The following is a 55030-nucleotide window of genomic DNA, read 5'->3' on the forward strand; positions in this document are numbered from 1 at the left end:
GGCCGGGGCCGGAGTCGGGACCGGGCTAGGAGAGGACGCCCAGCAGGGCGCGGGCGCACAGGTCGCGCACCTGCTCGCGGCCCGGCTCGCCCTCGCCGCGCAGCCACTCCAGGCAGACCGCGGTGGTGAAGGCGAGCCAGCCGCGCACCGCGAGCCGCACCCCGGCGGCGGCCGCGAAGCCCGCTCCGAACTCCGGATCGGCGGCGAGCGCGGCCAGGATCTGCTTCTCCTGGGCGGCCAGCGCCTCCCGGTACACCCGGCGCACGGTCCGGTCGCCGGCGGCGTCGGCGCGGTGGAAGGCGCGGAAGCCGTGGGCGTGCGCCTGGACGTAGCCGAGGTAGGTGTCGAGGCCGGCGGTGAGCTGCTCGCGCACCGGCACGCCGGGCTCGGCGGCCGTCATCCGGAGCATGCGCGCGCTCTCCCGCTCCACGACCGCGGCGAAGAAGTCCCGCTTGGTCGGGAAGTAGTGGTAGAGCAGTCCGCGCGAGACCTCCGCGAGCTCCGCGACCCGCTCGATCCGGACCTCGTCGTAGGGGCTCTCCGAGAACAGCCGCGCGCCGACCGACAGCAGTTGCTCACGCCGTTCCCCGGTGCTTAGTCGGCGCCGGGCGCGCTCCCCCTCGTTCGCGGACATGGCGTCACCTTACTTGACGCCGATTCAACAACGGGACCACACTGGGGCCCGCTATTGAACCCACGTACAACACGCGCGCGTCACAGTTCCAACCATCCGCTGGCACAAGGGAGATCGCGTCATGGCGGAGACGACGCAGACCACGGGGAGCGGGCTGCCGAAGGGCTTCCGGAGCGCCGAGCAGGGCTGGCCCGAGCTGCACCGCATCCCGCACCCCCGGCGCCGGCTGCCCCTCCTCGGCGATGTGCTCGGCGCCGACCGGCGGCGGCCGCTCCAGGACTCCATGCGCTTCGGGCGCGCACTGGGACCGATCTACCGGCGGCGGGTCTTCGGCAAGGAGTTCGTGTTCGTGTGGGGGGCCCGGCTGGTCGCCGACCTCGCCGACGAGTCCCGGTTCGCCAAGCACGTCGGGCTGGGCGTCGCCAACCTGCGGCCGGTGGCCGGGGACGGCCTGTTCACGGCCTACAACCACGAGCCGAACTGGCAGCTCGCGCACGACGTCCTGGCCCCCGGGTTCGGCCGGGAGGCCATGGCGGGCTACCACGGGATGATGCTGGCGGTCGCCGGCCGGCTGACCGACCACTGGGACCGGCGGCTCGCGGCCGGGCGGACGGTGGACGTCCCCGGCGACATGACCCGGCTGACCCTGGAGACGATCGCGCGCACCGGCTTCGGGCACGACTTCGCCTCCTTCGAGCGGGACCGGCCGCACCCCTTCGTCACGGCGATGGTCGGCACGCTCGGCTACGCGCAGCGGCTGAACAGCGTGCCCGCGCCGCTGGCCCCGCTGCTGCTGCGCGCCGCCGCCCGGCGCAACGCGGCCGACATGGCGTACCTCGACCGCACGGTCGACGCGCTGGTCGCCGACCGCCGCCGCTCCGGCGGCGGCGAGGGGGACCTGCTCGACCGCATGCTGGCCACCACGCACCCGGTGACCGGCGAGCGGCTCTCCCCCGAGAACGTCCGCAAGCAGGTGATCACCTTCCTGGTGGCGGGCCATGAGACCACCTCGGGGGCGCTCTCCTTCGCGCTCCACCACCTCGCCCGGCACCCGGAGATCGCCGCCCGGGCCCGCGCCGAGGTGGACCGCGTCTGGGGCGACACCCCGCTGCCCGGCTACGACCGGGTCGCCAAGCTGCGCTACGTCCGCCGGGTGCTGGACGAGTCGCTGCGGCTGTGGCCCACCGCGCCCGCCTTCGCCCGGGAGGCCCGGCAGGACACCGTCCTCGGCGGGGAGCACCCGATGCGCCGGGGCGCGTGGGCCCTGGTGCTGACCCCGCTCCTGCACCGCGAGCCGGAGGTGTGGGGCGAGGACGCCGAGCGGTTCGACCCGGACCGGTTCACCGCCGCGGCCGTGCGGGCCCGGCCGCCGCACACCTTCAAACCGTTCGGCACCGGCGCCCGCGCCTGCATCGGCCGCCAGTTCGCCCTGCACGAGGCGACCCTGGTCCTCGGGCTGCTGCTGCGGCGCTACGAGCTGCACCCCGAACCCGGCTACCGGCTGACCGTCACCGAGCGCCTGACACTCATGCCGGACGGCCTGCGGCTGCGGCTGGAACGGCGGCGGCCGGCCCCGCCGGGCGGCACCGGCGGACAACGCCCCGCAGCGGCACCCGAAGCGGACGGGAGCCCGGAGCCGCACGGCGCGCTGCTCGCGGCGGAGCGGCCGGCGTCAGCGGGCCGCTGTCCAGTGCGCGGGGCGGGTGACTGAGGCGGGCAGGCGCGTGCCGGCGCTCCCCCGGGCCGCGTTGAGCTGCGGCTGGGTGAGGAAGAGGGCGCCGGTGAGATCGGCGTCGGTCAGCTCGGTGTCCCGCAGGTCGGCGCCGATGAGGTCCGCGCCGCGCAGGTCGGCGCCGGTGAGGTCGGCGGCGATCAGGCAGGCCCCCCGCAGGCTGGCGCCGCGCAGGTCGGCGCCCCTGAGCCGGGCGCCGACGAGGTCCGCGCCCCGCCGGTCCTTGCCCTTCCCCTTGCCGCGGATCCCGGCCCGGGCCAGCTCGCTGGTGCGCAGCAGCAGCACGTTGACCTCCCGGCGGTGCGCGGCCACGTCCAGCGCGGCCAGTTCCCCGGGGGTCTGCCGCGTGAGGCGCTCGGTCTCCCGGAGCGCCTGCCGCAGCTCGGCGTGGACCGGCCGGGCGGCCGGCAGGCCCAGCGACTCCGTCAGGTAGTACAGCAGCTCGTGGAGCTGCCGGACGACCGGGAACACCTCGAACATCAGGCCGGCCCGTTCCTCGGGGCCGGTGCGCCAGTCCTGGCCGCCGAAGGTGACCTGGGAGACCTTCTGTCCGGCGCCGAAGCAGTCGTAGACCGTGCAGCCGGAGAAGCCCTTCTGCCGCAGTTGCGCGTGGATGCCGCAGCGGTGGTCGTCCCGGAGGTTCTGGCACGGCTTGCCCGCGGGCTTGTCCAGCGCGAAGTCGGCGGAGCGGGCGAACGGCAGGGCGACACAGCACAGCCCGAAGCACTGTGCGCAGTCACCGCGCAGCCCGGCGGGGTCGGTTATCTGGTCCGGCATGGGCGCCAGCCTACTGACCTGCTCGTTCAGCCGTCCGCCGGGGCGGGCCGCCGGCCGGCGGTCAGACCTCGTCGCGGGCGAGTGCCAGCAGCCGGTCCAGGACGCGCGGGGCGCCCGTGCGCAGGCCGTCGTGCTCGAACTCGTCGGTGACCCAGGTGCGCAGTCCGCGGACGGCGCGGGCGGTCTCCAGCGCGTGGGCGGTGTCGACGTACATGTCGTCGTGGTAGACGGCCGCGGCGACGGGGACCTCGTTGGCGGCGAGGCGGGCCGGGTCGTACAGCGGGCGCCAGTCGGTGCGGGCGGCGAGCAGTTCGGCCGTCTCGCGCAGGGGCCGCAGGGCCGGGTCGGTGTCGAACGTCCAGGGGTGGACGGTCTCGCCGGTGAACAGGACCGGGCCGTCGCCGGTGAGCGCCTCGGCCGCGTCGAACTGCGGGAACTCGGCGCGGACGCGTTCGGCGGCCCAGGCGGTGGGCCGCGCGTCCTGGCCGTAGATCGACTCGTGGACGAGGGCGTAGAGGGGGTGCGCGGCGTACGACAGCAGGGTCTGCGCCTGCTCCTGGAAGGCGTCGGACAGTTCGGGGCCGCCGGAGGTGCGGACGAAGGCGTCCTCCAGCAGGTGGTGCAGGCGGTGGCTGCCGTCGCTCGTGCCGAGCATCAGGCCCAGGGACTGGAACGCCTCCACGGTGAGCCGGTAGCCGTTGGGCAGCACCACATCGTGGCCGAGGAGGTGGTCGGCGATCCGGCGGGCCCGCTCGACGTCCTGCGGGTAGCGCGCGTAGTGCGCGGTGACCTTGCGCTCGATGCGCGGGTAGGCGGCGCGGTAGACGTCGTCGGCGTGGGCGCTCAGGGAGGGCAGGCCGCCGGTGACGATCGCGGTCTCGACGCCCTCCGGGGCGAGGGAGAGGTACGACACCGTGCAGAAACCGCCGAAGCTCTGACCGAGCACGGTCCACGGGGCGCCGCCGGTGAGCTGGGGGCGGATGGCCTCGCAGTCGCGGACGATCGAGTCGGCGCGGAAGTGGGTGAGGTAGTCGGCCTGGGCGGCCGGACCGCCGCGCAGCGGGAGCGTCTGCCGGGTGGCGGGGGTCGAGCGTCCGGTGCCGCGCTGGTCGAGCAGCAGGACGCGGTACTCCCGCAGGGCCCGGTCGAGCCACGCCTGCCGTCCGACGAAACGATTCGCCCCGAATCCCGGACCGCCCTGGAGGTACACCAGCCAGGGCAGGTCCTGCCCGGCCTTGTCGCTCGCCACCGCCTCGCGGGCGTACAGCCGGACGGTCTCGCCGTCCGGGTCGGCGTGGTCGAGGGGCACGGTGAAGTGCCGGTCGGTGAGGACGACGCCGGGCTGGCGGTAGCTGGAACTCAACGGATCTCCCCGGACGGAGGGCGCGGACGCGTCCCAGTTCAGCACACCGCCCGGGCCGGGCCGGGCCCCGGGATCACCGGCCCGCGCCGAACGGCCGGCCAGCACGCGGCCGGCCCGGAACGGCACGTCACCGGCGCCCCGGCGGTGCGCACGACAGCGGACCGCCTCCTTCGTCCCTGCCGCGCCCGGGTGTCCTCCGGTCGCGGTACGGCGGCCCGCCCCACGGCGGCGGGACGGGGGCACGGCTCGCCGCGCCGTGTGCCGTGCTTCCCGCCGGCCGGAACGCGCCGTCTACCCTGCACTCGTCCGACGACCGACGCCGAGGAGCCGCGATGCGTGTCGCCCTGTTCCTGACCTGTGTCAACGACACGCTGTATCCGGACACCGGCCGGGCCGTGGTGAAGCTGCTGACCAGGCTGGGCGTCGACGTCGACTTCCCCGAGGCCCAGACCTGCTGCGGACAGGCGCACTACAACACCGGCTACCGGCACGGGACCGAACCGCTGGCCCGGCACTTCTCCGCCGTCTTCGCCGGGTACGACGCGATCGTGACCCCCTCCGGGTCGTGCGGCGCGATGGTGCGGGAGCTGTATCCGCGCATGGGCGAGCGGGCCCGGGCCGAGGGGCGCGGGGACGCGCTGGCGCGGACGCTCGCACCGGTGGTGCCGAAGACGTACGAGCTGACGGAGTTCCTGGTGGACGTGCTCGGCGTGACGGACGTCGGCGCCTGGTACCCGCACCCGGTGACCTACCACCCGACCTGCCACGGGCTGCGTTCGCTGGGGCTCGGCGACCGGCCGCTGCGGCTGCTGCGGGCCGTCCGGGGCCTGGAGCTGGTCGAGCTGCCGGGCGCGGAGGAGTGCTGCGGCTTCGGCGGCACGTTCGCGGTGAAGAACCCCGACGTGTCGGCGGCGATGGGCGTGGACAAGGTGCGCAACGCGGAGTCGACGGGCGCGCGGGTGCTGTGCGCGGCCGACAACTCCTGCCTGATGCACCTCGGTGGGACGATGAGCCGGCTGCGGTCGCGGATGCGGCCGGTGCACATCGCGGAGATCCTGGCGAGCACGGAGGAGGAACCGGCGGTATGAGCGGAACGTTCGTCGGCATGCCGGCGTTCCCCGAGGCCGCGCGCGGCGCCGTCCACGACGCCACGCTGCGCGGCAACCTGCGGCACGCCACCCACACCATCCGGGCCAAACGGGCGCGGGCGGTGGGTGAGTTGTCCGACTGGGCGGAGCTGCGCGAGGCGGGCCGGCGGATCAAGGACCACACCCTGCGCCACCTCGACCGGTATCTGGAGCGGTTGGAGGAGTCGGTCACCGCGGCCGGCGGGACCGTGCACTGGGCGGCGGACGCCGATGAGGCCAACCGGATCGTCGCCGGACTGGTCCGCGCCACCGGCGAGTCGGAGGTCGTGAAGGTCAAGTCGATGGCCACGCAGGAGACCGGGCTCAACGAGGCGCTCGCGGCGGAGGGCATCCGCGCCTACGAGACGGACCTCGCCGAGCTGATCGTCCAGCTGGGCGAGGACCGCCCCTCGCACATCCTGGTCCCGGCCATCCACCGCAACCGGGGCGAGATCCGGGACATCTTCCGCACTCAGATGGGCAGATGGGGGCGCCCGGCCCCGGAGGGGCTGCGGGACACGCCGGGCGAACTCGCCGAGGCGGCCCGGCTGCACCTGCGGGAGAAGTTCCTGCGCGCCAAGGTCGGCGTCTCCGGCGCGAACTTCATGGTCGCGGAGACCGGCACCCTGGTCGTCGTGGAGTCCGAGGGCAACGGGCGGATGTGCCTGACCCTCCCGGAGACCCTGATCTCGGTCGTCGGCATCGAGAAGGTGGTGCCGACCTGGCGGGACCTGGAAGTCTTCCTGCAGACCCTGCCCCGCTCCTCCACGGCCGAGCGGATGAACCCGTACACCAGCATGTGGACCGGGACGACGGACGGGGACGGGCCGCGCGCCTTCCACCTGGTGCTCCTGGACAACGGCCGCACCGACGCGCTCGCCGACCGCGTCGGCCGCCAGGCGCTGCGCTGCATCCGCTGCTCGGCCTGCCTGAACGTGTGCCCGGTGTACGAGCGGGCGGGCGGGCACGCGTACGGCTCGGTGTACCCGGGCCCGATCGGCGCCATCCTCAGTCCGCAACTGCGGGGCACGGCCGGCGCGATCGACGCGTCCCTGCCGTACGCGTCGAGCCTGTGCGGGGCCTGCTACGAGGTGTGCCCGGTCGCCATCGACATCCCCGAGGTGCTCGTGCACCTGCGGGAACGGGTGGTCGAGGGAGGCCCGGCGGTGCGGCGGGGCAACAAGGTGGTGCTCCGGCCGGCGAAGGGGCACGCGGCCGAGCGGGCGGCGATGCGGGCGGCCCGCTGGGCGTTCGCCCACCCCGGCGCCCTGCGCGCGGGCCAGCGGCTGGCCTCCCGGACGCGCCGACTGCACCCGCGGACCCTGCCCGGCCCGGGCAGGGCGTGGAGCGACTCCCGGGACCTGCCCGCGGTGCCGCCGGAGCCCTTCCGGGACTGGTGGCGGCGGACGCGGGGCACAGAGGGCGGTGCCGAGTGAGCAGCAGGGAACGGATCCTGGGCCGGGTGCGGCGGGCGCTCGCCGACGTCACTCCGGACGAGCGGCCGTACGAGGAGGCCGTGGGCCGGGACTACGCGCGCGAGCACGGGCGGCGGAGCACCGCGCGGACGGTGGAACTCCTGGCGGAGAACCTCGCGGACTACCGGGCGGTCGTGCACCGGTGCGCCCCGCCGGAACTGCCGGACCTCGTCGTGCGGCTGCTGGCCCGGCGCGGCTCCCGGGAGGTCCTGGTGCCGCCCGGGCTGCCGCCCGAGTGGCTGGCCGCCGCCGACGCGGTCCTGGTCCCCGACCGGGAGGCGGACACCGCGGCGCGGCTGGACCGGGTGGACAGCGTGGTGACGGGCTGCGCCGTGGCGATCGCCGAGACCGGCACGATCGTCCTGGACGGCTCGCCGGACCAGGGCCGGCGCCGCGTCTCGCTCGTCCCGGACCACCACATCTGCGTCGTCCGCGTCCCGGACCAGGTCGTCTCCTCCGTGCCCCGGGCCCTCGAACGCCTCGCTCCCGACCGCCCCCTGACCTGGATCTCGGGCCCGTCGGCCACCAGCGACATCGAGCTGGAGCGGGTGGAGGGCGTGCACGGCCCGCGCACGCTGGAGGTGATCCTGCTGGGCTGACCGGCGCCAGGCCCCGGCCCGCCGTACACCTGCGCGGTGGGCCCGGGCCGCCGTACGCCGTCCGGGACGCACCGGTTGGGGAGCCTCGGTGCCGGGCCGGGGGGGACGCCGAAAACCGTGGCGACGGCGCTGAACAAGCGCTTGGATAGGGCTCCGGACCCACCGGTCCGCGTGCCACGATCCCGACCCGCCGGAGGCCCCGTTGTTCACGTCCGTCGACGACGTCGCCGCCCGTCTCGCCGAGACCGGCTACCTCGCCTCCCCCGCCGTCGCCACGACGGTCTTCCTCGCCGCCCGGCTGGGCAAGCCGCTGCTGGTGGAGGGCCCGGCCGGGGTCGGCAAGACCGAACTGGCCAAGGCCGTCGCCCAGGTGGCCGGGGCGCGGCTGGTGCGGCTCCAGTGCTACGAGGGCGTGGACGAGTCGCGGGCGCTGTACGAGTGGAACCACGCCAAGCAGTTGCTGCGGATCAGCGCGGGCCGCGGCGAGAGCTGGGACGACACCCGCACCGACATCTTCGGCGAGGAGTTCCTGCTGCCCCGCCCGCTGCTCACCGCCATCCGGGGCGACGAGCCGACGGTGCTGCTCATCGACGAGACCGACAAGGCCGACGTCGAGATGGAGGGCCTGCTGCTGGAGGTGCTCAGCGACTTCCAGATCACGGTCCCGGAGCTGGGCACGGTCACCGCCACCCGCCGCCCGTTCGTCGTCCTCACCTCCAACGCCGCCCGGGAGCTGTCCGAAGCACTGCGCCGCCGCTGCCTGTTCCTGCACATCGGGTTCCCCGAGGAGGAACTGGAGCGCCGGATCGTACGGCTGAAGGTGCCGGGCCTCGACCGGGCACTGACCGACGCGGTGGTCCGGGTGGTGCACGCGCTGCGCGCGATGGACCTGCGCAAGGCGCCGTCCGTCGCGGAGACCGTCGACTGGGCGCACACCCTGCTGGCCCTGGGCGCCGGCGCCCTCGACGAGACCGTCGTACGGGAGACGCTCGGGGTGATCCTCAAGCACCAGGAGGACATCCGGAAGGCGGCGGCCAAGCTCGACCTGGACGCGCTGTGACGGCGGTCGCCGACCGGATCACGGGACTGGCCGGCGCGCTGCGCGCGCACGGTGTGCGGATCGGCACCGGGGAGACCGTGGACGCGGCCCGCGCGGCGGAGGCGCTGGGGCTCGCGGACCGGGAATTGCTGCGCGAGGGCCTGGCCGCGACGCTGCTGCACGGACCGGGCCAACGCGCCCTGTTCGACTCGGTCTTCGACCTGTACTTCCCGCGCGGTGTCGGCGGCCCGGAGGAGCCTGCCCGCGACCGCGAGGAGCTGCGCGACCGGCTCGCCGGGGCGCTGGCCGCCGACGACCGGGCGTCGCTGGCCCGGCTGGCGGCGGAGGCGGTCGACGGCCTGGGCGGGTACGGGAGTCCGCCCGGCTCGCAGGGCTGGTCGGCGCACCAGACCCTCGAACGGCTGCGGCCGCAGACCCTGTTGGCCCGGGTACGGGCCGACGTGCGCGGCCGGAGCGGCGGCGGGACGGGCTTCGCGGACCGGCTGCTGGACGACGAGATCCGGGGGCGGATCGAGGAGTTCCGGCGGATGGTCGGGGCCGAGGCGCGGCGCCGGGTGGCGGAGCGGCGCGGGCGGGACGAGATCGCGCGGCGGGCCGTGCGGCCGACCGCGGACCGGGTCGACTTCCTGTCCGCGAACCGGGACCAGCTCGCCGAGCTGCGCAGGGCCGTGGCGCCGCTGGCGCGCAAGCTGGCCACCCGGCTCGCCGCGCGCCGCCGCCGGGCCGCGCGCGGCACCATCGACCTGCGCCGCACGCTGCGCTCCTCGCTGTCCACGGGCGGGGTGCCCGTGCGGCCGGTGCTGCGCCGGCGCCGCCCGGTCCGTCCCGAACTGGTGCTGCTGTGCGACGTGTCCGGTTCCGTCTCCGGCTTCTCGGACTTCACCATGCTGCTCGTGCAGGCCCTGCACGACCAGTTCGCCAAGGTCCGCGTGTTCGCCTTCGTCAACCGGCTCGACGAGGTGACCGGGCTGCTCGGCCACGGCCGCGCCGACCCGGACGGGCTCGGGGCCCGCATCCGTGCCGAGGCCGCGCTCACGGGCCGGCACGGCAGCAGCGACTACGGGGTGGCGCTGGGCGAGTTCGCCGAGCGGTACGGCGCCGCGGTCGGCCCGCGCACGACGGTGTTCGTCCTCGGGGACGCCCGGACGAACAGGAGCGACCCGAACCTCGCCGCGGTGCGCGAGATCGCCCGGCGGGCCCGGCGCGTCTACTGGCTGAACCCCGAGCCGGGCGACCGGTGGGGCACCGGCGACTCGGCCGCGCCCGCCTACGCCGGCCTCGTCGAGATGCACGAGTGCCGCACGGCCCGGCAGCTGAGCGCGCTGATCGCCCGCCTGCTGCCGGTGTGACACGGGTGACGCGGGTGACACCGGGCGCCCGGCCGTGATCCACTGGCCGGACGCCGGACGCCGGACGACGGTGCGTACGGCCGGTACGCCGGAGCACGGGGCGCACGGCCGGTCGCCGCGCCGGGGCCGGCGCCACGACGGAGTGGCCGGGGCCGGGGGCCGGGGCACGACCGGCCGGGCGCGGCCCCGGTCCACCGCACCGGCGGCCACCGGCCGGCCCGCCACCGATCCGAGGACGTCGCCATGAGCCACCACCCGCCCGTACCGCTGGGCACCTTCCCCACCCCCGTCGAACCGGCGCCCCGGCTGGCCGCCGCGCTCGGGCTCGGGCCGGACGACCTGTGGGTGAAACGGGACGACCTGACCGGCCTGGGCGGCGGCGGCAACAAGATCCGCAAGCTGGAGTGGACGGTGGCCGAGGCCCTGGCCGAGGGCGCCGACACGCTCGTGACGACGGGGGCGCCGCAGAGCAACCACGCCCGGCTGACCGCCGCCGCGGGCGCCCGGCTCGGCCTGGACGTCGTCCTCGTGCTGCGCGGCTCCCCGGGCACCTCGCGGTCCGGGAACCTCGCCCTGGACGGGCTGTTCGGGGCGCGGCTCGCCTGGGCCGGCGACGTGGACCAGGCGGGGCTGGACGCGGCGGCCGCCGACGTGCGCGCACGCCTGCGGGCGGACGGCGCGCGTCCGGCGCAGATCCCGTTCGGCGGCTCCAGCACACTGGGTGCCCGGGGGTACGCCCGCTGCGGCGCGGAGCTGCGCGAGCAACTCCCGGGCCTGCGCACCGCGGTGGTCGCGCTCGGCTCGGGCGGCACCATGGCCGGGCTGGTCGCGGCCCTGGGCAGCGGATCGGTGCTCGGCGTCGACGTGGGCGCGTCGGCCGAACCGGCCGCGGCGGTGGCGGAGTTCGCGGCGCCGCTCACGGCGGAGGAGGTCACCCCGGCGGGGCTGCGGGTCCGCCGGGACCAGGTGGGTGCCGGGTACGCGTCCCTGACCGCCCCCGTCGCCCAGGCCCTCCGGCTGGCCGCCCGCACCGAGGGCCTGGTCCTCGACCCCGTCTACACGGGCCGGGCCCTCGCCGGTCTCCTGGCGGCCGTCCGGGACGGCGACGTCCGCCCGGGCGAGCGGACGGTCCTCGTGCACACCGGCGGTCTGCCGGGCCTGTTCGGCCACGCGGACGCGGTGGAGTTCGCGGAGGCGGGGGCGGAGATCTTCGGCGCCTGAGGACGGCGGACGGTCCCCGGCCCCAGCCGTACCCGGAGCCCGCCGCGGCCGGCGCACGGCGGCCTGCGGCGGGCCACCGGGCCGCGGGGCGTGCGGCCCGGTGCGGTGTCGGTGTCGGCGGGGGTGGCCGGTGCCGGGCCCGCCGGGCCCTCGGTGCGGTACCCCGCGGAAATTGGTCGGACGCGACCCGCAACCTCGCCCGGGGCCGGACGTCTGTCGGGGTGGAGGCCTCCACTTCGTCCCGTCGTCCGACCCGAGCCACCGAAGGAACCCATGTCCGCACACCGTGTCCCACGCCCGCCCCGCAACCGCAGGCTGCGCGCCGCGCTGGGAGTCTCCGCCGTAGGCGCGGCCCTGGCCGTCGCCGGCGCCATCACCGCCCAGGCCGCCCAGGGCGAGAGCCGCACCCCGGCCCACTCCCCCGTCCACCCGGAGCCCGCCGCGCCGGCCCCCGCCCCGGCGGCCGACCGGACGGCTCCGTCCCCGGTGCCGTCGCCGGTCCGCACCGCGACCCCGTCCCCGGTGCCGTCCCCCGTCCGCACCGCGACCCCGTCCCCGGTGCCGTCCCCCGTCCGCACGGCGAGTGTCCCCGCTCCGGTCCCCGCCACTCCCTCTCCCGCTCCGGCGGCTCCCGGGCGGGCCACTCCGAGCCCGGTGCCGTCCGCCGCCCCCGCGCACCCGCAGTCGGCGCCCGTGCCCCGGCACCACCACCGTCACACCGCGCCGGCACCGGTGCCGGTTCCGCAGCAGTACTAGGCAGGGCCGGTGCGGGGAGCCGTCGCGCGGCGGCTCCCCGCACCCGGCACCGGGAGATCCATGACGACAGCGACACCCCCCGCGGCGGTCCTGCCCCGGGCACGAGCCCGCGCCCGCGCCCGCGCCCCGGAGCGTCCCGCGTCCCTGCGGCGCCTCGCCCACCGGCTGCGGGTCCGGGTCCTCGCCCGCACCCGTTCGGGCACGGCCGAGGCGGCGCCCGGCGCCGGGCCGTACGCGGGCCCCGTGGCCGACGCCGGCCCCCCGCCGGACATCGAGGAGCTGTACCACCACCGGCGGCTGTCGCTGGTGCGCCTCGCGGTGCTGCTGGTGGACGACCTGCCGACGGCCGAGGACGTCGTCCAGGACGCGTTCACCGCGCTGTTCCGGCGGCACGGGCACCGGCTCGCCGCGCTGGACGACCCGGAGGCGTACCTGCGGACCAGTGTCGTCAACACGGCCCGCTCGGTGCTGCGCCGCCGCCGGACCGTACGGGCGCACACGCCCCAGCCCGAGGGGCACGCGCCCGCCCCGGAGGAGGACGTGCTGCTGCACGAGGACCACCGGGAGGTGCTGGCGGCGCTGCGCATGCTGACCAGGCGCCAGCGGGAGGTGCTCGTCCTGCGCTACTGGTCGCACCTGACCGAGGCCGAGATCGCGGCGACGCTCGGCCTGTCGCGCGGGACAGTCAAGTCCACGGCCAGTCGGGCCCTGGACGCGCTGGGCCGACGGTTGGAGGGACTGCGATGAACGGCTCCGGTACGGAAACGGCGGCGGCGCCGGTCGAGGAGCGGCTGCGGGCCGCCCTGGCCGCACGCGCGCACGCCGTCGGCCCGGCCGACCTGCGGCCCCTCGGCCCGCCGGCCGGAGCGGCGCGCACCCGGCGGGTGCCGGTGCGCCGGGCGGTGCTGGGCGTGCTGGCCCTGGCGGCAGCGGCCGCGCTGGTGTTCTTCGCGGTGCGCGGCGGGCGGCCGGGTCCGGCCGAGCCCGCCCGCTCCCCGCAGCACCCCCGGACCGCCACGCCGTCGCCGGTGCCGTCCGCGGTGCCCACGTCCCCGGACGGCCCGGTCCGGCCGGTCCCGAGCCCGGCCCAGCCCTGACCCGCTCCCCCGCTCGCCCCACACGCTCGGCCCGGACGGTCGCCCCGGACAGTCGGCCCGGACGCGGGGCGGGCGCGCACACCCGTGCTCGACTCGCATCACGTCCCGGCCGCCGCCACGGCCCTGCTGATCACCTCGGGCATCGCCGGGCCGGGGCCGCCCCTGTACGGGCTGCTGGTCGGCCTCGCCCCCGTGCTCACCGTCGCCCCGCTGCTCACCGCCGCGACCTCCGCCCGGGGCCTGGGCGGGAGCGGTGCGGGCTGACGTACGACCCGAGTCCGGAGGCACGCATGACCCGCAGGAGAAGCGACACCACCGGGACCGCGGCCGGGGCAGCCCCGGCCGCGGTCCCGGCGAACGGGGCGGTGCCCGGGTGCGGCACCGCCCGCGGGAACCGGGTCGCCTCCCCACCGGGCGGCCCGTGGGGAGGCGGTCCCCCGTGGGTGCCGTGACCGTCGTCCGCATCGCGTGGGGAACGGCCCTGGCCGCGGCCCCCGGCGCCGTGGTGCGCGTGCTGGGCGCCCGCCAGGCCCTCCCGGGGCTCGCCCCGGCCGCCGGCCTGGCGCCGCCCGCGTGGGCGGTCCTGCCCGGCCCCCTGCACACCGCCACCATGGCCGGCCTCGCCGTGTCGGGCCGCCGGTGGCGCACGGCGGCCCGCGCCGACGCGGCGGTCGCCGGCGCCGCCACGGTGGGCGGCCGGTGCGCGGCCCGTACGGCCGTACGGCCCGGCCCGCCCTGGGAGCGCGGGGCCCCGGGCGCTGCGCTGGTTCGAACGGACCCGGGCGGCCTGCGGCCCGTCCGGGCTGTTCGCGGAGGAGTACGACGTCCGTCAGCGCCGGCTGCGCGGCAACCTCCCCCAGGCGTTCGTCCACGCCCTGCTGCTGGAGTGCGCCGTCCGCATGAACGACGCCGCGAAGCTCCCGCTGTGAGAAAGCCGGGCGTGCCCGTGCGAGGCGAGCGGCGGTGGCGCGGGTCAGGCGACGAGGCCGAGGCGCGGTCCGCCGCCGTCGTGCAGGCGCCTGAAGAAGGCCAGCACACCCGCGGAGCCGCCGGCCCAGGTGGCGCTCGGCCGGGTGAGACCGGTGTCCGGGAACACGGGCCGGGACCAGGTGCCGCCGCTGCGGCCGAGGATGAGCAGGGCGACGGTCTCGGCCGCCTCGCGGAACTCCTCGGACGCGGACGCCTCCGCCACGTCCACCATCAGGTCGCCCACCCCGGCCAGCCCGCAGCACTGCGTGACCAGCGGCATCCGCGGTGCCAGCGCGGCGCAGGCGCGCGCGGCCCGCCGGGCGAGGTCGAGGTACCCGGGCTCGTCGAGGTGCTCGGCGGCCCGGACGAGTACGGTCCCGATGCCGGCCAGGCCCCGGCACCAGGAGCCGTAGCGGCGGGTCGCCCCCGGCTCGGCGGCCGCCGCGATGATGTCCGGGGTCACGGCGGCCAGCCGCGCGACCGCCCGCTCGGCGCGGCCGAGCACGTCCGGGTCGCCGGTCGCGGCGCCGTGTTCGAGCAGGAAGCAGGCGACGCCCGCCTCGCCGTGCGCGATGCCCTCGCGGAGTGCGGCGCTGCCGGCCGTGTCCGGGCCGGCCGGGGTCAGCCGGGCGGTGCCCGACGCCAGCATCCGGTCGCAGTCGGCGGCGACGGCGAGGTGCCGGTCCGCCGCGTCCCGGTCGCCGGTCCGCAGGGCGTGCCGGGCGAGCAGCAGCCGGCCGAGTCCGACCCCGGCGGCGCCCGCGATCAGGTCCGCCTCCGGGGGCCCGCCGTCCGGGGCGCGGTCCGGCAGGACGGGATGGCCGCCGGGCCGCGCGCCCGCGCCCGGCCCCGCCTCCACGCTCGCACCCGTTACCGCACCCGCCTCGGCGAGGAAGAGTGCGACGCCGGTGCGTCCCGTGTAGAAGCCGGGCGGCAGGTTCCTGGACTGTTCCGCCGTCCACCGCGCCAGCGCGGTGACGGCCGCGCGCACGCCGGGCCGGTGCGTGTGGTGGAGGAGCTCCAGCCCGAGGCCCGAACTGCCGCCGTAGACGTCGACCGAGGTGGGGACGTTCAGCCGGGCGGCCCGTGCCGGGTCCGCGATCGCGTGTGCCTCACCGGCGCAGTACGCGGTCGTGTGCTCGATGATCTCGCCCAGCAGGTCCCCGTCGATCCGGGGGTGCGCGGGCCGGCGCGCGGTTCTGGCCGTGCCGGTGCGCAGGCGGTCGGCGGCGGCGGTCCGTTCGGCCGGGTCGAAGCCGAGGAGGCCGGTGATCGACGACCGGATCTCCCGGTGGGCGCGGCCGGGCAGCGCCCAGGCCAGGCAGGACAGGGTCCGGTCCCGGTTGACGCCGTGGTCGGTGTCGACGACGACCGGGTCCAGGCCGGTGGCGGCGAAGAAGAGGGTGGCGCCCAGGGCGTAGTGGTCGTCGGCGGGGGTGGCCGGTCCGCTCGCGGGCAGCACCGGCTCGCTGTATCCGGGGGTCGCTCCGCCCGGGCCGGAGCCGTCCCACTCGCTGATCCCGAAGTCGATCACGTGGCAGTGGCCGGGGCCCGAGTCGTCGAGCACGACGTTGTCGGGCTTGAGGTCGCGGACGACGACGTTCCGGCCGTGGATCGCGTCCAGGACGCGCAGCAGCCGGGAGGCGAGGGCGGACAGGGTGCGGGCCGGCCGGGTGTCGTCGTCCCGGTAGGGGCCGTCGCGCAGGACGTCCCGGCGCAGGTCCCGGTCGCCGCAGCTGCTCATCACCAGGTACTCGTCCGACCGGTGGGCGAAGTAGTCCAGGAGGCGGGGCACGCCCGTGACGCCGTCCAGCCTGCCGAGGACCGCGCGCTCGTTGCGCAGCCGGTGGCGGGCGTCCGCGCCGGACTCGTCCTCGCCCACGAAGGCCCTGGCCTGTTTGACCACCACCGGCCGGCCGAGGGTGCGGTCGAGGGCGCGGTAGACGTTGCCGCGGGCCGCGCGCGCGATGCCGGCGGTGACCGTGTAGCGTCCGCCGCCGAAGCCGGGCGCGGACGGCTCGGCGCGGTGTCCGGAGCCGGTCGCGAAGGGGTCCTCGGCCCAGGGCGGGCACCGGTAGCGGCCGACGGCCAGGCCGTCGAAGACGCTGCCGTCCGGCCCGGTCATGACGGATTCGAGCCGCCCGCTCCGGCCGGTCCGGTAGTCGCCCGTGAAGGGGCCGTAGCGGTAGTAGACGGGGGCCCTCGGGTCGACCCGCCGGTCGCTGACGACCCGCGGTCCCTCGCGGTCGCGCAGTACGGCGGCGAGTTCCCGGGCGACCTCGACCACGGTGCCGGCCAGGGGGTAGACGGTGATCGCCTTGCCGACGGCGCCGGCGCTCACCACCCCGGAGTTGAGGCGGCGCAGCGTCTGCGGGTCGCGGGCGAACTTGGCGTGGCAGACGTGCCGGGACAGCACCGGCAGGACGAGCCGGGTCACGGCGTCGAGGTCGCCGGGACGGGCCGAGACGTGCAGTTTCCAGCCGTGTTCCATCGCCGGCATCCGCGGGTCGTTCAGGTACGACCACGTGTCGTCGGACCAGCCGCTGCGGCCGGCGATGGAGACGGCCACCGCTACGAGTTCAGGTCACAGGCGAAGCGGGTGGTGGCGGTCACCCAGGGGTCCGCGAGACACGCCGTGTGCTCGCGGTCGCCGCGGTCGTCGTCCTCGAACGCGATCGCGTCGTCGTCGATCTCCAGCGGACCCGCGTCGCGGAATCGGTCGGTTTCCAGAAGATCCGGCACGGCTACAGGCATGTGACGCCTCCTTGGTCTGTCGTGCGCTGAGGAACGGGAAACGGCCGGCACGGGCCGGTGGACCCGCTGGGCCGGACTCGCTGCACCAAGGTAGGGAGGGGCGTATCCGCTGACAAGGGGGCAGGTGGCGCCGCTGTTGCCGCAGATGCCGCCGGGAGCCGTGCGGCCCCCGGCCGGAGCACTAGGTTCCGCCGCCGGGGTGCGCGCCGTCGTCGGGTGGCCGGCCGTGCAGGGGCTCGGGTGGCGGCTCGAAGTGCACCTGGACCTTCTGGAACCCCTTGAACGCCTCGGTCGCGGCGTACGACCGGTAGGCGCGGCGGTCCGCCGGGCTCAGGTGGACCCGGTCCGTGAACGGGGTAAGCAGGCTGCGGGGCCACAGGCGCAGCACCCGTACGGACGCCACCTCGGCCGCCGTGACGAAGATCAGCGCCCCGACGTAGAGCCAGGCGAAGAGGCCGAGGACGATGCCGAACATGCCGTAGGTGGCGGTGGTCCCGCGCAGGACGTGGCTGACGTAGTAGGTGCCCACCCACTGCACCGCCTGCCATGCGCAGGCCGCGCCCAGGGCGACGCCGGCCAGCCGGCGCGCCGGCAGCGCCCGGTGTGTCAGCAGCCGGTACCCCAGGTGGAGCAGGACGGCGTTCAGGCAGACGGACGCGACGGTGGCGGCGATCCAGGTGCCGCCCCGCAGCGGCGCGCCGAACAGGTAGGTCTGCGAGGCCGCGACGGAGAGCAGGGTGAACGCGCCCAGGCCCACGGCGAGGAGCAGCAGGAACAGCAGGCCCTTCAGCCGCGACCGGAACGGGTCGTGGCGGGCGTGCCGGGGGACCGCCCAGATCTTGTTGAGGGCGTACTGCGCGGCCTGGGCCACACCGAGGGAGCCGTAGAGGCTGCCGGCGATGCCCGCGGCGAGCGCGGCCCCACTGCTGTGGAAGGAGTGGATGTTGTGCCCGAGCTGCTCCCCGATGACCGGGAACTCGCCCAGCGCCGAGTCCATGATGTGCCCGCGCAGCCCCGGATCGTCGCTGAGGAAGGTGCTCAGGACGGCGACGAGGATCAGCAGCAGCGGGAAGAGGGAGAGGAAGCCGTAGTAGGTGAGGAGGGCGGCGAGGTACGCGGCCTGGTCGTCGTAGAACTTGTACACGACGGCGAGCGGCAGCCCCACCCAGCGGTGGCGCCGTTGGAAGCCGTCGGCGCGTTCGAGGAACCTCCTGACCGGCGCCCGCTTCGGCGGCGCCCCCCGGGTGGTGTGGAGAGCCACGTTCCTCACCTGCCGTTTTGTGGAGGGTCCGACCGCATGCCGTGTCTAGTACCCGTGCCGGGGGGTGCCACGCGATACCCGTGCGGAACCCGGCCGGGGTCAGTTCGGCAGCGGTTCGGCGGGGTCCTCGGCGCGGTTCTTCACGAGCCCCTCGCTGGTGACGAAGTAGAAGACGGGGAGGACGACGAAGACGGCCGTGGCGAGCAGGGGCGTGACCAGGACGCCCAGGAGGCCGGCGGCGCCGTAGGCGAGGGCTCCGGCCGAGGAGCGCATCAGGCCGTGCCGTACGTAGGCGTCCTCCACGTCCGGCTTCAGCACCTCGGGCCGCCGGGCGAGCTGGTGGTAGAAGGCGACCCAGCTCAGGCACATCGCCGCGGCCAGCCCGGCGTAGAGGGCGACGGCGACCCGGGCGTCCGGGCCCGCCGGGTCCGCCTGGAACGCGTCCGCGAGCACCGCGGTGGGGAACGACAGCGCGGCCGTGGTGAACAGCAGCAGCAGGTTGGCCGCGTGCAGCCCGCGGTCCATGGCCCTGATCCGGACGAAGGCCTGGTGGTGGTTGAGCCAGATCACCGCGACGTAGCCGAAGGAGGCGAGGTAGCCGAGGTAGACGGGCCACTGGGCCAGCAGGGCGCGGCCGAGGCCGCCCGGCCGGTGCGGCGGGTCGGACAGTCCGAGGGCGAGCAGGGTGACGGCGATGGCCAGGACGCCGTCGCTGAAGGCCTCCGCGCGGGAGGTGTCCGAACGGGAGAATCCGTGGAGGCGGGTGCGGGACACGCTGGCTCCTGACGTGCTCGGCGGTGCGGGACGGGACGCGGGTCCCGGTCCGCCCGGGACGGGACACGGGACAGTGCGGGACGGGGCGCCGCGGGACCGCGGGACCGCGGTCCGGACGAGACGTTAGGGGCCGGCGGGCGGGGCGGGTTGACTGTCCGTGCCCGGGCCGTGGTCCGTGCGCGCCCGCGCGGTCGGCGGGCACGGGGCTCCCGGACGGCCGAGCATAGTGAGGCGCCGCACCCCTCTCGCGCCTGTGCGCGCACGGTTCCTTGCCCGAGAGCGAACCGATCGTGCGCGGCCCCTCGTGCCGCGGCCCCGGGCCGGTCCGGCGTGAGATCGGACACCGTGGGCGGCTGGCACCGGCCGGGCATACTGTCCGGCATCGACGACCCCGGGGGATGGTGTGCTGCTTCTCGATCTCGCCACCGTGGCGCCACGTGACCGGGCGGACGCGTTCCACCACGCGCTCACGGATTCGCTGGTCCCCAACGACGTGGCGCACGAGGAACCCGCCTCGGGGATCCACGCCCGCATGGAGATGTGGCAGGTGGGCGGGCTGCCCCTGTTCTCCACCCGCAACTCCGGCTTCGAGGTGCGGCGCACGCCACGGCACGTGCGGCACCACCGCGACGCGCCCGTGGTCTCCGTCTCGCTGCAGCCCGAGGGCGTCCACCGGGCCGAGGTGGCCGGGAGCTGGCGGCTGCTGGGGTTCGACGACATCTGCGTCTTCCACGAGTTGTCGTCGCGGGTGTACGGCTGGTCCGGTGACGGGGCGTCCCAGTCGGTGATGTTCGACATGAATCGGCTCGGCCTGCCGGTGGACGTCGTGGTGCGGGCGGCCGGACGACTGCGCGCCAGTCCGCTGCACGACCTGGTCCTGACCCACCTGCGCGGCCTGTGGCGGGACCCGGACCGGCTGGCCGCGGACCCGGGGGCGCCGGGCGTGGCCTCGGCGACCGCCGATCTGGTCCGCGCGCTGCTGCTGTCGGCGGCGCACACCGAGGAGTCCGCCGCGGTCAGGTCCGTCATGGACGACACCCTGCTGACCCGGATCATGGCCTACGCCCGGCGGCACCTCGCCGACCCGGCGCTGACGCCGGAGCGGATGGCGGCGGAGCACGCGATCTCCGTGCGCCGGCTCTACGTGCTGCTCAGTGACGCGGGGATCAGCCTGGAGCAGTGGCTCATCGCCGAACGCCTCGTCAAGGCACGGGAGATGCTGGCCTCCTCCCGGTACGGCCGGCTCACCGTGGCGGCGGTCGCCGCCCGCTGCGGGTTCAGCAGCCCGAGCCACTTCAGCCGTCGCTTCCAGGCGGCCTACGGGACGGCGCCGAGCGAGTGGCGGCGCAGGCAGAGCAAGGAGGCGGCGGGCGCGGCCGGCTGAGCGGGGGCCCGCCGGCCGGTCAGGCGAGGTGCAGGGCGGTGTGCAGGGTGTCCGTCACCTGGATCCGGGCGGCCCGGGAGGCGTCGGTGCGGCGGAGCATGTCGAAGAGGACGAAGGCGTGGATCGTGCCGTGGTAGCGGAGCGACACGACGGGCACGTCCGCCTCCCGCAGCAGTGCGGCGTACGCCTCGCCCTCGTCTCGCAGCACGTCCGCCTCCGCGGTGAGGACGAGCGCCGGGGGCAGGCCCCGCAGGCGGCGGGCGGGGGCGCGCAGCGGGGAGACGGACGCGTGCGCGCGGGTCCGCGGGTCGGGGGCGTACCGCTGCCAGTAGTCCCGCATGGCGGCGCTGCTCAGGAAGTAGCCCTCGGCGAACTGGTGGTAGGAGGGCGTGTCCATGGCCGCGTCGGTCACAGGGCACAGCAGCACCTGGTGCCGGAAGCCCGGGCCGCCGCGTTCCCGTGCCACCAGGGTGAGCGCGGCGGCCTGCTGGGCGCCCGCGCTGGCCCCGACGACGGCCATCCGGTCCCCGTCCAGCCGGCATTCCCGGCCGTGCGCGGCGATCCACCGGGCGACCGTGTACGCCCGCTCGACGGCCCCCGGGTGGCGGGCGTCGTCCGGCCCCTCGTACTCCGGGACGACGACGGCGGCGTCGGCGCCCAGCACGAGGTCGTTGACCAGGCTCCGGTGCGCGTAGGCGTCGGTCAGCATCCAGCCCAGACCGTGCAGGTAGAGCACGACCGGCAGGGCCTCGTCGCTGCCGGCGGGGCGCAGGATGCGCACCCGGATCCGGTTGCCGCCGTGTCCCGGCAGCGCCAGCCACTCCTCCTCCACGTCGGGCTCGTCGCGGCCGCCTCCGGTCCACAGGGACGTCACCCGTGCCCGGGCGGCGGGCGTGTGCGGGCCGGTGGCCGTGGTGTCGGGCAGGGTGTACGTGTCGACGAAGGCACGGGCCAGCCGCTCCAGCACGGGCGCGGTCCGCGGAGCCGGGACGTCGTCTTGCACGTGAACTCCTGCGCGGGGAACGGTTCGTCGGACGAGCTGCGGTCACCCCCGCGGGCGGGTGCGGGGCGCCGGAGACGGCCCCGCCGGCGGGGGTGACCAGAGTAGGGCGCGGGACACGCGGTGCGGGAGGTGTCTGTGCACCGGTTCTTGCCCCTGCCTGCACGGTCCGACCGGTCAGAGAGTGCCGGCCGGGTCCGGGGAGGGGCGGGTACGGTTGCGCCAGTCGCTGGGCGACATGCCGTACGCGGCGCGGAAACTGCGGCTGAAGTGGGTGGCGTTGGCGAAGCCCCAGCGCTTGGCCACCGCGGACACGGCCAGGTCGCCCGCGCCGGGCCGGGCCAGTTCGCGCCGGGCCTCCTCCAGCCGGCGCTGCTGGATCCACCGGCCGACCGTGCGGCCCTGCCCCTGGAAGAGTTTGTGGAGGTAGCGGACCGAGATGTGCTGGGCGTCGGCGACGGTGGCGGGCGTCAGGTTCCGGTCCCACAGGCGGGCGTCGACGTACGCGCGCACCCGCCGGATCAGCTCCTGCTGCTCCGGGGTCGTCCCGGCCGGGGGTTCGGTCTCCTCCGCGGCGAGTGAGCCGACGAACCCGGCGATCGTCGTGGCCAGCCGCAGCGCCGTCCGCGGCGGGTAGGCGGGCAGGGTCCCGGCGAACCGCCGCAGCAGGGGGCCGAGCAGGGGCGCGACCGGGCCGTCGGAGAAGGGGGCCCGGGCGGCGAGGAGACGGACCTGCCGGTCGGTGAGGGTGAGGGCGGCCCGGGGCACGCGCACCAGGTGCAGTTCGAAGTCCTCCGCCTCGTGCAGCACGAAGGGCGTCGCCGCGTCGCGGACGAGGATGTCGTCCGGGCCGCAGGCCGCGGTGCCGTCCTCCCGGAGCAGGGTCGCCCTGCCGAAGGAGTGCACGCCCAGCGTCAGGTGCGGCTCGGCGGCGGCGTCGTCGCAGCGGACGAAGGACCGGGCCGTCCCGGTGTAGGTGCTCACCCGCAGCGGGCCGAGCGTGCGGACCTGCGCCGGGCCGGTGAAGCGGGCGGCGGCGCGGACCCGGGCGGGCAGGAAGGACCGCGGCAGCGCGGACGGCGGTGCGCTCGCCAGGATCAGTCCGGGGTGCGGGGGCCGGCCGGCGTCGCCGCCGCGCGCGGCCGCGCGGGCCGGGCCGCCGGGTGCGGGGGCCGGGGGCGTCAGGCTCATGGGGTTCCCTGGTCGTGGCTCGTCGTGACGGTGGTCCGGGGCCGGTGCGGCCCGTGGCGGACCTCCTTCGCGGGAGGCCGCCTCCCCCAGCCTGGGGCCGGCCGGGAGCGCGGGACGGACCGTCCGGCGTTCCCTGCGGGCAGGGGCACGAGCCGTGCGCCGTGGGGCATCGCGGCGGCCGTTTGTGCCTGCTTTCTTCCTGGTGGTGACGGTGGCCGGCTGCTTGGCTGGTGCGTGTGGCGGGACCGGGTTCCGGCGGCGCGGCCGGCCGCCGCCGTCCGGGAGGGGCGTGGTCCGTCCGCCCCGCGGGCCGCCCGGTTGCGGCGCCCGCTGACACTTCGGCCAGGGGAGGACCAGTTGAGCTCGGTGATGACGACCGACGCGGTACCGGAGCACGAGCGGGTCGCCTTCTGGCGCGACGCGGTGGGCAGGGCGCTCGTACCGGTCGCCGTCGCCCCGCGCGCCGGTGCACCGTTCACCGGCACGATCGCCACCGACCGCCTCGGGTACCTCCGGGTCACCCGCATGGAGGCCGACGCCCAGCGGATCAGCCGCACCCCGGCGCTGATCGAGCGGTCGCCCGGTGACCTCCTCGCGTTCGCTCTCCAGGTGGCGGGCACGGCGGCCTTCGTCCAGGACGGCCGGCGGACCGAGGCGGGACCGGGCGACCTGGTGCTCCACGACACGGCCCGGCCGTACTCCTTCGTGCATCCCGGGCGGTTCACCGCGCATGTCTTCCTGCTGCCGCGCCACGTGCTGGGCGTCGCGGACGGCGACCTCAAGCTGGTCGCGGGCACCGCCATCGGCACCGGGCACGGGTTCGGCGCGGTGCTGCTGCCCTTCCTGGCCACGCTGGCCGCCTCGGCCCCCACCTACCGGCCGGCCGTCGCGGACCGCCTGGCCGGACACGTCGTCGACCTGTTCGCCACGCTGGTCGCCGACCGGGCCCAGTCGGCCGGCGCGGCCCCGGACGCGGCCCGTGACCACCTCGTGCGCAGCATTCGCGCCCACATCGACCGGCATCTCGGCGATCCCTCCCTCTCCCCCGACTCCATCGCCCGGGCCCACCACATCTCCGTGCGCTACCTGCACCGGCTGTTCGAGGGCGAGGACACCACCGTCGGCCGGCTCGTCCAGCGGCGGCGGCTGGAGGAGTGCGGGCGGGAGCTGGCCCGCCGGGGCCGGGTGACCCCCGCCGTCTCCGCGGTGGCCCAGCGCTGGGGATTCGTCAACGCCGCGCACTTCAGCCGCGTGTTCCGCGCCGCCTACGGGCTCTCCCCGCGGGAATGGCGCGAACTGGAGACACCCCGCCCCGACCGCTCCCCCGCCCCGGCACCCCGGTGAGCCGCCTGCCCCGAACCGCAGAGGGGGCGGAAGCCGGCGGGGGCGCCTACGACGGCCCCGGCGCCGGGATGCTTCTCGGGCGCGGCAAGGGGAGGCGTGCCGCTGGGGTTCGGTACGGGCGCGGCAAGCGGGGGGCGTGTCGTGCGGGCGTGCCGCTGTGGGTGCGGTACGGGGGTGGCCGCGGCGCCGGGGGCCGGCGACCGCTGTCGCCGGGCCGGGCCCGGGCGCGGGTGAGTGGCCCGGGCCGTGCGGGCGCGGGGGTGGTGCCGGGCCGGTTGCCGGGCAGGACGGTGGGGGTTACGGCGGGGGCTGGTCGGCGAGTCGGGCGCGGGCCAGGGCGACCCGTGCGGGGTCCGCGCCGGGGCCGAGGGCAACGCACCGCGTGAACATCTCGCGCGCCTCGTCGACGCGTCCGGTGCGCAGCAGGATGTCGCCGAGCGAGGTGAGGTAGCGGCTCTCCAGGGCGATGTTGCCGTCCGCCTGGCACAGGTCCACCGCGGTCCGCAGGCTGTCCAGCGCCTCGTCCCAGCGCCCCAGCCGGCCGAGGCTGAGCCCGATCCCCGCCGTCGCGCTGGCGCGGGCGAAGGCGGCGATGTGCGGTTCGACGCGGTCACCCGCCTCGTCCAGCCGGGCCAGGGTCTCCCGGTTGACCTCGATCGCCTCCAGGTCGTGTCCGGTGCCCCGCAGTTCCAGCGCGCGCCCCAGCATGGCCTGGAGCATGCCGTGCAGGTCCCCGCTCGCCCGGAACAGGGCGACGGCCTCGGTGATGTGCTCGCCCGCCGGGCCGTACTCGCCCAGCAGCCGGTGCGCCCAGCCGGCGTACTGGTGGGCCCAGGCCTGCTGCGTGAGGTCGCCGGCCCGCCGGGCCGCGGCGAGCGCGCGGGCGGAGTGGGCGAGGCTGTCGCGGGGCCTGCCCTCGCACAGCAGCACGGCCCAGGCGTGGTAGTTGAGCTGGGTCGCTTCGAGCAGCGGGTCGCCGAGCGCCGCGGCGGACCGGGCGGCGGTGCCGAAGACCTCCGGCCAGTGCCCCCAGAAGATCCACTGGTCGGAGAACCAGTGGAGGGCCTCGGCCACCTCGACGACGGTGGCGTGCGCGCCGTCCGCCGCCGCGGCCCGCAGGGCGGCCAGCCAGTTGGCGGCCTCGGCCTGGAGCCACTCGCGGGCCCTGTCCGCGCTGGTCAGGTCCACCGTGCCGCGCCAGGAGGCGGGCGGGGCCCCGTGGTCGGGTTCGTACCACCGGCCGGCCACGACGGCCGTCTCCAGCAGCCAGCCGTACACGGACCGGCGGGCCCGTTCGACGTCCTCGGCACTCTCCTCGGCGGCCAGGCGGCCCCGGCAGTACAGGGCGAGCAGGTCGTGCAGCCGGTAGCGGTCCCCGGCGGAGCCGAGCAGGCCCGCCTCGACGAGTTCCTCCAGGGTGTCCTCGGCGTCGTGGAGTTCCTGCCCGGTGAGCCGGGCGGCGCAGGCGGCGCCGACGTCCGGGCCGGGGACCAGGGACAGCCGCCGGTACAGGCGGGCGGCCGTCGGCGTGAGCTGCCGGTAGGACAGGTCGAAGGCGCCCGCCACCCGCACGTCCCCGGCGGACAGCGCGTCCAGGCGCCGTTCCTCGCGGGCCAGCCGGTCGGCGAGCCGGCGCACGCTCCAGCCGGTGCGGGTCGCGAGCCAGTTGCCCGCCACCCGCAGGGCCAGCGGGAGGTGTGCGCAGAGCCGGGCGACCTCGGCGAGGGCCTCCGGTTCGGCCGTCGCGCGTTCCGACCCGACGAGGGAGGCAAGCAGCGCGGCGGACTCGGCGGACCCGAGCCGGCCGAGCGGCAGCCGGTGCACGCCCTCCAGTCCGGTGAGCACGCGACGGCTCGTCACCAGCACCAGCGTGCCGCCCGAGCCGGGCAGCAGGGGGCGTACCTGCGCCTCGTCGCGGGCGTCGTCCAGCACCAGCAGGCAGCGGCGGTCGGCGAGGACCTGCCGGTAGACGGCGGGGTGCGACTGCGGTCCGGCCTTCGCCAGGTCGCGGTCGGGCACGCCGAGGGCCTTGAGCACCCGGACCATCAGCTCCGAGGGCTCCGGCGGGCTGTCCCCGGTCCCCCGCAGGTCCACCAGGAACTGGCCGTCCGGGAAGCGCCCGGCGAGGCGGCGGGCTGCGCGCAGGGCGAGGGTGGTCTTGCCCGTGCCGGGGGCTCCGTGCACGACGACGACGGGCGGCGCCTCGCCGGAGCCGGCCGCCGCCCCGGGCGCGCGGTCCCCGGTACCGTCCGCTCCGGGCGGCCCGGCGAGGTCCTCCAGGACGGTCAGCGCGTCCGCGCGGCCGACGAAGTCGTCGATGCCGCGCGGGAAGGAACGTACGCCGACGGGACTGTAGGCGGGGGTGCGTCCGGTCCGGGCGGCGGCGAGCAGGTCCTCCCGCTCGGTGTCGCCGAGGCCGAGCCCGTCCGCGAGCGCGGCCACCGTCCGCCGCTGCGGGGCGGCCCGCCGGCCGCGCTCCAGGTCGCCGATGCCGCGCACGCTGACCCCGGACGCCTCCGCCAGGGCCTCGATGGTCAGCGACCGCGCCAGCCGCAGTTCCCGCAGCAGTGCCCCGAACGCCGCCCCTCGTGCGGACACATCCGCCCCTTCCCGCGCAACTCTTGAACATTCTAGTAGCCGTGCCGTACGGCCGGTCCCGCGTCACCGGCCCCGCCCCGCTCACCCGAACGCCGCAACGGCGGCGGACCGCGCCCGGGCGGACGTGCCGCCCGCGCGCCCCGGCGCGTGCTCCGGGCGCCGGTTCGCCGCACCGGCCGCCGCGCTGCGCGCGCGGCCGGTGTACCGCATAGTGAACGAGGTGCGGGGCGAGGTGACGCCGCACGGCCCCGGACCGGGTCGGCCGGCTCGGCCGGGATCCGTCCGGCGGCGTCTTCGGCCCGGTGGGTGACGGGCGTCCGGGCGGCGTCGTCCGGTGCCGTCCCCCGTCGCCCCGACCACCACGGCTGCTTGGGACCACGCCGGCCCATGCGGGCCGTAACGACGCTGCGCACCGAGGAGGCTGTATGTCGTTCCAGGACCCGGCAGTGCCCGTATGCCCCTTCGACTTCGCCGACGCGCTGGACTACGACCCCTCGCTGGCCTCGCTGGCGCAGGACGGTCCGGTCAGCCGGATCCGGTTGCCCTACGGCGAGGCCGAGGCGTGGCTGGTGACCAGCTTCGCCGGCGTGCGTCAGGTGACGTGCGACCCTCGGTTCAGCCGGGCGGCGATCGTCGGCCGGGACTACCCGAGGATGACGCCTGAGCCCATCGTGTCCCCGGAGTCGATCAACGTGACGGACCCGCCGCACGCCACCCGGCTGCGGCACGTGGCGGCCCAGGCGTTCACCCGGGAGCGCGTGGCGGCCATGCGGCCGGCGGTGGACCGGGTGGTGGCCGGGCTGCTGACGGAGATGGCCGAGGCGGGGCCGCCCGCGGACCTGGTGACCCACCTCTCGGTGCCGGTGCCCCACCTGACGATCTGCGAGCTGCTCGCGGTCCCCGAGGCCGACCGGGACCATCTGCGCACGCTCACCATGCGGCTCCTGGCCACCTCGCCGGAGACCCGGAAGGACGCGGCCGACGCCAAGGCGGAACTGCGGTCGTACTTCGCCAAGCTGATCCCGGACCGGCGCGCCACCCCGGGTGAGGACCTGCTCAGCACGATGGCCCACGCCCCGGTCCCGGAGGGTGAGGAGCCGCTGAGCGACGACGAGCTGGCGGTGCTGGCCGTGACGCTCATCCTCAGCGGCAACGACACCGCGACCTGCCAGATCAGCAACATCGCCTACCTGCTGCTGACCCGGCCCGAGGACTGCGCCGCGCTGGCCCGCGACCCCGGCCGGCTCCCCGGCGCGCTGGAGGAGCTGCTGCGGTTCATCCCGTTCCGCAAGGGCGTGGGCATCCCGCGGATCGCGCTGGAGGACGCGGAGATCGAGGGCACCGCGATCCGCGCCGGCGATTACGTGCACGTGTCCTACCTCGCGGCCAACCGCGACCCGGCCGTCTTCCCCGATCCGCACACGCTCGACCTCGAACGGCCGGTGCGCCCGCACATGACGTTCGGCTGGGGCGGGCACCACTGCCTCGCCGCGCCGCTCGCCCGGGCCGAGCTGGACAGCGCGGTCACCGGCCTGCTGACCCGCTTCCCGGAGCTGCGCCTCGCCGTCGCGCCCGAGGACGTCGAGTGGGACGCCGGGACCATCCGCCGCTTCCCCGTGCGCCTGCCGGTCGTCTGGTGACGCCGTGTGGGGCCGGGCCGGGCGGCCCGGCCCCACATGACGTCGGAGCACATGGCGTCGGAGCACGCGGCGCGGGGCCGGGCGCCGGCGCCGCTGTCCGCGACCCGGGCGCCCGGCCCCGCGGAGCCGTCCCGCGCCGTCGTGACGTACGGGAACGGCTCGGGACGCGCCCCGGACGCCACCCGCCCGGCCGCTGGACCATCCGCTGTCCACCGGACGGTGGGCACGGCCTCCCGGGCGCGCGGCCCGGCCGGTGGGGTCCCGTCGGGTCCCGCCCGGCCGGGCCGCCCCCGCGCCGCCCCGGGTCAGCCCCGCGGGCCGGCCGGCCGGGTGCGGAAGCGCCGGTACAGCACCGTTCCAGCCAGCAGCGACGCCGCGCCCGCGGCGGCCGCCACCCAGGTGCCGTCCGCTCCGGTCCGGGCGAGCGTGCCGGTCGTCCGCGGCGGCACGACGGACGGCACCGGCACCGGCTCCGGCTGCGGCCGGGTCGCGGGCGTGTCGTGGTGCGCCGGCGGCACGACCCGCGCGGGCGGCTCGGGCGCCGGCGACTCCGGCGACGCCGGCGGCCGGGACGACGGGCGCTGCGGCGTGGGCGCCGGAACCGGCGCGTCGGAACGCCCGTGCGACGTGTTCACGGACGTGTTGCCGAAGACGGGGTTGGCCACGCCCACCACGTCGACGCTGTTGCCGCTGACGTTCGCGGGCAGATCCACCGGCAACTGGACGACGTTGCCGGAGACGACGCCCGGTGAGTTCTGCGCGGCGCCCACCGCCTCGGCCCCGCCGCCGGACCGCCCGGCGCCGCCGCCCGTGTTGGCGCAGCCGTTGCCGAACGCCGGGTTGAGCAGACCGACCACGTTCACGGTGTTCCCGCACGCGTTCACCGGGATGTGCACCGGCAACTGGACGCCGTTGCCGGAAAGCAACCCGGGCGAGCCGCCCGCGGTACCGGTCGCGGCGGAGTCGGCGTGCACCGGCCCCGCGACTGCCATCGCGCCGGAGGCGGCGGCGATGGCGATCACACTGTTTCGGGTAGCCCGTTTCATGGGGTTCCCTGCCCTTCAAATACACGGTCGCGGGCACTCGCCCGCACCCGGTGAAACGCGTGTGAAACCAATCAAGTTATGGCTTTTCAGTCTTTTGCCGGTAAGAGAGGCGGGCCCGCGCGCCGGGCGGGGCCGTGCCGCGCCCCGCGGATGGCCGAGTGTGCCGCAGCGGCGGAGCCGGGGAACTGGTAGCTCTCGGTAGGGCACCCGCTGCCGGAACCGATCGATCCGGAACCGACCGAGACGAGGAGCGATGGCGACCACCGTACGAGGCGCCGAGGCCGGCGCCGCACCCGCGAGCCTGCAACTGCCGGGAATCCTGTTGGGGGTGGGGCTCGGCGGATTCGTCGACGGCATCCTCCTGCACCAGCTCCTCCAGTGGCACCACATGCTCACCGGCACCGACCACGACCGCATCGGGGTCCGGTACTACGACCCGGACACCGTCTCCGGGCTGCGGATGAACACCGTGTGGGACGGCGTCTTCCACACCGTCTGCTGGCTGGCGGTCCTGATCGGGCTCGCCGTCCTGTACGCCCGGGTGACCACGGGCCGGCGGCGGGTGTGGGCGTCGCGGGTGCTGTGGGGGTGGATCCTGGTCGGCTGGGGCCTGTTCAACCTGGTGGAGGGCCTGCTCGACCACCAGATCCTGGGCATCCACCATGTGCACGGCGGCCCGTACCGGCTCTGGTGGGACATGGGCTTCCTGGTCCTCGGCGTCCTGCTGCTGGCCAGCGGCCACCTGCTCCGGCGCGGCGGGCGGGCGTTCGACCCGGTGGCGCCCGGCGCCGGACGGGACGGGCGGCCCGTGTGATGGACCACCCCATGACGCACGCCCCGCACCAGGCGGGCGGGGGCGCGGCGGAGTTCGTGCTGCCGGCCCTGCTCCTGCTGGCCTGCGCGGCGGCCCGGCTGCTGCTGGAGCGCGGGGCGCGCCGCCGGAATCCGGCGCGGGCACCGCGCCCGTGGCGGACCGTCTCCTTCTGCGCGGGCCTCGCCCTGCTGGCGGTGGCGCTGCTGCCCCCGGTGGCGACCCTCGCGCACCACGACTTCCGCGGCCACATGGCGCAGCACATGCTCATCGGGATGTACGCCCCGCTCGCCCTCGTGCTCGGCGCCCCGGTCACCCTCCTGCTGCGCGCCCTGCCCGCCTCCCGCGCCCGGCGGCTCACCGCCGTGCTGCACAGCGGCCCGGCCCGGCTGCTCGCGCACCCGGTGACCGCCCTGGTGCTGTCCGCCGGGAGCCTGCCGGTGCTGTACTTCACGCCGCTCTACGAGAGCGCCGCGGCCCATCCCGCCGGACACTGGCTGCTGCACGCGCACTTCCTGCTGTCGGGGTGCCTGTTCGCGCACTCCGTCGCCGGCCCCGACCCCGCGCCCGGCCGGCCCGGGGTCCGGGCCCGGCTGGTCTGCCTGGGGTGCGCCATCGCGGTGCACGCGGTCACGGCGCAGTTGCTGTACGGCGGCTTCCGGGTGGACGTGCACGCTCCCGTCGCCCAGGTGCAGGGCGGCGCGGAGATCATGTACTACGGCGGCGACATCGCCGAACTCCTCCTGGCGGCTGCGCTGGTGGCCACCTGGCGCCCCGCGCGCCGCACGGCCCGGGACGGGGTGCGGGCCGCCGCGGACCGCGGCCCGGGCAGCGCCGGGCGACAGCCTCCACAAGTAGTGGAATATTGAACTACTGGTCGTGGTTGTGGCCCGCGAAGGAGGTCACCAGTGGAGACGCGAGTGGAGACCATGTACTACGACCACGGCACCCCCGCCGACCGATGGGAGCGCGCGCGGTCGTATTTCGACGCGAAGGACTACGCGGGTGCGGCCCGGGTGCTGTCCCGGCTGGTCGAGGAGGTGCCGGAGCAGACCGGACCCCGGCTGCTGCTGGCCCGTGCCTACTACCACTCGGCCCAGCTCCGCCGCGCCGAGGCCGAGCTGCGGACCATCGTGGAGCGGGACCCCGTGGAGCACTACGCCCGGCTGATGCTGGGCCGCACCCTCGAACGGCAGGCCCGGCACGAGGAGGCGGAGCGGCACCTGCGGATCGCCTCGGCGCTCGCGGGTGACTTCCCGGAGGAGTGAGACGGCGGCCGTCCGGCCCGGTTCCCCGTGCGGGGGCCGGGCCGGACGCGTGTCAGGCCCCCGGGTTCACAGCGGGGTCGCCGCGTGCAGGACGAGGAACAGGGTGACGGCCGAGTTCGCCGACGACATCGCGGACACCACCGCCCCCGCGGCGGCGCCCCACGCGGCCAGGCCGACGGAGGTGAACGCCGGCGGCCAGGTGCGCGCCACCGGCGCGGGGCCGAGCAGGGCGGCCACCCGGCGCGGGACCGGACCGGTCGCGGCCAGCGCGGCGAGGGTCGGCACCGGAGTGCTCGGGGACAGCAGGGCCGCCTTGCCGATGGCGCGGGCGACGGTGGGCCGGTCGCCCACCGCGCGGGCCGCCTCCTCGTCCGCCCACCGCTCGGCGGTGTAGACGACGGCGGTGCGCAGCGGGCGCAGGAAGGGGTTGGCGCGGGCGGCCAGGTGCGCGGCGAGCAGGTGGCGGTGGTGCCGGGCGGCCAGGTGGGCGCGCTCGTGCGCGAACAGGGCGCGCCGCTCGGCGGGGGCGAGACCGGCCAGCAGTGCCGTGGTGACGACGATCCGGCCCCGGCCGCCGGGCAGCGCGTACGCGTACGGCGTGCTGTCGGGCAGGACCGCCACCGTGGGCGCCGGGATCCCGGCCAGGGCCCGGCGGACGCCCCGGGTGACCCGGTGGTGCCGCCACAGGGTGCGGGCGCAGGCGGCGGCGACCACGGCGAGCGCGGGGATGGCGACCCGCCCGGCCACCTCGTCGTACGGTACGGCGGCCCGCACCTCGGGGTCGGACCAGCGGTCCGGCAGCGGGTTACCGGGCAGTTGCGCGGTGCCGACCACCATGAGCAGGGCCAGGCACAGGGTGCTGCACACGGCCATGACGACGGCGACCGCGGTCAGCAGCCGGGTCGCGGTGCGCGGGTGCAGCCGTGTCTCGGCGAGCCGCGCGACCGGCCACGCGGACAGCGGCAGCACCAGCGGCAGGAAGACGAAGAGTCCCATGTGCCGTCAGCCCGCCGTACCGCCGGGGTCCGTGTCCGGGGTGTCGAGCAGGGCCCGCAGCACCTGTTCGTCGCCCGGCGGCAGCGCGGTCACGAAGCTGGCCAGGACCGCCTCGCGGTCCCGTTCCCCGTCCAGCAGGCGGCGCATGCGCAGGGCGGCCAGCCGGGCCACGTCGGCCGTCGGCGTCCACACGAAGGACCGGCCCTGCCGTTCCCGGGCGACGACGTCCTTGGCGAGCAGCCGCGTCAGGATGGTGACGACGGTGGTGTAGGCGAGGTCGCCGCCGAGGCGTTCCTGCACCCAGGCCGCGGTGACCGGCCCGTCCGCCTCGCGCAGCGCGCCGAGCACCTGCCCCTCCAGTTCGCCCTGGCCGCGCCGCCGGGCCCGGCCGTCTTCCCGCGCCATCGCCCCGCCCCCTTCTCCCGCGGCCCGCCTCCGAGGCGCCTGCCGGTGTGTCGCCCCACGCTACTTCACCCCGCCGCCCTGCCGCGGGGCGAGGCACAAGGAGAAGACGTGCCGCGGGCGAGGCACAAGAAGAAGAAAGGAGAAGAGAGGAGGGCTGCCGGGCGGTGGCGCGGGAGGCGGCGGGCGGGCGTGGCATGCTGACGCGATGGCACCTCCCCGTGATGACACACCGCTCGCCGAGCGGGTCGAGGAACTCCTCGCCGCCGGCGGCCCCCTGCCCATCGTCGCGGCCGGCCGGCCCGTGCTGCGGCGCGGCACCGAGCCGTACGACGGCCAGCTCGGCCCCGCGCTGCTGGCCCGGTTCGTCGAGGCCCTGCGCGTCACCATGCACGCGGCCCCCGGTGTGGGCCTGGCCGCGCCGCAGGTCGGGGTGGCGCTCAGGATCGCGGTGATCGAGGACCCGGCGCCGGTGCCCGAGGAGGTGGCGGCCGCCCGGGGCCGTGTCCCGCAGCCGTTCCGGGTGCTGGTCAACCCGGCGTACGAGCCGGTCGGCCCCGCCCGGGCCGCGTTCTACGAGGGCTGCCTGAGCGTGCCGGGCTGGCAGGCGGTGGTGGCCCGGCACGCCGAGGTGCGGCTGCGCGGCGAGGACGAGCGGGGCCGCGCGCTGGACGAGGTGTTCTCGGGCTGGCCCGCCCGGATCGTCCAGCACGAGACGGACCACCTCGACGGCACCCTGTACCTGGACCGCGCGGAACTGCGCTCGCTGTCGACGAACGAGGCCGTGGCGGCGCTGTGGGGCCGGCCGACACCGGAGGCGGCGGCCGAGGCCCTCGGCTTCGAACTCCCCTGATACGCCCGTCAGTTGTCCCGGTACGCCTCCAACAGCCGCAGCCACACCTCGCTCAGCGTCGGGTACGAGGGGACGGCGTGCCAGAGCCGGTCGAGCGGGACCCGGCCCACGACCGCGACGGTGGCCGAGTGGATGAGCTCGCCGACGCCGGGGCCGACGAAGGTGACCCCGCGCAGGATCTCGTCCTCCAGGTCCACCACCATGCGGGCGCGGCCCTTGTAGCCGTCGCCGTACAGGGCGGCCCCGGCGACGGAGGAGAACTCGACGTCGACGGCGCGGACCCGGTGGCCGGCCTGTTCCGCCTCGGCGAGCGAGAGCCCGACCGCGGCGGCCTCGGGATCGGTGAAGACGACCTGGGGTACGGCCTCGTGGTCGGCGGTGGCGGCGTGGGCGCCCCAGGGCTCCGCGAGTAGGGGGTCGCCGGCGGCCCGGGCGGCGATGGCGGCGCCCGCGATGCGGGCCTGGTACTTGCCCTGGTGGGTGAGGAGCGCCCGGTGGTTGACGTCGCCGACCGCGTACAGCCAGTCGGTGCCGGTGACGCGGAGGCTGTCGTCGACGTCCAGCCAGGAGCCGGGTTCCAGGCCGACGCTCTCCAGGCCGAGGTCGCCGGTGTGCGGGACGCGGCCCGTGGCGAAGAGGATCTCGTCGGCCTCGATCCGGTCGCCCGCGGAGGTGACGGCCACGACCGTGCCGTCCTCCCGGGTGACGGACTCCACGGAGGTGCCGGTGCGCACGTCGACGCCCGCGTCGGCGAGGGCCTCGGCGACCAGTTCCCCGGCGAACGGCTCCATGCGGTTCAGCAGGCCCTTGCCGCGGACCAGCATGACGACCCGGGAGCCGAGGGCCTGCCAGGCGGTGGCCATCTCCGTGGCGACGACACCGCCGCCGACCACGATCAGCCGGCCGGGCGCGGCCTCGGCGCTGGTCGCCTCGCGGCTGGTCCAGGGCCGCACCGCGGCGAGACCGGGCAGGTCGGGCAGTTGGGCACGGGTGCCGGTGCAGACGGCGACGGCCTGCCGGGCGGTGAGGGTGGTGACCGTGCCGTCGGGGCCGGTGACGGTGACCGTGCGGGGGCCCGCCAGCCGGCCATGGCCGCGGTACAGGTCGGCGCCCGTACCCGCCAGCCAGGCGACCTGGCCGTCGTCCTTCCAGTGGGAGGTGAAGTCGTCCCGGCGGGCCAACACGGCCGGGGTGTCGAGCGGCCCCCGCACCGCCTGGGCGAGGCCGGGCAGGCGGCGGGCGTCGGCCTGGGTCATCACCGGCCTGAGCAGGGCCTTGCTGGGCATGCAGGCCCAGTACGAGCATTCGCCGCCGAGCAGTTCGCCCTCCACTACCGCGGTGCTGAGACCTGCCGCGCGCGTGCGGTCGGCGACGTTCTCCCCCACCGGCCCGCCCCCGATCACCACGACGTCGTACGCGATGGATTCCGTTTCCGTCATGGGGTCAGTCTGGTGGGTGGTGTGTGCGTCGGCCACATGGGTACGCGCGCGGAACACCAGGCGTGCACGGGTGGAATAGCCGGACCGGCAGCCGTGTTTCCGCCGTCGGCACACCCCCACACCAGGAAGAGGGAATCACGCCATGAGCAGCACCGTGGAGCTGACCAAGGAGAACTTCGACGAGCTGGTCTCCGGGAACGAGTTCGTTCTCATCGACTTCTGGGCGTCCTGGTGCGGGCCCTGCCGGCAGTTCGCGCCCGTCTACGAGAAGGCCGCCGAGGAGAACCCGGACCTGGTGTTCGGCAAGGTGGACACCGAGGCGCAGCCGGAGCTGGCCGCGGCCTTCGGAATCTCGTCGATCCCGACCCTGATGATCGTCCGCGACCAGGTGGCCGTGTTCTCCCAGCCGGGCGCGCTGCCCGCGCCGGTCTTCGCGGACCTGATCGAGCAGGCCCGCAAGCTGGACATGGACGAGGTCCGCAAGAGCATCGACGCCCAGCAGGGCCAGCCGCAGGAGTAGGCGGCGGCGACACGGCGCCGGGCGCGGGACCGGCTCAGCTGGACTCGCGCCGCACCACCGAGGCCCCGAGGACGGTGTGCACCTCCGGTTCGCCGCCGGGGTCGCGCACCGCGCGGTCGACCAGTTCGGCGAGGGCGCGGCCCGAGGGCAGCTCGATGCGGACCGTGCTGAGCCGGGGCCGCAGCAGCCTGCCGAGCATGGTGTCGTCGGCGCCGAGCACGGCGACGTCCTCGGGGATGCGCAGGCCCTCGTCCTGGAGGGCGCGCATCAGCAGCATGGCGTACTCGTCGTTGAAGGCGAACACCGCGTCCGGGCCGGTGCCGCTCCAGCGCGCGGCCAGTTCGGCGGCGGCCTCCTCGGTGTAGGCGAGGGGCAGTTCCGTGACGGTGGCGCCGGTGCCGCGCAGCGCCTCGCGCACTCCGGCGAGCCGGGGCAGCGCGTAGTCCGCCAGGCCCGGCTCCTCGGGGACGACGACACCGATACGGCGGCGGCCCCGCGCGTACAGGTGGCTGCCCGCGCAGCGGCCGACCGCGTCGTGGTCCATCAGCAGGGCGTGCGCGCCCTCGACGCGGCCGGGGCCGACGGTGACCACGGCCCGGGCACCGGCCCGCTTGAGGACGGCGACGCCCTGCGGGCCGAGGCCGGCACCGGGCACGAGTACGGCGACGGGCCGCAGCTCGGCCCAGGCACGGGCCGCCTCGTCGCCGCCGAGGCCCACGCTGCCGTACTGGACGACGGTGTAGTCCAGGCGGCCGAGCGCCCCCTGGAGTTCGGTGAGGAATCCGCCGTAGAGCCGGCCCACCGGGACGGCCGGGGCGGGCATCAGGACCAGGCGGCTGTGTCCGGCGCGCAGGGTGCGGGCGGCGGCGTGCGGGACGTAGCCCAGTTCCCGGGCGGCCTCGTGCACACGGCGGCGGGTCGCTTCGCTGATGCGTACCGCGCTGTTGTTGAGGACGTAGGAGACGGTCGCGCGCGAGACGCCGGCCAGGCGGGCCACGTCCGCACTCGTGGGCGTATTCGGTATCTGCACCATGACAGACCGCATCTTGGCAGAGGCCCCGGAGCGCGGGGCGGCCGGGGCGATGTGGTTCATCGTTCGACCACACGGCGTCCCCACGGCCGGCGGGCGCTGCGCGGCGGACGCCCCGCGGGGCCGGTGGCGGTGTGCGGGGCCACGGCGGAAGTCCGGGCGGACCGGTGCGGGCGGGCCCCACCCGGCGATGCCGGTGCGACGCCTCCGCGGTCCCGGTGCGACGCCTCCGCGGTCGCAGTGCGGCGCCTCCGACGGTCTCAGCCCGGCGGCTGCGTGCCCGTGATCCGGGCGACGAGGTCGAGCCAGCCGGCCTCCAGCCGCTCCATGGGCGTCCCGCACTGCCGGGTCAGGTGGTGGATCAGCGCCGGGTCCAGCGAGGCCAGCAGGGCGTGGGCCAGCAGGTCGCAGTCGGCGCCGGGCACGATCTGCCGGAGCAGCATCGCGACGTGCGTGTGCAGCGTCCCGGCCGCCGGGTGGGCGAACCGGCGGGTCGGTTCCGGCTGGGCGGCCAGTTGCAGATCGAGCTGCTCGGCGGAGCGGTGGAGCACCGCGACCCCGAACGCCCGCAGCCGCTCCAGGGGCGGCGCGCCGGGGCCGAGCGGCGGCGGGCCGCTCAGGAAGTCGGCCTGGAGCTGCCGGGCCGAGTGGTCGAGCAGGGCCATCAGCAGACCGGTGCGGTCGCCGAAGCGGCGGAAGACGGTGCCCTTGCCCACCTCGGCCGCCGCGGCCACCGCCTCCATCGTCACGCCGGCCACCCCGTGCTCGGCGATCAGCCGGGTGGCGGCCTCCAGCAGCCGGGCCCGGTTCCGGGCCGCGTCGGCGCGCAGGCAGGGCTCGTCGGACGGCTTCCCGACCTCCAGGAGACGTGGTTGCCCCAGAGGCTCCTGGGGCTTGGGAAAGGGCGGCAGGGCGCGGGACATGAACACAGCGTAAAGCAATGAACACGGTGTCAAGCCCCGGGAAGAAAACTGGACCGTGGTCCGGTTATGGTGGTACATATTTAAACGGACCCCGGTCCGGATCGTGCCACCGCGTCTTTCAGTCCCCCTTGGAGTTCCCCATGTCTGTTCGCATCCTCGCGCTCGTCGGCAGCCTGCGCGCCGGCTCGCACAACCGGCAGCTCGCCGAGGCCGCCGTCAAGCTCGCCCCGGAGGGTGCCGAGGTCGTGCTGTACGAGGGCCTGGCCGACGTGCCCTTCTACAACGAGGACCTCGACGTGGAGGGCAGCGTCCCGGACGCCGCCGTGAAGCTGCGGGAGGTCGCCCTGGCCGCCGACGCCTTCCTCCTCTTCTCCCCCGAGTACAACGGCACGATCCCGGCCGTGCTGAAGAACGCCATCGACTGGCTGTCCCGCCCGTTCGGCGCCGGCGCCTTCGGCGGCAAGCCCGTCGCCGTGGTCGGCACCGCCTTCGGCCAGTACGGCGGCGTGTGGGCCCAGGACGACACCCGCAAGGCCGTGGGCATCGCCGGCGGCAAGGTCGTCGAGGACATCAAGCTGGCCATCCCCGGCTCCGTCACCCGCTTCGCCGAGACCCACCCGGTCGACGACGCCGAGGTCGCCGCGCAGCTGACCGAGGTCGTGGCCCGTCTGCACGGCAACGTGGGCGCGGCCGCCTGAGCCGGACACCTCCCGTGACGGGGGCCGGAGCCGACAAGGGCTCCGGCCCCCGCGGTGCGTCCGCGCCCGCTCCGGCGACACGCGGGTCTCGGGCGGCCGGGCGGGGGCCGTCCGTCCGTCTCCGCGCCGCGTGGGCCGGGCCCCGCGCACTGGGTACCCGGGTGACCGGGCGGCACGGCCCGGGCGAGGTGCGGGACGCGACCGGCTCATCCGCCCGCGGACCTGCCGGGACGCCGGTGAAAGCGGTGGTCGCACGCGGGGCCGGACGGGGTAGTCGGTGCGTGACCCGCACGGCCGGCACGCTCCGCGCCACCCCGGCCTCGGGCCGTCCCGGCGCGCGACCGGACGCCGGACGACTCACGGAAGGAGAGGCCATGCACCTGGACCCGCCCCCGCTGGACCGGGAACTAGCCGCCGCGCTCGAACAGTTCCGGGACGCGATCGGCCCCGGTTTCACCCTGGCCGACCTCCCGGCCGCCCGGCGGGACGCGTCCGTCGAACTGCTCGACCTCAGCGTGGACGGCCGTTTCGTGACCGAGGACCGCAGGGTGCCGGGACCCGAGGACGCGCCCGATGTCCCCCTCCTCATCTGCCGCCCGGCGTCCGCGCCCGCCACGGCGTCGCTGCCGGTGCTCTACCACGCGCACGGCGGCGGAATGATGGCCGGCACCAACCGCGCCGGCGTGACCGAACCCCTGACCTGGGCGCGCGAGCTGAACGCGGTCGTGGTGTCGGTGGAGTACCGGCTCGCACCCGAGCACCCGTACCCGGCGCCGGTCGAGGACGCCTACGCCGGACTGCTCTGGACGGCGGAGCACGCCCCGGAGATCGGCGGCGACCCGGACCGGATCGTCGTGACCGGCTCCAGCGCGGGCGGCGGCCTCAGCGCGGCGATCGCCCTGCTCAGCCGCGACCGGCGGGGACCGGGCCTCCTCGGCCAACTGCTGATGAGCCCGATGCTGGACGACCGCAACGACACCTTCTCCAGCCGCCAGATGGCCGGGGTGGCCGTGTGGGACCGCAGCGCGAACGAGACCGCCTGGAAGGCCCTGCTCGGCGACAGCCGCGGCGCCCCCGGGGTCTCCCCCTACGCCGCCCCCGCCCGCGCCACCGACCTGTCCGGCCTGCCCCCGGCCTTCCTCGACGTCGGCTCCGCCGAGACGTTCCGCGACGAGGTGGCCGGCTACGCGTCCCGCATCTGGCAGTCGGGCGGGGTGGCCGAACTCCACGTCTGGCCGGGCGGGTGCCACGGCTTCGACGCCCTCGCCCCGGACGCGGCCCTGTCCCGCGCGGCCCGCGCGGCCCGGGTGGGGTGGCTGCGGCGGCTGCTTGCGGAGTGAGGGCCCCGGTGCCCGCGCCGCCTCCCCGCACAAGCCGGTGCGGGAACCGTGCGCACGCCCCCACCCGGACGCCATCGTTCGGTAGACCTCGTGCCCGGAGCTTCCCGGAGGTGCTCGCCCATGACGCCCGACCGAACCGCGGGGCTCGCGGAGCTCCGACGCGCCCTGGCCGGCGGGGAGGTGACCTCCCGCGCGCTGGTGGAGCGGTCCCTGGCCCGGATCGAGGCCACGCAGCCGGTCCTGAACGCCTTCCGGACCGTCCGCGCCGAGGCCGCCCTCGCGGAAGCGGACGCCGCCGACCGGGAGCTGGCCGACGGCGCCCGGCGCCCGCTGCTGGGGGTGCCGGTGGCGGTGAAGGACGACATGGACGTGGCCGGCGAGCCGACGGCCTTCGGCTGTTCCGGGGTCTTCCCGCCGGTGGCCGCGGACGGGGAGGCGGTACGGCGGCTGCGCGCGGCCGGCGCGGTGATCGTCGGCAAGACCAACACCTGCGAGCTGGGGCAGTGGCCGTTCACCGAGGGGCCCGCGTTCGGTGAGACCCGCAACCCCTGGCACACCGGGCACACGCCCGGCGGCTCCTCCGGCGGTTCGGCCGCCGCGGTCGCCGCCGGACTGGTCCCGGCCGCGCTCGGCTCCGACGGCGCGGGCTCGGTGCGCATCCCGGCCGCCTGGACCCATCTGATCGGCATCAAGCCGCAGCGCGGGCGGATCTCGACCTGGCCGCTCGGCGAGTCCTTCCACGGCATCACGGTCCACGGGCCCCTCGCCCGCACGGTCGCCGACGCGGCCCTGTTACTGGACGCGGCGAGCGGCAACCACGACCGGGACCCGCACCGGCCGCCCACGCTCACGGTGGCGGACGCGGCCGGCCGCGACCCCGGACGGCTGCGGATCGCGCTGTCCCTGAAGCCGCCGTTCACCGCCGTGCCGGCCCGGCTGCACCCGGAGGTCCGCGCCCGGGTCGTCGCACTCGCCGGGAAGCTGGCCGCGGCGGGGCACACCGTCGAGGAGGCCGACCCGCCCTACGGGCGGATCGGGCTGGCGTTCCTGCCCCGGGCCACCGCCGGGATCGCCGACCGGGCCCGCGAGGTCCCCGACCCCGCGCTGCTCGACCCCCGCACCCGGGGCGCGGCCAGGCTCGGCCGGCTGCTGGGCGGGGCTCCGCTGCGGGCGGCCCGGCGCGCCGAGGCGGTGCTGCACCGGCGGATCGGCGGGTTCTTCCGGTCGTACGACGTCGTCCTCGCGCCGACGACGGCCACGCCCCCGCCACCGGTCGGCGCCTTCGCCCGGCTCGGCGGGCTGGCCACGGACCGCGCCGTCATCGCCGCCTGCCCGTACGCCTGGCCGTGGAACGTGCTGGGCTGGCCGGCGGTGAACGTCCCCGCCGGGTTCACCGCCGGCGGGCTCCCGGTCGGCGCGCAACTGCTCGGCCCGGCCTGCGGCGAACCGCTCCTCGTGTCCCTGGCCGCACAACTGGAGGCGGAGCTGCGCTGGCACGAGCGGTGGCCACCACGGACGGAGGCCACGGCCCACCCGGCCGCGTGACGCTCCACCGCCGCTGCGGCGGGTCGTGTGCGGCCCGCCCTGGAGAGGCGCTCGCAGGCAAGCGCGGGGAGGAACGCACCTCGCGCCCGCGGGGCAGGGTCATGCCCCCGGCGGAAGGCCCGCACGGCCCGCGCGCGGCCGGTTCTCACGCGTCCTGCCCGGGGTGATCGTAGGATCCACGGGCAGTGAGCAGGGACACGACGCGTGAGCCGAGGGGAACACCGGATGACATCGCCGTTCACGGCCGGCAGCGGGCCGGTGGCGGAGCCGCACGTGCTGTGCGACGCCCGCGCGCTGGCCGGGGCGCCGCCGGTGCCGGGCGGGGTGCTGTGGAAACTGGCCGAGAGCGGCCGCCAGCTCGACGCGAACGTGGTCCGGCTGGCCCCGGGCGCCCGGGTCCCGGTCCACACCGAGGCGCACCTGGACGTCCTGGTCATGGTCGTCGCCGGGGACGGCGTGCTCGGCAAGGGCACACCGGAGGCGGAGGAACCGCTCGCCGAGGGCTTCCTGGTCTGGCTGCCGCGCGGCGCATCGCGGAGCATCGCAGCCGGTGCGGCCGGGCTGACCTACCTGACCGTGCACGGCCGGCGCCCCGGCATGCGGATCGGCACGCGCCCCGCCGGGGGACCGGACGGCCCCGGCGCCGCACCGCGCTGACGGCCCCGCGAGACACCGGCCGCGGGGGCGCGTCGTACGGTCCTTCAGGGTGCCCGGGTGAGCACGTTCACCGAAGACGACGTCCCCGGCCGGTACGGCCCGCACGCCACCACCGAGGCGGACCCGCACGCCGTCGGGCGGGTGCGCACCGAGTACTCCCCCGCTCATGACGGCGACCCGGGCCCGGGCGAAGTCGTCTGGACCTGGGTGCCGTTCGAGGAGAAGGACGGCCAAGGCAAGGACCGTCCGGTGCTCGTCGTGGCCCGGGAGGCGGCCGGCACCCTCCTCGCCGTCCGGCTCTCCAGCAAGCGGCACGACGAGGACCGGGAGTGGGTGGCGATGGGCAGCGGACCCTGGGACCGCTCGGGCCGCGACTCGTGGGTGGCCGTGGACCGGGTGCTGCGGCTGCACGCGCAGGGCATGCGCCGGGAGGCGTGCGCGCTGGACCGGACCCGCTTCGACCTGGTCCGGCGGCGGCTGCACGAGCGCTACGGCTGGACCTGACCGCCCCGCGCCGCCCCCGCCACCGGGGCCGGCCCGCCCGGTGTTTGCGGGAACGCCCGCGCGAACGCCTCCCGCACCACCGCCCCCGGCGTCCGGTCGAGCACGCCGAACACCACGTGGCCGAAGGAGTGCGCGAACCGGCCGCCCGGTCCGAGCGCCGCGCGGAAGGCGGCGGCTACCTGCGCCGGGTCGTTGCCGAAGACCCCGCAGCCCCAGGCGCCGAGCACCAGTCGCCGGTAGCCGTGGGCCGCGGCCGTCTCCAGCACCCGCTCCGCCCGGACGGCGAGGGCTCCGGGCAGCTCCGCGGCGCGCTCGGGTGCCGTGCGCCGGACCACGCCCGCGTTGGGGGCGGCGGCCGTCAGGAAGCCCGCGAGGTACGGCTCGGGCAGCAGCCGGCCCCGGTCGTCGCGGAAGACGGGGACGGCCGGGGAGTGGATCACCCGGTCCGAGTAGAACGGGTCGCGGTGGGCGCGGTGGTGGTCGTAGAAGCCGCGGGCCGTCCGCACGCACGCGTACAGCGCGGAGGCGCGGCACAGCGCCTCCTCCTGGGCCTGCGCGCCGTTGAGGTAGCCGCCGCCCGGGTTGCGGGCCGAGGCGAAGTTCAGGACGGCCACGGGTGCGCCGGCCAGCCGGCGCGCCGCCTCCAGGCTGCTCTCACCGGTGACCTCGACGACCGCGCCGCTCCCGGCGGCCGGCGCCGGCGGCACCGCGACCGGTGCCGGGCCCGACATCCGGGTGCCGGTCCGGGCGGCGTCCACCGCCGCGGCGATCGACACCTCCCGGCCGTCCGGCGCCCGGTACCGGCCCGCGGCCACGATCCGCTCCGTCTCGGCGGCGATCCCGCGCAGGCGCGCGCTCACGGCGCCACCCCCGTGGGCGCCGTGGCCGCGTCCCGCGCGGTCTCCCCCGTCGTGCTCATACGGGCATCCTGGGTGATGCTGGTGGGGCGGTGCAACGTGGTTTCCGTGCCCCCCGGGGACGCCCCCGGGCGCGCCGGCGGACGGATTTTCCGGACCCGGAACGTCCCGGCGGGCACCCTTGTGCGAATGCGGGGAAGGGTCTTGGGTGGAGCGAGTGCCGGCCCCGCGCACACGCGGGACCGGTGGCATGGCGGAACCTCAGGAGGATCCCAGACATGTCCGATACGCACAGCGACGGTGGTGACTGTACGGAACACCGCACCGCCGTCACCGAAGCCGAGGTGGAGGCCCTGGTCCGGGGCATCTGCTTCAAGACCGGACCGCCCCGCACCCTCGGTGTCGAGCTGGAGTGGCTCGTCCACCCGGCCGACCTGCCGCACCTCCCCGTCACCCCCGAACGACTCGAAGCGGCCTACGCCCGGTTGCGGACCGTACCCCTGGCGTCGGCGCTCACCGTCGAACCCGGCGGCCAGCTGGAGCTGAGCTCGCCGCCCGCCGCCTCCCTCATGGAGTGCGTCGACACCGTCTCCGCCGACCTGGACGCCGTCCGGGGCGTCCTGGCCGAGGACGGTCTGCGACTCGCCGGCATCGGCCACGACCCGTGGCACACACCCCGCAGGTTCCTGCACGAGCCGCGTTACGACGCCATGGAGACCTGCCTGGACCGCACCGGACCGGCCGGCCGGCACATGATGTGCACCTCGGCCTCCGTCCAGGTCTGCGTGGACGCCGGCCACGAGGAGCCCGGCCCGCTGGGGTACGTGCGCCGCTGGTGGCTGGCGCACCACCTGGGCGCGGTCCTGGTGGCCGCGTTCGCCAACTCGCCGCTGCTGGGCCGGCTGCCCACGGGCTGGCAGTCCACCCGCCAGCTGATGTGGACGGAGATCGGCGCCGGCCGGGCCGGCGGGCCCCCGCTGGACGGTGCGCCCCGGGCCGCCTGGGCCCGGCACGTGCTGGACTCGCCGGTGATGTGCGTGCGCGGCGACGACACCCCCTGGGAGGTGCCCGAGGGGCTCACCTTCCGGGAGTGGACCCGTACGCACGCGCCCAGGCCGCCCACCCGGGCGGACCTGGACTACCACCTGACCACGCTGTTCCCGCCGGTCCGGCCGCGCGGTCACCTGGAGCTGCGGATGATCGACGCGCAGCCCGGCGAGGACGGCTGGCTGGTGCCGCTGGCGGTGACGGCGGCGCTGTTCGACGACCCGGAGGCCGCCGAGCGGGCCTACCGGACCGTGAAACCGCTCGCCGAGCGCACGCGGAACCTGCCCGCCCCGCACAACCCGCTGTGGGCCGACGCGGCCCGGCACGGACTGGCCGACCCGGAGCTGCGCGACGCCGCCGACGGCTGCTTCGCGGCGGCCCTGGAGGCGCTGCCCCGGCTCGGCGCCGCCACCCGGATCGTCGACGCCGTCGCGGCCCACCGGGACCGCTACGTCTCCCGGGGCCGCTGCCCGGCCGACGACCTCCTCGACCGGCCGCCCGCCCCGCACGCGCACCCGGCCGGGGACCCGTCATCCGCTCACCGGAGGAAGGACATCCGCACATGACCGCCCCGGAGACCGACGCCCCGACCGCCGAGACGGACGTCGAAACCCTGCGCGAGCGCGCGGTGGCCTCCCTCACCGCCGCCCGCGACCGCACCGCGCTGCTGACCGACTGCGTCGACGGGCCCGACCTCACCGCCCAGCACTCGCCGCTGATGTCGCCGCTGGTGTGGGACCTGGCGCACATCGGCAACCAGGAGGAGCTGTGGCTGCTCCGGGCGGTCGGCGGCCGGGAGGCGATGCGCCCAGAGATAGACAGCCTGTACGACGCCTTCGAGCACCCGCGGGCCGAGCGCCCCTCGCTGCCGCTGCTGGCGCCCGCCGAGGCCCGGCGGTACGCGGCCGAGGTGCGCGGCCGGGCGCTGGACCTGCTGGCGGCGGCGGACTTCCGGGGCACCCGGCTCACCGAGGCCGGTTTCGCCTTCGGGATGGTCGCCCAGCACGAACAGCAGCACGACGAGACCATGCTGATCACCCATCAGCTCAGGAAGGGACCGCGGGTCCTGACCGCACCGGACCCCGAGCCGGCCCCGCCGTTCACCGGCCCGGCCGAAGTCCTGGTCCCCGGTGGCCCGTTCACCATGGGCACCTCCACCGAGCCCTGGGCGCTGGACAACGAACGCCCGGCGCACACCCGCGAGGTGGAGCCCTTCCGGATCGACACGACACCGGTGACGAACGCCGCGTACCAGGCGTTCATCGAGGACGGCGGCTACGACACCGAGCGCTGGTGGGCGCCGGAGGGCTGGTCGCACATCAGGCAGCACGCCGTCACCGCCCCGCTGTTCTGGCGGCGGGACGGCGGCCAGTGGCTGCGGCGCCGGTTCGGGGTCACCGAGCCGGTCCCGCCGGACGAGCCGGTGCTGCACGTGTCCTGGTACGAGGCGGACGCCTACGCCCGCTGGGCCGGGCGGCGGCTGCCCACCGAGACGGAGTGGGAGAAGGCGGCCCGCTTCGACCCGGCCACCGGCCGCTCCCGGCGCTACCCCTGGGGCGACGCCGATCCGGGGCCCGAGCACGCCAATCTGGGCCAGCGGCACCTCGGCCCGGCGCCGGCCGGCAGCTACCCGGCGGGCGAGTCGCCGCTCGGGGTACGGCAGTTGATCGGGGACGTGTGGGAGTGGACGGCGAGCGACTTCCTGCCGTACCCCGGTTTCCGGGTCTTCCCGTACAAGGAGTACTCGGAGGTGTTCTTCGGTCCCGAGTACAAGGTGCTGCGCGGCGGCTCCTTCGCCGTGGACCCGGTGGCCTGCCGGGGCACGTTCCGCAACTGGGACTACCCGATCCGGCGGCAGATCTTCTCCGGGTTCCGCACCGCCCGCTCGGAGACCGTCTGATGTGCCGTCACCTCGCCTACGTGGGGCCGGCCGAGCCGCTCGGCCGGCTCCTGACGGAGCCCCCGCACAGCCTGGTGCGGCAGTCCTGGGCGCCGCGCCGGCAGCGGCACGGCACGGTGAACGCCGACGGCTTCGGGGTCGGCTGGTACGCGCCGGAGGACCCGGCGCCGGCCCGCTACCGGCGGGCCGGGCCGATCTGGGCCGACCTGTCCTTCGCCGACCTGGCGCGCGTGGTGCGCTCGGAGGCCGTGCTCGCGGCCGTCCGGGACGCGACCCTCGCGGGGGCGGACGCCGAGGCCGCGGCGGCGCCGTTCGCGGCCGGGCGGTGGCTGTTCAGCCACAACGGCGCGGTCGCGGGCTGGCCGGACTCCGCGGCGCCCCTGGTGTCCGCGCTGCCGCCGGTCGACCTGCTGTCGCTCCAGGCCCGCAACGACTCGGCGTTCGTCTGGGCGCTGGTCCTGCACCGGCTGCGCCGGGGCGACCCACCGGACGCGGCCCTGGGCGGGCCGGTGCGCCGGCTGGCGCGGGCCGCGCCCGCCTCCCGTCTCAACCTGCTGCTGACCGACGGGGAGACGATCGCCGCCACCGCCTGGGGCGACTCCCTCTGGTACCGCACGGAACCCGGCCGGGGCACGGTCGTCGCCTCCGAACCGTACGACGACGACCCGCTCTGGCAGGAGGTTCCCGACCGCACCGTGCTCACCGCGAGCCGCACCGGCGTGCTGCTCGCCCCGCTTCAGGATCTGGAGGATCCGGCGGACGTACCCCCGAAGGAGCCCTGCCGTTGAGCCCCCTGCACGTCACCCGTACCCTCCCCGAGGACGCGACGGACGCCGCGCTGCGCGCCGACGTCCGCGACGGCCTCACCGCCACCCCCAAGCGGCTGCCGCCCAAGTGGTTCTACGACGCCCGCGGCAGCGAGCTGTTCGAGCGGATCACCGAACTGCCCGAGTACTACCCCACGCGCGCCGAGCGGGAGATCCTCGCCACCCGGTCCGGTGAGATCGCCGCCGCCGGGGGCGCCCGCACCCTGGTGGAACTGGGTTCGGGCTCCTCGGAGAAGACCCGCCACCTGCTGACGGCGCTCACCTCGCTCGCCGCCTACGTCCCGGTGGACGTCAGCGAGAGCGCCCTCGTGCAGGCCGGCCGGTCCCTCGTCGGGGAACGCCCGGATCTGGAGGTGCACGCCCTGATCGCCGACTTCACCGCGCCGCTGACCCTGCCCGGTACGCCGGGGCCCCGGCTGGTGGCGTTCCTCGGCGGCACGATCGGCAACCTGCTGCCCGGCGAACGCACCCGGTTCCTCGCCTCCGTGCGGTCACTGCTCGCCCCCGGCGACGCCCTGCTGCTCGGCACCGACCTGGTCAAGGACGAGCGGGTGCTGGTCCGGGCCTACGACGACGCGGCGGGCGTGACGGCCGCGTTCAACAAGAACGTGCTGGCCGTGATCAACCGCGAACTGGGCGCCGACTTCGACCTTGACGCGTTCGAGCACGTGGCCCGGTGGGACGCCGAACGGGAGTGGATCGAGATGCGGCTGCGCTCCCGGACCGCCCAGACGGTGAAGGTGCCCGCCCTGGACCTGGCCGTGGAGTTCGCGGCGGGCGAGGAGCTGCGCACGGAGGTGTCGGCCAAGTTCCGGCGGGAGGGGGTGGCCGCCGAACTCGCCGCCGCCGGCCTGGAGACGACCCACTGGTGGACGGACGGCCAGGACCGTTTCGCGCTGTCGCTGAGCGTGGCGCGGTGACCCGCCGGACGGCTCAGCGGACGTCCGGGACGAGCGCCTCGGTGATCTTCCGCGAGGCGCGGCGCGCCTCGGTCGCCGGGTCCGCGCCGCCCAGCACCCGGGTCATGTACTGCTTGATCGGGTTGTCGGCCTCGACGTCGGTCCACTGAGGTGTGGTGGGGGTCGCCCGTCCGTGTGCCGCGCCCGCGGCCATGGCGGCGACCCCCTCCTCACTCGCGACCGCGCTCGCCAGCGTGGTCTTGTTGGGCACGTAGTTCATGGTGCGGGCGAGTTCGGTGTCCCACTTGGCGCCGGTGAGCGCGCCCACGACGGTGGTCGCGGCGAACTGGTCGTCGGTGTTCTGCGGGACGACCAGGTCGGAGCCGCCGGTGAAGACGGCGCCGGGCCGGCCGGCGGTGCGGCCGGGCACGGGGAAGAAGCCCAGCTTGTCCTTGAGGGCCGGGTTCTGCTGGAAGACGGACTGCACGAGACCGGGTACGGCGATGATCTGCGCGACCTTGCCGCGGGCGAAGATCCCGGCCTGCGGCGGGTGCTGCTCGTCGGCGTTCACCGGGCCGTCGCCCAGTGCCTGGAGCCGCCGGTAGAAGTCCATGCCGCGCAGCGCCTCGGGGCTGTCCAGGGCGCCGCGCCACTCGTGGTCCTTCTCCTCGGCCAGCTCGCCGCCCTCCTCCCAGATGAACCCGGAGAGGGTGTACCAGTCCTGGCCGGCCAGGTAGATGCCCTGGTTGCCGCCCGAGTCGAGCTTCTCGGTGTCGGTGAGCCACTCCTCGCGGGTCCTCGGCGGGCGGCTGATCCCGGCCTGCTCGAAGAGGTCCTTGCGGTAGATGACGACCCGGCTGGCCGCGTACCAGGGGATGCCGTACTGCTTGTTGCCGTCCTTGCCGGGCTGGGCGAGGCCGGGCAGCCACTTGTCCTTGCCCCAGTCCCGCATGGACTCCAGGGTGAGGTCCGCGAGCCGGCCGCCGTCGGCGTACAGCGGCACCTGGGTGTTGCCGACCTCGATGACGTCCGGGCCGTCGCCGGAGTGGCCCTTGAGCGCGGTGCGGACCTTCTCCACGATGCCGGTCCACTCCTGGATGCGGATGTCCAGGCGCAGGTCGTCATGGGTGCGTTCGAAGTCCTCGGTGAAACGCTGGAGGAACTCCTTGGAGGCGCTGTCCTTCATCAGCCACACGGTGACGGTCTTGCGCTCGGTGTCGCCGGGAAGCAGCCCGCAGCCGCTGACGAGGGAGCCGGTGACACAGATGAGGGCAAGCAGGCGACGTCTCACGAGGGGTCCTGTTCTGTCTGGCTGGGTGCTGGCACAGGGGGGATGGGCCCGACGTGGGGGGAAGCGCACTGGCTCGTACGGGTGTGGTGGGATTTTGGTATGTACCAATGCTTAGGTCAAGCGCTACCGAAGGGTACTTCGTGACGCCGTGCGGACCGAGCCCGGATACGGCACGGTGGATACGGCGTGACACGAGAGGAGCACCCGCATGTCGAACCACACCTACCGGGTGACCGAGATCGTCGGCACCTCGCACGAGGGCCTCGACCAGGCCATCCGCAACGGCATCTCCCGCGCGGGCCAGACCCTGCGCAATCTGGACTGGTTCGAGGTGACCCAGATCCGCGGCCAGATCGAGGACGGGCGGATCGAGCACTACCAGGTGGGAATGAAGGTGGGTTTCCGCATCGAGGACGGCGACTGAGCCCCCGGGCCCGCTTTCTGACGGACCATCAGGTACGGCCCTCCCGCTCCTGCGCATCCCGCAGCGCGGCGGACTCGGCGGCCCAGCGGGCCCGTACGACGGTGAACCCGGCGCGCTCGGCGTCGTCGCACACCAGCTCGTCGTCGTCCACCAGCACCCGCACCTCGCGGGTCCCGGCGAGCCGGCGCAGGATCTCCAGCTTGGTGAACCGGGCCGGCCTGCGGTCGGCGTCGCCCCGCATGTGCACCCGGCCCTCGGGCAGCCCCTGGGCGGCGAGCCACTCCAGCGTGTCCCGGCGGCACCGCTCGGGGCGGCCGGTGAGGTAGACGATCTCGCACTCCCGCGCGGTCCGCGCCGCCAGCGCCACGCCCTCCGCGAGGGGCGGGTCCGCGGGCGCGGCGGCGAAGAACGCCTTCCAGTTCCGCGGCCGGCTCTCCAGGAAGTGCTGGCGGTGGGCGGTGTCGGCGAGCGTGTTGTCGAGGTCGAACACGGCGATCGGCCGCCGGGTGCTGTCGTTCACGGACCCACCCTAGCCAGGCCGCGTCGCCCCCGGCCGGGGCCGGCCCGCACCCGCTGCCGCCGTCCGGCACCCGCCGGACCGCGGGCCCGGGAATCCCCGGCGCGCGAGGGCGTTGAACCCTGGGTGAGCAGCTCAGTGATCGCCCGGACCCGGTTCTCCCTCCTCGACCGCTCGCGCACCCGCGAGGGCCGCCCGCCCGGGGAGGCGCTGCGGGACACCGTCGCACTGGCGCGGGAGGCCGAGGCGCTCGGCTACCACCGGTTCTGGGTGTCCGAGCACCACGGGGTGCCCGGCGTCGCCGGCTCCGCGCCGACCGTGCTCGCCGCCGCGGTCGCCGCGGCCACCCGCACCATCCGGGTCGGCACCGGCGGGGTCATGCTGCCCAACCACCAGCCCCTCGTCGTCGCCGAGCAGTTCGGGGTGCTGGAGTCGCTGTTCCCGGGGCGCGTCGACATGGGGCTCGGCCGCTCCGTCGGCTTCACGGACGGGGTGCGAAAGGCGCTCGGCCGGGACAAGGGGGACGCCGACGACTTCGCGGCGCGGCTCGGCGAACTGCTGGACTGGTTCACGGTAGGTTCACCGGCCGGCGTGCACGCGCGGCCGGCGGAGGGGCTGCGGGTGCCGCCGTTCGTGCTGGCCATGGGCGAGGGCGCGCGGATCGCCGCCCGCGCCGGCCTGCCCATGGTCATCGGTGACCTGCGCCACCGCGCGAAGATGCTCCGCGGCATCGACGAGTACCGCTCCCTGTTCCGCCCCTCCCCCTGGGCGGCCGAGCCGTACGTCGTGGTCTCCGGCACCGTCGCCGTCGCCGCCACCGACGCCGGGGCACGGCGCCTGCTGGTGCCCGAGGCCTGGTCGATGGCGCACTCCCGCACCCACGGCACGTTCCCGCCGCTCGCCCCCGCCGAGTCCGTCGAGGCCCGCGCCATGACCGCGAGGGAACGCGAGCTCTACGAGTCGGGCCTCGCCGGGCACGTCGCCGGCGCCGCGGGCCGGGTGGCCCGGGAACTGGAGACCGTGCTGGCGGAGACCGGCGCCGACGAGGTCCTGGTGACCACCAGCACCTACGACCGCACGGCTCTGCTGGACTGCCTGCGGCGGCTCGCCGCGCTCTTCGCACCGGTCCCGGCGGCCTGATCAAGATGCGGAGCCCGGCCCGGCCGGTGACCCTGGGAAGGCAAGCCTGGAACCGACGAGGAGGGCTGCCATGTCCTTCATGGACAAGATCAAGGGCATGCTCAAGGGACACGAGGGCATGGCCGACAAGGGCATCGACAAGGGCGGCGACTACGTCGACGAGCGCACCGGGAACAAGTACCGCTCGCAGGTCGACACCGGTCAGGACAAGCTGAGGGACGAGTTCGGCACCCGGCCGCAGGACCGGGGCCACCCTCCGCAGTAGCGGCCCACCGGGGCGGATAGAGTTCCCCGGATGCACAGCTCCCACGACCCCTGCGTCCGCGTCCGCGGCGCCCGCGAGCACAACCTCAAGGGCGTCGACGTGGACATCCCCCGGGACGTGCTGGCGGTGTTCACCGGCGTCTCCGGGTCGGGCAAGTCGTCCCTGGCGTTCGGCACCGTCTACGCCGAGGCGCAGCGGCGGTACTTCGAATCGGTCGCGCCGTACGCGCGCCGGCTGATCCACCAGGTCGGGGCGCCCAAGGTCGGCGAGATCACCGGGCTGCCGCCCGCGGTCTCGCTCCAGCAGCGCCGCTCGGCCCCCACCTCGCGCTCCTCGGTGGGCACGGTCACCAACCTCTCCAACTCGCTGCGCATGCTGTTCTCGCGCGCCGGCAGCTATCCGCCGGGTGCCGGACGGCTCGACTCCGACGCGTTCTCGCCGAACACGGCGGCCGGCGCCTGCCCGGGCTGCCACGGCCTCGGCCGGGTCCACGACACCACCGAGGAGCTGCTGGTCCCCGACCCCTCGCTGTCCGTCCGCGAGGGCGCCGTCGCGGCCTGGCCCGGCGCCTGGCAGGGCAAGAACCTGCGGGACATCCTGGACACGCTCGGGTACGACGTGGACCGGCCCTGGCGCGAGCTGCCCGCGGCCCAGCGCGAGTGGATCCTCTTCACCGACGAGCAGCCGGTCGTCACCGTCCACCCGGTCCGGGACGCGGACCGCATCCAGCGGCCGTACCAGGGCACGTACACGAGCGCCCGCCGGTACGTGCTGAAGACGTTCTCCGACACCAGGTCGGCCACCCTGCGGGCGAAGGCGGAACGCTTCCTGACCAGCGCGCCCTGCCCGGTCTGCCGGGGCAGCCGGCTGCGGCCCGAGGCGCTCGCGGTGACCTTCGGCGGGCGGACGATCGCCGAACTGGCCGCGCTGCCGCTGACCGACCTGGCGGGGCTCCTGGACGGCGGCACCGAGACCGCCCGGGTGCTCACCGCCGACCTGAAGTCCCGGATCGCGCCGGTCGTCGAGCTGGGCCTGGGCTACCTCAGCCTGGACCGGGCCACTCCCACGCTGTCGGCGGGCGAGCTGCAGCGGCTGCGGCTCGCCACCCAGTTGCGCTCCGGGCTGTTCGGCGTGGTCTACGTGCTGGACGAGCCGTCCGCCGGACTGCACCCGGCGGACACCGAGGCGCTGCTGACCGTGCTGGACCGGCTGAAGACCGCGGGGAACTCGGTGTTCGTCGTGGAGCACCACCTGGACGTGGTGCGCGGCGCCGACTGGCTGGTCGACGTGGGGCCGGGCGCGGGTGAGCACGGCGGGCGCGTCCTGTACAGCGGGCCGGTGGCCGAACTGGCCTCGGTGGAGGACTCGGCGACGGCCGTGTACCTCTTCGACGAGTCGCCCGGCCCGGCGCGTGAGGTGCGCGAGCCCCGCGGCTGGCTGACGGTCGGCCCGGTGACCCGGCACAACCTGCGCGGGGTGACGGCCCGCTTCCCGCTCGGCGCGTTCACCGCCGTCACCGGTGTCTCCGGCTCCGGGAAGTCCACGCTCGTCGGCGAGCTGACGGAGGACGTGCTCGGGGTGGAGCGCCTGGTCCGCGTCGACCAGCGCCCCATCGGACGCACCCCCCGCTCCAACCTGGCCACCTACACGGGCCTGTTCGACGTCGTACGGAAGGTGTTCGCGGGCACGGAGGAGGCGCGGGCACGCGGGTACGGGGTCGGGCGGTTCTCCTTCAACGTGCCCGGGGGGCGCTGCGAGACCTGCCAGGGCGAGGGCTTCGTCAGCGTGGAGCTGCTGTTCCTGCCCAGCACCTACGCGCCCTGCCCGGACTGCGCGGGCGCCCGCTACAACCCCGAGACGCTCCAGGTCTCGTACCGGGGACGGAGCATCGCCGAGGTGCTGGACCTGACCGTGGAGGCCGCCGCGGAGTTCTTCGCGGACATCCCGGCGGCCGCCCGGAGCCTGGGCACCCTGCTCGACGTGGGCCTCGGCTACCTGCGGCTCGGCCAGCCCGCGACCGAGCTGTCCGGCGGGGAGGCCCAGCGGATCAAGCTGGCGAGCGAACTCCAGCGCGGGCGCCGCGGCCACACGCTCTACCTGCTGGACGAGCCGACGACCGGACTGCACCCGGCGGACGTGGAGGTCCTGGTGGACCGGCTGCACGGGCTGGTCGACGCCGGGCACACGGTCGTCGTGGTCGAACACGACATGACGGTGGTCGCGGGCGCGGACTGGGTCATCGACCTGGGCCCGGGCGGCGGCGACCGAGGCGGCCGCATCGTGGCAGCGGGCCCCCCGGCCACGATCACCCGAACCGAAGACAGCGCGACGGCCCCGTACCTGGCCCGCGTCCTGCCCTGACCACCGAACCGGCCGAGTCACTGGCGGGGGGGCGTCCGCCTGGCGCGCGGCGGGAAAGGGCTCGGGCCCGCGCGGGACGGGCAGGCCCGGCTCGGCGCGGGCCTGCGCCCGCGAAGCCGGGCGATCCGCGCCGGGGGCGGACGGCTCCGGAGGGGCCCGCCGCGCCGCCGGCCGGGTCCCGGGTGGCCGGTTCGGTCGCCGGGCCGCGCGGGTTCGCTTCGGTGGTGCGTCCGGGCTGGGGCCGGTCAGGGTGTCGGGAGGCGGAGGGGCGGCGCGGCGGCTCCGGGTGCGCCTGTCCGTGAGCGCCCGCCCCGCGGTGCCGTCGGCACGCTCGCGACCAGGGCCGCGTGGGTCCAGGCGGGCTCGGGGGCTACCGGCTGGGCCGCGTGGGCGAGGCCGCGGCGGTCGGGGTGGGCGCCCGGCGCGATCACCGGCCGGACCTCCACCTCGGCGACCAGACCGCGCGTCCGGGCCACCCGCCACAGCGAGGCCGGCAGGTTGTCCTCGCCCACGAAGGCCGCCGCGGTGCCGGGGCCGCCGTCCAGGCGCCGGTAGCGCAGGGACACCGGCTGGACGGGGACCCCCGCGTCGAGCGCCGCCTGGAAGACGGCCCGGCGGAACCGGCCGTGCGCGCGCCCGCACCAGGTGCTGCCCTCGGGGAAGGCGGTCACCGCGGCGCCCTCGCGCAGGACACCGGCGATCCGGGCCACCGTGCCGGGCAGCGCCCGCAGCCGGTCCCGCTCGATGAACAGGGCCCCGCCGTGCGCGGCCAGCGCCCCCGCCACGGGCCACCGCCGTACCTCGGTCTTGGCCAGCATGCGGGCCGGGCGTACGGCGGTGAGCAGCGGGATGTCCAGCCACGACACGTGGTTGGCGACCAGCAGCAGCCCGCCGGCCGGTGCGGCGGTGCCGGTGATCCGGACCCGGACCCCGACGGCCCGGACGATCATCCGGCACCACCGCCTGACCCACTCGGCCGGGATCCTCCGGCCGAACGGGGAGAGCACGACCCCGGCCAGCGCCAGCGCCGCGACCACCGCGAGCCGCGCCACGGCACGCGGTACGGGCACGACGGTGCGGGAGCGCTCCACGCACGCGCCCGGGGTGCAGGGCGCGGTGGGCAGCCAGACGCTCATCAGGCCGGGACGAGGGAGAGGAAGTGCCGCAGGTAGCGCGGGTTGACCCGGCGCATCGACAGCAGGACGTACAGGTCGGCAACGCCGAAGTCGGGGTCGTGCGCGGGTTCGCCGCACACCCAGGCGCCGAGGCGCAGGTAGCCGCGCAGCAGCGCCGGGAGGTCGGTGCGGCCGGCCGGCGCCTCGGCGTTCGGCACCCACGGCAGCAGCGGCCGGACCCGGTACTCCT

General features: G+C 76.0%; 53 protein-coding genes and 1 pseudogene (1 of these 54 cut by a window edge). 33 read left to right on the forward strand and 21 right to left on the reverse strand.

Annotation, left to right across the window (positions count from 1 at the left end):
- Positions 1-25 precede the first annotated feature (25 nt).
- On the reverse strand, positions 26-634 hold the full coding sequence (locus ACZ4K2_RS01195; RefSeq protein ID WP_467472710.1) for a TetR/AcrR family transcriptional regulator: 609 nt from the start codon (positions 632-634) through the stop codon (positions 26-28).
- A 121-nt stretch (positions 635-755) separates the two neighbouring features.
- Here ACZ4K2_RS01195 and ACZ4K2_RS01200 point away from each other — a divergent pair, with 121 nt between their 5' ends.
- On the forward strand, positions 756-2345 hold the full coding sequence (locus tag ACZ4K2_RS01200; RefSeq protein ID WP_467472708.1) for a cytochrome P450: 1590 nt from the start codon (positions 756-758) through the stop codon (positions 2343-2345).
- Here ACZ4K2_RS01200 and ACZ4K2_RS01205 read toward each other — a convergent pair.
- On the reverse strand, positions 2307-3143 hold the full coding sequence (locus ACZ4K2_RS01205; protein WP_467472706.1) for a pentapeptide repeat-containing protein: 837 nt from the start codon (positions 3141-3143) through the stop codon (positions 2307-2309). The genes ACZ4K2_RS01200 and ACZ4K2_RS01205 overlap by 39 nt on opposite strands.
- Positions 3144-3204: 61 nt before the next feature.
- Entirely contained in the window at positions 3205-4506 is a 1302-nt protein-coding gene (locus ACZ4K2_RS01210; protein WP_467472704.1) for an alpha/beta fold hydrolase, read from the reverse strand.
- Positions 4507-4838: 332 nt separating this feature from the next.
- Between ACZ4K2_RS01210 and ACZ4K2_RS01215 the strand changes: the two genes are divergently transcribed.
- The 11 genes and pseudogenes from ACZ4K2_RS01215 to ACZ4K2_RS01265 form a co-directional block, all read left to right on the forward strand.
- Complete coding sequence (locus ACZ4K2_RS01215) at positions 4839-5594, forward strand: (Fe-S)-binding protein (protein WP_467472702.1); 756 nt, start codon at positions 4839-4841, stop codon at positions 5592-5594.
- Positions 5591-7069, forward strand: a complete 1479-nt coding sequence (locus tag ACZ4K2_RS01220; protein ID WP_467472700.1) for a lactate utilization protein B — start codon at positions 5591-5593, stop codon at positions 7067-7069. Before ACZ4K2_RS01215 ends, ACZ4K2_RS01220 begins: the two co-directional genes overlap by 4 nt.
- On the forward strand, positions 7066-7707 hold the full coding sequence (locus ACZ4K2_RS01225) for a LutC/YkgG family protein (RefSeq protein ID WP_467472698.1): 642 nt from the start codon (positions 7066-7068) through the stop codon (positions 7705-7707). Before ACZ4K2_RS01220 ends, ACZ4K2_RS01225 begins: the two co-directional genes overlap by 4 nt.
- A 202-nt stretch (positions 7708-7909) precedes the next feature.
- Positions 7910-8767, forward strand: a complete 858-nt coding sequence (locus tag ACZ4K2_RS01230; RefSeq protein ID WP_467472697.1) for an AAA family ATPase — start codon at positions 7910-7912, stop codon at positions 8765-8767.
- The gene (locus tag ACZ4K2_RS01235; protein ID WP_467472695.1) at positions 8764-10116 is read left to right on the forward strand and encodes a VWA domain-containing protein; all 1353 of its coding nucleotides are present in this window, start codon (positions 8764-8766) and stop codon (positions 10114-10116) included. Before ACZ4K2_RS01230 ends, ACZ4K2_RS01235 begins: the two co-directional genes overlap by 4 nt.
- 243 nt (positions 10117-10359) lie before the next feature.
- On the forward strand, positions 10360-11337 hold the full coding sequence (locus ACZ4K2_RS01240; protein WP_467472694.1) for a D-cysteine desulfhydrase family protein: 978 nt from the start codon (positions 10360-10362) through the stop codon (positions 11335-11337).
- 273 nt (positions 11338-11610) lie between these two features.
- A complete protein-coding gene (locus tag ACZ4K2_RS01245) occupies positions 11611-12093 on the forward strand; it encodes a hypothetical protein (RefSeq protein WP_467472692.1) in 483 nt (160 codons plus the stop codon).
- 60 nt (positions 12094-12153) lie between these two features.
- Complete coding sequence (locus tag ACZ4K2_RS01250; RefSeq protein WP_467472690.1) at positions 12154-12840, forward strand: SigE family RNA polymerase sigma factor; 687 nt, start codon at positions 12154-12156, stop codon at positions 12838-12840.
- Positions 12837-13190, forward strand: a complete 354-nt coding sequence (locus ACZ4K2_RS01255; RefSeq protein WP_467472688.1) for a hypothetical protein — start codon at positions 12837-12839, stop codon at positions 13188-13190. Before ACZ4K2_RS01250 ends, ACZ4K2_RS01255 begins: the two co-directional genes overlap by 4 nt.
- An 84-nt stretch (positions 13191-13274) precedes the next feature.
- A complete protein-coding gene (locus ACZ4K2_RS01260; RefSeq protein ID WP_467472686.1) occupies positions 13275-13454 on the forward strand; it encodes a hypothetical protein in 180 nt (59 codons plus the stop codon).
- 491 nt (positions 13455-13945) lie between these two features.
- A pseudogene (locus tag ACZ4K2_RS01265) lies at positions 13946-14119 on the forward strand (glycoside hydrolase family 15 protein); the annotation flags it as partial.
- A gap of 44 nt (positions 14120-14163) precedes the next feature.
- Here ACZ4K2_RS01265 and lanL read toward each other — a convergent pair.
- The 4 genes from lanL to ACZ4K2_RS01285 form a co-directional block, all read right to left on the reverse strand.
- Positions 14164-16728, reverse strand: coding sequence for a class IV lanthionine synthetase LanL (gene lanL / locus ACZ4K2_RS01270; protein ID WP_467472683.1), 2565 nt, complete (start codon positions 16726-16728; stop codon positions 14164-14166).
- Between the two features lie 2 nt (positions 16729-16730).
- Positions 16731-16913 (reverse strand): SflA family class IV lanthipeptide, encoded by a 183-nt coding sequence (locus tag ACZ4K2_RS01275; protein WP_467472681.1) that lies wholly within the window; start codon positions 16911-16913, stop codon positions 16731-16733.
- A gap of 181 nt (positions 16914-17094) precedes the next feature.
- Positions 17095-18174, reverse strand: a complete 1080-nt coding sequence (locus ACZ4K2_RS01280) for a YihY/virulence factor BrkB family protein (protein WP_467472678.1) — start codon at positions 18172-18174, stop codon at positions 17095-17097.
- 99 nt (positions 18175-18273) lie between these two features.
- A complete protein-coding gene (locus ACZ4K2_RS01285) occupies positions 18274-18948 on the reverse strand; it encodes a TMEM175 family protein (RefSeq protein WP_467472675.1) in 675 nt (224 codons plus the stop codon).
- A gap of 403 nt (positions 18949-19351) precedes the next feature.
- Here ACZ4K2_RS01285 and ACZ4K2_RS01290 point away from each other — a divergent pair, with 403 nt between their 5' ends.
- Entirely contained in the window at positions 19352-20332 is a 981-nt protein-coding gene (locus tag ACZ4K2_RS01290; protein WP_467472673.1) for an AraC family transcriptional regulator, read from the forward strand.
- Between the two features lie 19 nt (positions 20333-20351).
- Here ACZ4K2_RS01290 and ACZ4K2_RS01295 read toward each other — a convergent pair whose 3' ends face one another.
- Together ACZ4K2_RS01295 and ACZ4K2_RS01300 are read right to left on the reverse strand one after the other, a co-directional pair.
- Entirely contained in the window at positions 20352-21335 is a 984-nt protein-coding gene (locus ACZ4K2_RS01295) for an alpha/beta hydrolase (protein WP_467472671.1), read from the reverse strand.
- Positions 21336-21509: 174 nt separating this feature from the next.
- Positions 21510-22523 (reverse strand): helix-turn-helix domain-containing protein, encoded by a 1014-nt coding sequence (locus tag ACZ4K2_RS01300; protein WP_467472670.1) that lies wholly within the window; start codon positions 22521-22523, stop codon positions 21510-21512.
- A 357-nt stretch (positions 22524-22880) separates the two neighbouring features.
- Here ACZ4K2_RS01300 and ACZ4K2_RS01305 point away from each other — a divergent pair, with 357 nt between their 5' ends.
- On the forward strand, positions 22881-23867 hold the full coding sequence (locus ACZ4K2_RS01305) for an AraC-like ligand-binding domain-containing protein (RefSeq protein ID WP_467472668.1): 987 nt from the start codon (positions 22881-22883) through the stop codon (positions 23865-23867).
- 297 nt (positions 23868-24164) lie between these two features.
- Here the strand turns inward: ACZ4K2_RS01305 and ACZ4K2_RS01310 are convergent, their stop codons facing one another.
- Entirely contained in the window at positions 24165-26465 is a 2301-nt protein-coding gene (locus ACZ4K2_RS01310) for an ATP-binding protein (protein WP_467472667.1), read from the reverse strand.
- A gap of 425 nt (positions 26466-26890) precedes the next feature.
- On the opposite strand from ACZ4K2_RS01310, the gene ACZ4K2_RS01315 reads away from it, so the two are divergent.
- Positions 26891-28105, forward strand: coding sequence for a cytochrome P450 (locus tag ACZ4K2_RS01315; RefSeq protein ID WP_467472666.1), 1215 nt, complete (start codon positions 26891-26893; stop codon positions 28103-28105).
- Between the two features lie 305 nt (positions 28106-28410).
- Here ACZ4K2_RS01315 and ACZ4K2_RS01320 read toward each other — a convergent pair whose 3' ends face one another.
- Positions 28411-29151 (reverse strand): chaplin, encoded by a 741-nt coding sequence (locus ACZ4K2_RS01320; protein WP_467472663.1) that lies wholly within the window; start codon positions 29149-29151, stop codon positions 28411-28413.
- A gap of 253 nt (positions 29152-29404) precedes the next feature.
- Between ACZ4K2_RS01320 and ACZ4K2_RS01325 the strand changes: the two genes are divergently transcribed.
- From ACZ4K2_RS01325 to ACZ4K2_RS01335, 3 genes are read left to right on the forward strand one after another with little or no spacing between them, the layout of a single operon-like run.
- Positions 29405-29965: a DUF2243 domain-containing protein gene (locus tag ACZ4K2_RS01325; RefSeq protein WP_467472661.1), complete on the forward strand. Its 561-nt coding sequence runs from the start codon at positions 29405-29407 to the stop codon at positions 29963-29965.
- Positions 29966-29976: 11 nt separating this feature from the next.
- Positions 29977-30831 carry a cytochrome c oxidase assembly protein gene (locus ACZ4K2_RS01330; protein ID WP_467472659.1) on the forward strand — a complete coding sequence of 285 codons (855 nt, stop codon included), beginning with the start codon at positions 29977-29979 and terminating at the stop codon, positions 30829-30831.
- Positions 30832-30882: 51 nt separating this feature from the next.
- Entirely contained in the window at positions 30883-31230 is a 348-nt protein-coding gene (locus ACZ4K2_RS01335; protein WP_467472829.1) for a tetratricopeptide repeat protein, read from the forward strand.
- Between the two features lie 66 nt (positions 31231-31296).
- Here ACZ4K2_RS01335 and ACZ4K2_RS01340 read toward each other — a convergent pair whose 3' ends face one another.
- Positions 31297-32226 (reverse strand): M56 family metallopeptidase, encoded by a 930-nt coding sequence (locus ACZ4K2_RS01340; protein WP_467472658.1) that lies wholly within the window; start codon positions 32224-32226, stop codon positions 31297-31299.
- Positions 32227-32232: 6 nt separating this feature from the next.
- A complete protein-coding gene (locus ACZ4K2_RS01345; RefSeq protein WP_467472656.1) occupies positions 32233-32631 on the reverse strand; it encodes a BlaI/MecI/CopY family transcriptional regulator in 399 nt (132 codons plus the stop codon).
- 205 nt (positions 32632-32836) lie between these two features.
- Here ACZ4K2_RS01345 and ACZ4K2_RS01350 point away from each other — a divergent pair, with 205 nt between their 5' ends.
- The gene (locus ACZ4K2_RS01350; protein WP_467472654.1) at positions 32837-33481 is read left to right on the forward strand and encodes a peptide deformylase; all 645 of its coding nucleotides are present in this window, start codon (positions 32837-32839) and stop codon (positions 33479-33481) included.
- An 8-nt stretch (positions 33482-33489) separates the two neighbouring features.
- On the opposite strand, the gene ACZ4K2_RS01355 is transcribed toward ACZ4K2_RS01350, so the two are convergent.
- Entirely contained in the window at positions 33490-34920 is a 1431-nt protein-coding gene (locus ACZ4K2_RS01355; RefSeq protein WP_467472651.1) for a dihydrolipoyl dehydrogenase family protein, read from the reverse strand.
- A gap of 142 nt (positions 34921-35062) precedes the next feature.
- Between ACZ4K2_RS01355 and trxA the strand changes: the two genes are divergently transcribed.
- Positions 35063-35440 carry a thioredoxin gene (trxA, locus tag ACZ4K2_RS01360; RefSeq protein ID WP_467472649.1) on the forward strand — a complete coding sequence of 126 codons (378 nt, stop codon included), beginning with the start codon at positions 35063-35065 and terminating at the stop codon, positions 35438-35440.
- A 34-nt stretch (positions 35441-35474) separates the two neighbouring features.
- Here trxA and ACZ4K2_RS01365 read toward each other — a convergent pair whose 3' ends face one another.
- Positions 35475-36485 carry a LacI family DNA-binding transcriptional regulator gene (locus ACZ4K2_RS01365; RefSeq protein WP_467472827.1) on the reverse strand — a complete coding sequence of 337 codons (1011 nt, stop codon included), beginning with the start codon at positions 36483-36485 and terminating at the stop codon, positions 35475-35477.
- 245 nt (positions 36486-36730) lie between these two features.
- On the reverse strand, positions 36731-37411 hold the full coding sequence (locus ACZ4K2_RS01370; protein WP_467472646.1) for a TetR/AcrR family transcriptional regulator: 681 nt from the start codon (positions 37409-37411) through the stop codon (positions 36731-36733).
- A gap of 122 nt (positions 37412-37533) precedes the next feature.
- On the opposite strand from ACZ4K2_RS01370, the gene ACZ4K2_RS01375 reads away from it, so the two are divergent.
- From ACZ4K2_RS01375 to ACZ4K2_RS01395, 5 genes are all read left to right on the forward strand, one after another.
- On the forward strand, positions 37534-38091 hold the full coding sequence (locus ACZ4K2_RS01375) for an NAD(P)H-dependent oxidoreductase (RefSeq protein ID WP_467472644.1): 558 nt from the start codon (positions 37534-37536) through the stop codon (positions 38089-38091).
- 374 nt (positions 38092-38465) lie between these two features.
- Positions 38466-39431: an alpha/beta hydrolase gene (locus ACZ4K2_RS01380; protein WP_467472643.1), complete on the forward strand. Its 966-nt coding sequence runs from the start codon at positions 38466-38468 to the stop codon at positions 39429-39431.
- A gap of 120 nt (positions 39432-39551) precedes the next feature.
- Entirely contained in the window at positions 39552-40976 is a 1425-nt protein-coding gene (locus ACZ4K2_RS01385) for an amidase (protein WP_467472641.1), read from the forward strand.
- 225 nt (positions 40977-41201) lie between these two features.
- Positions 41202-41633: a cupin domain-containing protein gene (locus ACZ4K2_RS01390; RefSeq protein WP_467472639.1), complete on the forward strand. Its 432-nt coding sequence runs from the start codon at positions 41202-41204 to the stop codon at positions 41631-41633.
- A gap of 57 nt (positions 41634-41690) precedes the next feature.
- On the forward strand, positions 41691-42137 hold the full coding sequence (locus ACZ4K2_RS01395; protein WP_467472638.1) for a type II toxin-antitoxin system PemK/MazF family toxin: 447 nt from the start codon (positions 41691-41693) through the stop codon (positions 42135-42137).
- On the opposite strand, the gene ACZ4K2_RS01400 is transcribed toward ACZ4K2_RS01395, so the two are convergent.
- Positions 42122-42997: a TIGR02452 family protein gene (locus ACZ4K2_RS01400; RefSeq protein WP_467472636.1), complete on the reverse strand. Its 876-nt coding sequence runs from the start codon at positions 42995-42997 to the stop codon at positions 42122-42124. The two genes, ACZ4K2_RS01395 and ACZ4K2_RS01400, sit on opposite strands and share 16 nt — an antisense overlap.
- A 275-nt stretch (positions 42998-43272) precedes the next feature.
- On the opposite strand from ACZ4K2_RS01400, the gene egtA reads away from it, so the two are divergent.
- Genes egtA through egtD form a run of 4 tightly spaced genes read left to right on the forward strand, consistent with a single transcriptional unit; the run spans position 43273 to position 47688 of the window.
- Positions 43273-44607, forward strand: a complete 1335-nt coding sequence (gene egtA / locus ACZ4K2_RS01405) for an ergothioneine biosynthesis glutamate--cysteine ligase EgtA (RefSeq protein ID WP_467472633.1) — start codon at positions 43273-43275, stop codon at positions 44605-44607.
- Entirely contained in the window at positions 44604-45941 is a 1338-nt protein-coding gene (gene egtB, locus ACZ4K2_RS01410) for an ergothioneine biosynthesis protein EgtB (protein WP_467472630.1), read from the forward strand. The genes egtA and egtB overlap by 4 nt, the downstream gene beginning before the upstream one ends.
- Positions 45941-46729, forward strand: coding sequence for an ergothioneine biosynthesis protein EgtC (egtC, locus tag ACZ4K2_RS01415; protein ID WP_467472628.1), 789 nt, complete (start codon positions 45941-45943; stop codon positions 46727-46729). Before egtB ends, egtC begins: the two co-directional genes overlap by 1 nt.
- Entirely contained in the window at positions 46726-47688 is a 963-nt protein-coding gene (egtD, locus tag ACZ4K2_RS01420; RefSeq protein ID WP_467472626.1) for an L-histidine N(alpha)-methyltransferase, read from the forward strand. Before egtC ends, egtD begins: the two co-directional genes overlap by 4 nt.
- A gap of 13 nt (positions 47689-47701) precedes the next feature.
- Here the strand turns inward: egtD and ACZ4K2_RS01425 are convergent, their stop codons facing one another.
- Positions 47702-48958, reverse strand: coding sequence for an extracellular solute-binding protein (locus ACZ4K2_RS01425; protein WP_467472624.1), 1257 nt, complete (start codon positions 48956-48958; stop codon positions 47702-47704).
- Positions 48959-49166: 208 nt separating this feature from the next.
- Here ACZ4K2_RS01425 and ACZ4K2_RS01430 point away from each other — a divergent pair, with 208 nt between their 5' ends.
- Positions 49167-49382 (forward strand): dodecin, encoded by a 216-nt coding sequence (locus ACZ4K2_RS01430; protein ID WP_467472621.1) that lies wholly within the window; start codon positions 49167-49169, stop codon positions 49380-49382.
- Positions 49383-49410: 28 nt separating this feature from the next.
- Here the strand turns inward: ACZ4K2_RS01430 and ACZ4K2_RS01435 are convergent, their stop codons facing one another.
- Positions 49411-49902 (reverse strand): phosphatase domain-containing protein, encoded by a 492-nt coding sequence (locus ACZ4K2_RS01435; RefSeq protein ID WP_467472619.1) that lies wholly within the window; start codon positions 49900-49902, stop codon positions 49411-49413.
- A gap of 123 nt (positions 49903-50025) precedes the next feature.
- Between ACZ4K2_RS01435 and ACZ4K2_RS01440 the strand changes: the two genes are divergently transcribed.
- The 3 genes from ACZ4K2_RS01440 (at position 50026) to ACZ4K2_RS01450 (ending at position 53665) form a co-directional block, all read left to right on the forward strand.
- Positions 50026-51039: an LLM class flavin-dependent oxidoreductase gene (locus tag ACZ4K2_RS01440; protein WP_467472617.1), complete on the forward strand. Its 1014-nt coding sequence runs from the start codon at positions 50026-50028 to the stop codon at positions 51037-51039.
- Positions 51040-51109: 70 nt separating this feature from the next.
- The gene (locus tag ACZ4K2_RS01445) at positions 51110-51304 is read left to right on the forward strand and encodes an antitoxin (RefSeq protein ID WP_467472615.1); all 195 of its coding nucleotides are present in this window, start codon (positions 51110-51112) and stop codon (positions 51302-51304) included.
- 30 nt (positions 51305-51334) lie between these two features.
- The gene (locus ACZ4K2_RS01450) at positions 51335-53665 is read left to right on the forward strand and encodes an ATP-binding cassette domain-containing protein (RefSeq protein WP_467472612.1); all 2331 of its coding nucleotides are present in this window, start codon (positions 51335-51337) and stop codon (positions 53663-53665) included.
- Between the two features lie 245 nt (positions 53666-53910).
- Here the strand turns inward: ACZ4K2_RS01450 and ACZ4K2_RS01455 are convergent, their stop codons facing one another.
- Positions 53911-54801, reverse strand: coding sequence for a lysophospholipid acyltransferase family protein (locus ACZ4K2_RS01455; protein WP_467472609.1), 891 nt, complete (start codon positions 54799-54801; stop codon positions 53911-53913).
- Positions 54801-55030, reverse strand: the final stretch of a protein-coding gene (locus tag ACZ4K2_RS01460; RefSeq protein WP_467472607.1) for a GNAT family N-acetyltransferase. It continues 541 nt past the right edge of the window; only the last 230 of its 771 coding nucleotides appear in the window; the start codon falls outside the window, past its right edge — the gene reads right to left on this strand; the stop codon is at positions 54801-54803. The genes ACZ4K2_RS01455 and ACZ4K2_RS01460 overlap by 1 nt, the downstream gene beginning before the upstream one ends.

Source organism: Streptomyces sp. NPDC025833, assembly GCF_055558055.1.

What these genes read in the sequence shown, in the direction of transcription:
- ACZ4K2_RS01195 (WP_467472710.1), bottom strand. Translation starts at nt 634, where the DNA reads ATGTCCGCGAACGAGGGGGAGCGCGCCCGGCGCCGACTAAGCACCGGG.
- ACZ4K2_RS01200 (WP_467472708.1), top strand. Translation starts at nt 756, where the DNA reads ATGGCGGAGACGACGCAGACCACGGGGAGCGGGCTGCCGAAGGGCTTC.
- ACZ4K2_RS01205 (WP_467472706.1), bottom strand. Translation starts at nt 3,143, where the DNA reads ATGCCGGACCAGATAACCGACCCCGCCGGGCTGCGCGGTGACTGCGCA.
- ACZ4K2_RS01215 (WP_467472702.1), top strand. Translation starts at nt 4,839, where the DNA reads ATGCGTGTCGCCCTGTTCCTGACCTGTGTCAACGACACGCTGTATCCG.
- ACZ4K2_RS01220 (WP_467472700.1), top strand. Translation starts at nt 5,591, where the DNA reads ATGAGCGGAACGTTCGTCGGCATGCCGGCGTTCCCCGAGGCCGCGCGC.
- ACZ4K2_RS01240 (WP_467472694.1), top strand. Translation starts at nt 10,360, where the DNA reads ATGAGCCACCACCCGCCCGTACCGCTGGGCACCTTCCCCACCCCCGTC.
- ACZ4K2_RS01245 (WP_467472692.1), top strand. Translation starts at nt 11,611, where the DNA reads ATGTCCGCACACCGTGTCCCACGCCCGCCCCGCAACCGCAGGCTGCGC.
- ACZ4K2_RS01250 (WP_467472690.1), top strand. Translation starts at nt 12,154, where the DNA reads ATGACGACAGCGACACCCCCCGCGGCGGTCCTGCCCCGGGCACGAGCC.
- ACZ4K2_RS01255 (WP_467472688.1), top strand. Translation starts at nt 12,837, where the DNA reads ATGAACGGCTCCGGTACGGAAACGGCGGCGGCGCCGGTCGAGGAGCGG.
- ACZ4K2_RS01275 (WP_467472681.1), bottom strand. Translation starts at nt 16,913, where the DNA reads ATGCCTGTAGCCGTGCCGGATCTTCTGGAAACCGACCGATTCCGCGAC.
- ACZ4K2_RS01300 (WP_467472670.1), bottom strand. Translation starts at nt 22,523, where the DNA reads ATGAGCCTGACGCCCCCGGCCCCCGCACCCGGCGGCCCGGCCCGCGCG.
- ACZ4K2_RS01315 (WP_467472666.1), top strand. Translation starts at nt 26,891, where the DNA reads ATGTCGTTCCAGGACCCGGCAGTGCCCGTATGCCCCTTCGACTTCGCC.
- ACZ4K2_RS01320 (WP_467472663.1), bottom strand. Translation starts at nt 29,151, where the DNA reads ATGAAACGGGCTACCCGAAACAGTGTGATCGCCATCGCCGCCGCCTCC.
- ACZ4K2_RS01325 (WP_467472661.1), top strand. Translation starts at nt 29,405, where the DNA reads ATGGCGACCACCGTACGAGGCGCCGAGGCCGGCGCCGCACCCGCGAGC.
- ACZ4K2_RS01330 (WP_467472659.1), top strand. Translation starts at nt 29,977, where the DNA reads ATGACGCACGCCCCGCACCAGGCGGGCGGGGGCGCGGCGGAGTTCGTG.
- ACZ4K2_RS01340 (WP_467472658.1), bottom strand. Translation starts at nt 32,226, where the DNA reads ATGGGACTCTTCGTCTTCCTGCCGCTGGTGCTGCCGCTGTCCGCGTGG.
- ACZ4K2_RS01345 (WP_467472656.1), bottom strand. Translation starts at nt 32,631, where the DNA reads ATGGCGCGGGAAGACGGCCGGGCCCGGCGGCGCGGCCAGGGCGAACTG.
- ACZ4K2_RS01350 (WP_467472654.1), top strand. Translation starts at nt 32,837, where the DNA reads ATGGCACCTCCCCGTGATGACACACCGCTCGCCGAGCGGGTCGAGGAA.
- ACZ4K2_RS01355 (WP_467472651.1), bottom strand. Translation starts at nt 34,920, where the DNA reads ATGACGGAAACGGAATCCATCGCGTACGACGTCGTGGTGATCGGGGGC.
- trxA (WP_467472649.1), top strand. Translation starts at nt 35,063, where the DNA reads ATGAGCAGCACCGTGGAGCTGACCAAGGAGAACTTCGACGAGCTGGTC.
- ACZ4K2_RS01365 (WP_467472827.1), bottom strand. Translation starts at nt 36,485, where the DNA reads ATGCGGTCTGTCATGGTGCAGATACCGAATACGCCCACGAGTGCGGAC.
- ACZ4K2_RS01375 (WP_467472644.1), top strand. Translation starts at nt 37,534, where the DNA reads ATGTCTGTTCGCATCCTCGCGCTCGTCGGCAGCCTGCGCGCCGGCTCG.
- ACZ4K2_RS01380 (WP_467472643.1), top strand. Translation starts at nt 38,466, where the DNA reads ATGCACCTGGACCCGCCCCCGCTGGACCGGGAACTAGCCGCCGCGCTC.
- ACZ4K2_RS01385 (WP_467472641.1), top strand. Translation starts at nt 39,552, where the DNA reads ATGACGCCCGACCGAACCGCGGGGCTCGCGGAGCTCCGACGCGCCCTG.
- ACZ4K2_RS01390 (WP_467472639.1), top strand. Translation starts at nt 41,202, where the DNA reads ATGACATCGCCGTTCACGGCCGGCAGCGGGCCGGTGGCGGAGCCGCAC.
- egtA (WP_467472633.1), top strand. Translation starts at nt 43,273, where the DNA reads ATGTCCGATACGCACAGCGACGGTGGTGACTGTACGGAACACCGCACC.
- egtB (WP_467472630.1), top strand. Translation starts at nt 44,604, where the DNA reads ATGACCGCCCCGGAGACCGACGCCCCGACCGCCGAGACGGACGTCGAA.
- egtC (WP_467472628.1), top strand. Translation starts at nt 45,941, where the DNA reads ATGTGCCGTCACCTCGCCTACGTGGGGCCGGCCGAGCCGCTCGGCCGG.
- ACZ4K2_RS01430 (WP_467472621.1), top strand. Translation starts at nt 49,167, where the DNA reads ATGTCGAACCACACCTACCGGGTGACCGAGATCGTCGGCACCTCGCAC.
- ACZ4K2_RS01445 (WP_467472615.1), top strand. Translation starts at nt 51,110, where the DNA reads ATGTCCTTCATGGACAAGATCAAGGGCATGCTCAAGGGACACGAGGGC.
- ACZ4K2_RS01450 (WP_467472612.1), top strand. Translation starts at nt 51,335, where the DNA reads ATGCACAGCTCCCACGACCCCTGCGTCCGCGTCCGCGGCGCCCGCGAG.
- ACZ4K2_RS01455 (WP_467472609.1), bottom strand. Translation starts at nt 54,801, where the DNA reads ATGAGCGTCTGGCTGCCCACCGCGCCCTGCACCCCGGGCGCGTGCGTG.